The organism is Cupriavidus sp. 05T313, assembly GCF_056396665.1.
This window is the reverse complement of sequence record NZ_JBFTLX010000029.1, coordinates 1-42,342: the sequence shown is the minus strand read 5'-3', so window position 1 is coordinate 42,342 and position 42,342 is coordinate 1. Positions and strand designations below refer to the sequence as shown.

Annotated in this window: 44 protein-coding genes, 1 tRNA gene and 1 riboswitch; of the genes, 31 read left to right on the top strand and 14 right to left on the bottom strand. The window is 65.9% G+C overall.

The features are described from left to right. The first annotated feature begins 36 nt into the window (after positions 1 to 36). Together AC1DKD_RS09850 and AC1DKD_RS09845 are read left to right on the top strand one after the other, a co-directional pair. Positions 37 to 579, top strand: a complete 543-nt coding sequence (locus AC1DKD_RS09850; RefSeq protein ID WP_045236038.1) for a flavin reductase family protein — start codon at positions 37 to 39, stop codon at positions 577 to 579. A gap of 28 nt (positions 580 to 607) precedes the next feature. Continuing rightward, entirely contained in the window at positions 608 to 1,054 is a 447-nt protein-coding gene (locus AC1DKD_RS09845) for a MarR family winged helix-turn-helix transcriptional regulator (protein WP_441624803.1), read from the top strand. Between the two features lie 19 nt (positions 1,055 to 1,073). Here AC1DKD_RS09845 and AC1DKD_RS09840 read toward each other — a convergent pair whose 3' ends face one another. Next, positions 1,074 to 1,556, bottom strand: coding sequence for an Lrp/AsnC family transcriptional regulator (locus tag AC1DKD_RS09840; RefSeq protein ID WP_035863970.1), 483 nt, complete (start codon positions 1,554 to 1,556; stop codon positions 1,074 to 1,076). A 163-nt stretch (positions 1,557 to 1,719) separates the two neighbouring features. Here AC1DKD_RS09840 and kynB point away from each other — a divergent pair, with 163 nt between their 5' ends. The 3 genes from kynB to kynA are packed head-to-tail and all read left to right on the top strand — an operon-like array spanning position 1,720 to position 4,573. After that, positions 1,720 to 2,376 carry an arylformamidase gene (gene kynB / locus AC1DKD_RS09835; RefSeq protein WP_477102312.1) on the top strand — a complete coding sequence of 219 codons (657 nt, stop codon included), beginning with the start codon at positions 1,720 to 1,722 and terminating at the stop codon, positions 2,374 to 2,376. A 37-nt stretch (positions 2,377 to 2,413) separates the two neighbouring features. Continuing rightward, positions 2,414 to 3,670: a kynureninase gene (kynU, locus tag AC1DKD_RS09830; RefSeq protein WP_441624807.1), complete on the top strand. Its 1,257-nt coding sequence runs from the start codon at positions 2,414 to 2,416 to the stop codon at positions 3,668 to 3,670. A 39-nt stretch (positions 3,671 to 3,709) separates the two neighbouring features. After that, positions 3,710 to 4,573: a tryptophan 2,3-dioxygenase gene (kynA, locus tag AC1DKD_RS09825; RefSeq protein WP_477143226.1), complete on the top strand. Its 864-nt coding sequence runs from the start codon at positions 3,710 to 3,712 to the stop codon at positions 4,571 to 4,573. Between the two features lie 51 nt (positions 4,574 to 4,624). On the opposite strand, the gene AC1DKD_RS09820 is transcribed toward kynA, so the two are convergent. Further along, the gene (locus AC1DKD_RS09820; RefSeq protein ID WP_441624809.1) at positions 4,625 to 5,440 is read right to left on the bottom strand and encodes an IclR family transcriptional regulator; all 816 of its coding nucleotides are present in this window, start codon (positions 5,438 to 5,440) and stop codon (positions 4,625 to 4,627) included. Between the two features lie 212 nt (positions 5,441 to 5,652). Between AC1DKD_RS09820 and AC1DKD_RS09815 the strand changes: the two genes are divergently transcribed. Next, a complete protein-coding gene (locus AC1DKD_RS09815; protein ID WP_477143225.1) occupies positions 5,653 to 6,846 on the top strand; it encodes an acyl-CoA dehydrogenase in 1,194 nt (397 codons plus the stop codon). Between the two features lie 162 nt (positions 6,847 to 7,008). On the opposite strand, the gene AC1DKD_RS09810 is transcribed toward AC1DKD_RS09815, so the two are convergent. After that, positions 7,009 to 7,647, bottom strand: a complete 639-nt coding sequence (locus AC1DKD_RS09810; protein WP_441624812.1) for a peroxiredoxin — start codon at positions 7,645 to 7,647, stop codon at positions 7,009 to 7,011. A gap of 229 nt (positions 7,648 to 7,876) precedes the next feature. Here AC1DKD_RS09810 and AC1DKD_RS09805 point away from each other — a divergent pair, with 229 nt between their 5' ends. From AC1DKD_RS09805 to AC1DKD_RS09785, 5 genes are all read left to right on the top strand, one after another. Then, on the top strand, positions 7,877 to 8,194 hold the full coding sequence (locus AC1DKD_RS09805) for an ElaB/YgaM/YqjD family protein (RefSeq protein ID WP_324291756.1): 318 nt from the start codon (positions 7,877 to 7,879) through the stop codon (positions 8,192 to 8,194). A gap of 170 nt (positions 8,195 to 8,364) precedes the next feature. After that, the gene (locus AC1DKD_RS09800) at positions 8,365 to 8,745 is read left to right on the top strand and encodes a phage holin family protein (RefSeq protein WP_441624814.1); all 381 of its coding nucleotides are present in this window, start codon (positions 8,365 to 8,367) and stop codon (positions 8,743 to 8,745) included. Continuing rightward, on the top strand, positions 8,742 to 9,242 hold the full coding sequence (locus AC1DKD_RS09795) for a DUF3318 domain-containing protein (RefSeq protein ID WP_441624816.1): 501 nt from the start codon (positions 8,742 to 8,744) through the stop codon (positions 9,240 to 9,242). Before AC1DKD_RS09800 ends, AC1DKD_RS09795 begins: the two co-directional genes overlap by 4 nt. A 148-nt stretch (positions 9,243 to 9,390) precedes the next feature. Continuing rightward, complete coding sequence (locus AC1DKD_RS09790; RefSeq protein WP_477143224.1) at positions 9,391 to 10,551, top strand: AI-2E family transporter; 1,161 nt, start codon at positions 9,391 to 9,393, stop codon at positions 10,549 to 10,551. A gap of 46 nt (positions 10,552 to 10,597) precedes the next feature. Beyond that, positions 10,598 to 12,493 (top strand): S9 family peptidase, encoded by a 1,896-nt coding sequence (locus tag AC1DKD_RS09785; protein WP_477111659.1) that lies wholly within the window; start codon positions 10,598 to 10,600, stop codon positions 12,491 to 12,493. 109 nt (positions 12,494 to 12,602) lie between these two features. Here AC1DKD_RS09785 and AC1DKD_RS09780 read toward each other — a convergent pair. From AC1DKD_RS09780 to ybgC, 10 genes are all read right to left on the bottom strand, one after another. Beyond that, positions 12,603 to 12,678: transfer RNA gene (locus tag AC1DKD_RS09780), tRNA-Lys, on the bottom strand. 71 nt (positions 12,679 to 12,749) lie between these two features. After that, positions 12,750 to 13,865 (bottom strand): YeeE/YedE family protein, encoded by a 1,116-nt coding sequence (locus AC1DKD_RS09775; RefSeq protein ID WP_441624822.1) that lies wholly within the window; start codon positions 13,863 to 13,865, stop codon positions 12,750 to 12,752. Positions 13,866 to 13,948: 83 nt separating this feature from the next. Continuing rightward, complete coding sequence (gene queC, locus AC1DKD_RS09770; RefSeq protein WP_441624824.1) at positions 13,949 to 14,632, bottom strand: 7-cyano-7-deazaguanine synthase QueC; 684 nt, start codon at positions 14,630 to 14,632, stop codon at positions 13,949 to 13,951. 139 nt (positions 14,633 to 14,771) lie between these two features. Continuing rightward, complete coding sequence (gene ybgF / locus AC1DKD_RS09765) at positions 14,772 to 15,530, bottom strand: tol-pal system protein YbgF (RefSeq protein ID WP_035863945.1); 759 nt, start codon at positions 15,528 to 15,530, stop codon at positions 14,772 to 14,774. 18 nt (positions 15,531 to 15,548) lie between these two features. Then, positions 15,549 to 16,064, bottom strand: coding sequence for a peptidoglycan-associated lipoprotein Pal (pal, locus tag AC1DKD_RS09760; protein ID WP_441624826.1), 516 nt, complete (start codon positions 16,062 to 16,064; stop codon positions 15,549 to 15,551). A gap of 17 nt (positions 16,065 to 16,081) precedes the next feature. Continuing rightward, positions 16,082 to 17,410: a Tol-Pal system beta propeller repeat protein TolB gene (tolB, locus tag AC1DKD_RS09755; protein WP_441624828.1), complete on the bottom strand. Its 1,329-nt coding sequence runs from the start codon at positions 17,408 to 17,410 to the stop codon at positions 16,082 to 16,084. A 225-nt stretch (positions 17,411 to 17,635) separates the two neighbouring features. Beyond that, the gene (gene tolA, locus AC1DKD_RS09750; protein ID WP_477102315.1) at positions 17,636 to 18,796 is read right to left on the bottom strand and encodes a cell envelope integrity protein TolA; all 1,161 of its coding nucleotides are present in this window, start codon (positions 18,794 to 18,796) and stop codon (positions 17,636 to 17,638) included. A 15-nt stretch (positions 18,797 to 18,811) separates the two neighbouring features. After that, on the bottom strand, positions 18,812 to 19,249 hold the full coding sequence (gene tolR, locus AC1DKD_RS09745) for a protein TolR (RefSeq protein WP_035863937.1): 438 nt from the start codon (positions 19,247 to 19,249) through the stop codon (positions 18,812 to 18,814). 43 nt (positions 19,250 to 19,292) lie between these two features. Then, positions 19,293 to 19,976, bottom strand: coding sequence for a protein TolQ (tolQ, locus tag AC1DKD_RS09740; protein WP_035863933.1), 684 nt, complete (start codon positions 19,974 to 19,976; stop codon positions 19,293 to 19,295). Then, positions 19,973 to 20,377, bottom strand: coding sequence for a tol-pal system-associated acyl-CoA thioesterase (gene ybgC / locus AC1DKD_RS09735; RefSeq protein WP_477143223.1), 405 nt, complete (start codon positions 20,375 to 20,377; stop codon positions 19,973 to 19,975). The genes tolQ and ybgC overlap by 4 nt, the downstream gene beginning before the upstream one ends. A 162-nt stretch (positions 20,378 to 20,539) precedes the next feature. Next, positions 20,540 to 20,642, top strand: a riboswitch (ZMP/ZTP riboswitch). A gap of 123 nt (positions 20,643 to 20,765) precedes the next feature. Between ybgC and glyA the strand changes: the two genes are divergently transcribed. The 20 genes from glyA (at position 20,766) to AC1DKD_RS09635 (ending at position 40,972) form a co-directional block, all read left to right on the top strand. Then, on the top strand, positions 20,766 to 22,013 hold the full coding sequence (gene glyA, locus AC1DKD_RS09730) for a serine hydroxymethyltransferase (protein WP_477143222.1): 1,248 nt from the start codon (positions 20,766 to 20,768) through the stop codon (positions 22,011 to 22,013). 158 nt (positions 22,014 to 22,171) lie between these two features. Beyond that, positions 22,172 to 22,639, top strand: coding sequence for a transcriptional regulator NrdR (nrdR, locus tag AC1DKD_RS09725; RefSeq protein WP_035863927.1), 468 nt, complete (start codon positions 22,172 to 22,174; stop codon positions 22,637 to 22,639). Between the two features lie 180 nt (positions 22,640 to 22,819). Beyond that, on the top strand, positions 22,820 to 23,407 hold the full coding sequence (gene pilV, locus AC1DKD_RS09720; protein WP_441624835.1) for a type IV pilus modification protein PilV: 588 nt from the start codon (positions 22,820 to 22,822) through the stop codon (positions 23,405 to 23,407). Then, on the top strand, positions 23,407 to 24,432 hold the full coding sequence (locus tag AC1DKD_RS09715; protein ID WP_477102316.1) for a PilW family protein: 1,026 nt from the start codon (positions 23,407 to 23,409) through the stop codon (positions 24,430 to 24,432). Before pilV ends, AC1DKD_RS09715 begins: the two co-directional genes overlap by 1 nt. After that, entirely contained in the window at positions 24,429 to 25,052 is a 624-nt protein-coding gene (locus AC1DKD_RS09710; protein ID WP_477102317.1) for a pilus assembly PilX family protein, read from the top strand. Before AC1DKD_RS09715 ends, AC1DKD_RS09710 begins: the two co-directional genes overlap by 4 nt. A gap of 35 nt (positions 25,053 to 25,087) precedes the next feature. Beyond that, entirely contained in the window at positions 25,088 to 28,960 is a 3,873-nt protein-coding gene (locus AC1DKD_RS09705; RefSeq protein ID WP_477143221.1) for a pilus assembly protein, read from the top strand. Beyond that, positions 28,957 to 29,400, top strand: coding sequence for a type IV pilin protein (locus AC1DKD_RS09700; protein WP_441624843.1), 444 nt, complete (start codon positions 28,957 to 28,959; stop codon positions 29,398 to 29,400). The genes AC1DKD_RS09705 and AC1DKD_RS09700 overlap by 4 nt, the downstream gene beginning before the upstream one ends. Further along, the gene (locus AC1DKD_RS09695; RefSeq protein WP_441624845.1) at positions 29,397 to 29,942 is read left to right on the top strand and encodes a GspH/FimT family pseudopilin; all 546 of its coding nucleotides are present in this window, start codon (positions 29,397 to 29,399) and stop codon (positions 29,940 to 29,942) included. The genes AC1DKD_RS09700 and AC1DKD_RS09695 overlap by 4 nt, the downstream gene beginning before the upstream one ends. 128 nt (positions 29,943 to 30,070) lie before the next feature. Next, complete coding sequence (locus tag AC1DKD_RS09690; RefSeq protein WP_477102319.1) at positions 30,071 to 30,529, top strand: type IV pilus modification PilV family protein; 459 nt, start codon at positions 30,071 to 30,073, stop codon at positions 30,527 to 30,529. Next, positions 30,526 to 31,491, top strand: a complete 966-nt coding sequence (locus AC1DKD_RS09685) for a PilW family protein (RefSeq protein WP_477111661.1) — start codon at positions 30,526 to 30,528, stop codon at positions 31,489 to 31,491. The genes AC1DKD_RS09690 and AC1DKD_RS09685 overlap by 4 nt, the downstream gene beginning before the upstream one ends. Continuing rightward, complete coding sequence (locus tag AC1DKD_RS09680) at positions 31,485 to 32,135, top strand: pilus assembly protein (protein ID WP_477111662.1); 651 nt, start codon at positions 31,485 to 31,487, stop codon at positions 32,133 to 32,135. Before AC1DKD_RS09685 ends, AC1DKD_RS09680 begins: the two co-directional genes overlap by 7 nt. Continuing rightward, positions 32,132 to 34,120 (top strand): pilus assembly protein, encoded by a 1,989-nt coding sequence (locus AC1DKD_RS09675; RefSeq protein WP_477143220.1) that lies wholly within the window; start codon positions 32,132 to 32,134, stop codon positions 34,118 to 34,120. Before AC1DKD_RS09680 ends, AC1DKD_RS09675 begins: the two co-directional genes overlap by 4 nt. Before the next feature lie 115 nt (positions 34,121 to 34,235). Beyond that, positions 34,236 to 34,685: a type IV pilin protein gene (locus AC1DKD_RS09670; RefSeq protein ID WP_035863912.1), complete on the top strand. Its 450-nt coding sequence runs from the start codon at positions 34,236 to 34,238 to the stop codon at positions 34,683 to 34,685. Between the two features lies 1 nt (position 34,686). After that, positions 34,687 to 35,280 (top strand): pilus assembly FimT family protein, encoded by a 594-nt coding sequence (locus AC1DKD_RS09665; protein WP_441624855.1) that lies wholly within the window; start codon positions 34,687 to 34,689, stop codon positions 35,278 to 35,280. Positions 35,281 to 35,326: 46 nt separating this feature from the next. Continuing rightward, positions 35,327 to 36,445 (top strand): bifunctional diaminohydroxyphosphoribosylaminopyrimidine deaminase/5-amino-6-(5-phosphoribosylamino)uracil reductase RibD, encoded by a 1,119-nt coding sequence (gene ribD, locus AC1DKD_RS09660; protein WP_441624857.1) that lies wholly within the window; start codon positions 35,327 to 35,329, stop codon positions 36,443 to 36,445. Between the two features lie 97 nt (positions 36,446 to 36,542). Then, positions 36,543 to 37,172, top strand: a complete 630-nt coding sequence (locus AC1DKD_RS09655; RefSeq protein WP_441624859.1) for a riboflavin synthase — start codon at positions 36,543 to 36,545, stop codon at positions 37,170 to 37,172. A 268-nt stretch (positions 37,173 to 37,440) separates the two neighbouring features. Next, complete coding sequence (gene ribBA / locus AC1DKD_RS09650) at positions 37,441 to 38,553, top strand: bifunctional 3,4-dihydroxy-2-butanone-4-phosphate synthase/GTP cyclohydrolase II (RefSeq protein ID WP_477143219.1); 1,113 nt, start codon at positions 37,441 to 37,443, stop codon at positions 38,551 to 38,553. Between the two features lie 66 nt (positions 38,554 to 38,619). Further along, entirely contained in the window at positions 38,620 to 39,123 is a 504-nt protein-coding gene (ribH, locus tag AC1DKD_RS09645) for a 6,7-dimethyl-8-ribityllumazine synthase (protein ID WP_477143218.1), read from the top strand. Continuing rightward, the gene (nusB, locus tag AC1DKD_RS09640) at positions 39,116 to 39,637 is read left to right on the top strand and encodes a transcription antitermination factor NusB (RefSeq protein WP_477143217.1); all 522 of its coding nucleotides are present in this window, start codon (positions 39,116 to 39,118) and stop codon (positions 39,635 to 39,637) included. Before ribH ends, nusB begins: the two co-directional genes overlap by 8 nt. A gap of 153 nt (positions 39,638 to 39,790) precedes the next feature. Beyond that, on the top strand, positions 39,791 to 40,972 hold the full coding sequence (locus AC1DKD_RS09635) for a pyridoxal phosphate-dependent aminotransferase (protein ID WP_477111664.1): 1,182 nt from the start codon (positions 39,791 to 39,793) through the stop codon (positions 40,970 to 40,972). 149 nt (positions 40,973 to 41,121) lie between these two features. Here the strand turns inward: AC1DKD_RS09635 and AC1DKD_RS09630 are convergent, their stop codons facing one another. Then, positions 41,122 to 42,180: a transglycosylase SLT domain-containing protein gene (locus tag AC1DKD_RS09630; RefSeq protein WP_477111665.1), complete on the bottom strand. Its 1,059-nt coding sequence runs from the start codon at positions 42,178 to 42,180 to the stop codon at positions 41,122 to 41,124. Positions 42,181 to 42,342 lie beyond the last annotated feature (162 nt).

Below are 42,342 nucleotides of genomic sequence, written 5' to 3'. Positions count from 1 at the left end.
ATATGAAATTTCATGGATCCCAGTGGAGCCCGCAAGATGGGCATGCCTGAGGCCTCCGGCAAGGCCGCCTCTCCCGATTTCGATACGCTGCACTTCCGGCGCGCGCTGTCCCAGTTCGCCACCGGCGTGACGGTCATCACCACCCGCGCGGGCCCTGGCTCGCCGCCGGGTGCGCCGTTCGTGGGCATCACCGCCAGTTCGTTCAACTCGGTCTCGCTCGATCCGCCGCTGGTACTGTGGAGCATGGCCACGCGCGCCAACAGCCTGCCGATGTTCCGCGACGGTTCGCACTACATAATCAATGTGCTGTCGGCATCGCAACTCGATCTGTGCCAGCGCTTCGCCACGCTCAAGGGCGACCGCTTCGCCGGTGTCGACTACCGCCTCTCCGAGACCGGCCTGCCGATCCTGGCCAATGCGCTGGCCTGGTTCGAATGCCACAACCGCAGCCGCTACGACGAGGGCGACCACGTCATCTTCGTGGGCGAGGTGGAACGTTGCGGCGTGCACGACAACGCGGGCAACCCGCTGGTGTTCCACGACGGCCGCTTTGCCACCACCCGCCCGCTGACGGACTGAAACGCAGGCGCACAAGGCCATCGCAGCCATGACGGATTCGCCCAAGCCCGCTTTTGTCGACGGCTACCTGCCTTATCTGCTGGCGCGGGCCAGCTACCTTGTGTCCGGAGAATTCCACCGGCAGGTGGAAGCGGCGGGCTTCTCTGTGCCCGAATGGCGCGTGCTCGCCACGCTGGCCGACCGGCCGGATTGCACCATCGGCACCCTGGCCGACATCACGCTGACCAAGCAACCCACCCTGACCAAGCTGATCGACCGCATGGCCGCCAGCGGCCTTGTCGCGCGCCGCAACGGCGCGGACGACCGCCGGCATGCGCTGGTCTCGATCACCCCGCGCGGCCGCGCCCGCGCCCGCGCACTGCTCGAGCAAGCCGCCGCGCACGAGCAGCAGGTGCTGGACGACTTCGGCCCGCAGCAAGGCGATCAGCTCAAGGACACCCTGCGCCGGCTGATCGCGCTGCGCACGCCGCGCTGATTGGCGCCAGGGCGGCGGCTCAGGACGACGGATCGCCCTTGATCACCGCCAGCGGCGACCCGTCGGTCTTGATCCTCTGCAGCACGATGTTCGAACGGATATCCATCACGCCGGGCGTGCGATAGAGCCGGTTGACGATGAAATCCGAGTAATGCTTGAGATTGCGCGCCTGCACCTTCAGGATGTAATTGCTGTCGCCGGTGATGATGTAGGCCGACACCACTTCGGGCCAGGCCTGCACCGCCGCGTTGAACGTGTCGTGCCATCCCTCCGTTTCGGGGCGCATGGACACCTGCACGATCGCTTCCAGCTCCAGGCCGAGCATTTCGGCATCGAACCAGGCGCGGTAGCCGCCGATCACCCCGCTCTCCTCCAGCAGCCGGACCCGCCGCAAGCAGGCTGAGGGCGACAGCGCCACGCGGTCGGCCAGGTCCTGGTTGCTGATGCGCCCGTTCTCCTGCAGGCAGGTCAGGATGCGCAAATCGATGGGATCGAGGTTCATTTCGCAGATTCTTCCATGGCTTTATTCATTCATGAAATTCTATGCGAAATATGCACCACCAACCCGGTCAATAAGCAAGCCTCTTGCCCGGAATATTGACTATCATGCCGTCATCCGCTCCACGTAGAGCACCGGAACGCCGGCCCCCGGCATCAGCCACCCAATGACAAACCGCCCCGCCCCCGACATCCAGCGCCAGCTGTGGGACATCAGCCCGCCGCTCTCGCCCGACACGCCTGTGTGGCCCGGAGACACGCCTTTCCAGCAGCAAGCCGCCTGGCAGATGGACGCGCACTGCCCGGTCAATGTCGGGCGCATCACGCTGTCGCCGCACACCGGCGCGCATGCCGACGCACCGCTGCACTACGCCGCGGACGGCGCGCCCATCGGTGAAGTGGACCTGGCGCCCTATCTCGGTCTTTGCCGGGTGATCCATTGCATCGGCGCCAGCCCGCTGGTCGAACCGCACCATATCGGGCATGCCCTCGCGGGCGTGCCGCCGCGTGTGCTGCTGCGCACTTACCGGCAAGCTCCGCTGGCGCAGTGGGATCCCGGCTTCTGCGCGGTGGCGCCAGAGACCATCGCGCTGCTGGCCGCGCATGGCGTCACGCTGGTCGGCATCGATACGCCTTCGCTGGACCCGCAGGAATCCAAGACCATGGACGCGCACAACATGGTGCGCCGCCATCGTCTCGCCATCCTTGAAGGACTGGTGCTCGACGCGGTGCCGGAAGCCGACTACGAACTGATCGCGCTGCCCCTGCGCTTTGCCGGACTCGATGCGAGCCCGGTACGCGCCGTGCTGCGCAGCCTGACCTGAACCCACCGAACCGCCCCCTCCAGGAAACCTCTCACCCATGACTGCAATGACCCGCGAGCAATGCCTCGCCCTTGACCAGCAGGACCCGCTGCGCAGCCTGCGCGAACAGTTCGCACTGCCGGACGGCGTGATCTACCTCGACGGCAACTCGCTGGGCGCCCGCCCGCGCAGCGCCGCGGCACGTGCCGCCGAAGTGGTAAGCGAGGAGTGGGGCACGGGCCTGATCCGCAGCTGGAACACCGCCGGCTGGTTCGAGCTGCCGCAACGCCTGGGCAATATGCTCGCACCGCTGGTGGGCGCCGGCGAGGATGAAATCGTCGTCACAGATACCACGTCGATCAACCTGTTCAAGGTGCTGGCGGCCGCGCTGCGCGTGCAGCAGACGCGCGACCCGAAGCGCAAGGTCATCGTCTCGGAGGCAAGCAATTTCCCCACCGACCTCTACATCGCCCAAGGGCTGGCCGACCTGCTTCAGCAGGGTTACTCGCTGCGCCTGGTGAACGCCCCCGAGGAAATCGATGCGGCGGTCGACGCCGACACCGCCGTGCTGATGCTGACCCACGTCAACTACAAGACGGGCGAAATGCTGGATATGGCAGGCCTCACTGAGATGGCGCACGCCCGCGGCGTGCTCACCGTATGGGACCTGGCCCATTCAGCCGGCGCGGTGCCGGTGGCGCTGAACGCGTCCAAGGCCGATTATGCGGTTGGCTGCACCTACAAATATCTGAATGGCGGCCCGGGCTCACCCGCCTTCCTGTGGGTCGCGCCGGCACTGCGCGACGCCTTCTGGCAACCGCTGTCCGGCTGGTGGGGCCATGCCGCGCCGTTCGCGATGGAACCCGGCTATCGCCCCCGCGAGGGCGTGGCCCGCTTCCTGTGCGGCACCCAGCCCATCACCTCGCTGGCCATGGTCGAATGCGGCCTGGATATCTTTGCCCAGACCGACATGCAGTCGCTGCGCGCCAAGTCGCTGCAGCTGACCGATCTCTTTATCGCGCTGGTGGAGGCACGCTGCGGCCATCACCCGCTCGAACTGGTCACCCCCCGCGCTCACACGCGCCGCGGCAGCCATGTCAGCTTTGCCCATCCGGACGGCTTCGGGCTGGTGCAAGCCCTGATCGAACGCGGCGTCATCGGCGACTACCGCGAGCCGCGTGTCGCGCGCTTCGGCTTCACCCCGCTGTACACCAGCTTCACGGAAGTGTGGGATGCGGTCGAGATCATGCGCGACGTGCTGGACAGCGGCAGCTACAAGGCCGAGCGTCACCAGACCCGTGGCCAAGTGACCTGAGCAGGAGCACGCAACATGAATAGCAACAAAGGATGCCCGATGTCGGGTACGGGCCTGGGTGCAAAAGAGACCGCCGGCGACGACGCCAGCTGGCACGACGCCCAGATGGATTTCGCCAAGGAGATGAGCTACGGCGATTACCTGGCGCTGGACAAGATTCTCAACGCCCAGCATCCGCTCTCGCCCGAGCACAACGAGATGCTGTTTATCGTGCAGCACCAGACCAGCGAGCTATGGATGAAGCTGGCGCTGCACGAGTTGCGCGCCGCGCGCGAATGCGTGCGCCAGGACCAGTTGCCGCCAGCCTTCAAGATGCTCACGCGGGTGTCGCGCATCATGGAGCAACTGGTGCAGGCGTGGAATGTGCTGGCCACCATGACGCCGCCGGAATACTCGGCGATGCGTCCCTACCTCGGGATGTCGTCCGGCTTCCAGTCCTTCCAGTACCGCGAAATCGAATTCATCCTCGGCAACAAGAACGCCGCCATGCTGCGCCCGCATGCACACCAGCCCGAACACCTGGCCCTGGTGGAGGAAGCACTGCGCACGCCATCGCTGTATGACGAGGCGATCCGCCTGATGGCACGGCGCGGCTTTGCCATCGATGCGACCTGCATCGAGCGCGACTGGACCCTGCCGGCCGGCGAAAACGCCTCGGTGGAAGCCGCGTGGCTGGAAGTCTATCGCCAGCCGGAGGCGCACTGGGAACTGTATGAACTGGGCGAGAAGTTCGTCGACCTGGAAGACGCCTTCCGGCAGTGGCGCTTCCGCCATGTCACGACCGTGGAGCGCGTGATCGGCTTCAAGCGCGGCACCGGCGGCACAGAGGGCGTCAGCTACCTGCGCARGATGCTCGACGTGGTGCTGTTCCCCGAATTGTGGAAGCTGCGCACGGATCTGTAGGCGCGACCGCAAGGCGGTGCCGGCCAGGCCGGTACCGCCGCCCCCGAGCGCTCAGAGCGCCGGGTCCGACAGCCGCGCCGCCAGCGCGCGCAAGGCCGGCGCCAGCTTGTCGTGGAATACCGCCTCCTCGACCGAGCCATAGGACGCGCTGCAACTGAGCATGTGCAACTCCTTCTCCCCCACTGGCCGGAACGCCACCGCGCACGCGTGGATGGCAGGATGCCAGTCGCGGAATGACGCCGCGTAACCCAGGGTCGCGGCCTCCGCCACCGTGGCACGCATCGCCGCCTCCTGCGTTTTCCACTGCTCCGGATAGGCCTGGGCAAACTCCGCCAGCACCCGCTCGCGCTTGGCCGCCGGCAAGGCCGCCAGGTAGGCGCGCCCCATCGAGCTCGACACCAGCGACAGGCGCGACCCTACCCCCAGCCCGAGCATCACACCCGCATCGTTCCGGATCGATTCAAGATAGATCACCTCCAGCCGCTCCCGCTTGCCCAGCGAGACGGATACCCCGTAAGCCTGGGCAAACGCCAGCATGTGCGGGCGCGCCAGCGTGACTACGTTGGAAGCGGAGAGGTAAGAATATCCCAGCGCCAGCACGCCGGCGTCGAGCGCGTACTTGCCCAGGCTATCGTCGTAGCGCAGGTAGCCCAGTTGCACCAGCGTGCCGGCCAGCCGGCTCACGGTTGCCTTGGGGAAGCCGGTGCGGCGCACGAAATCCTGGTTGCCGAGCATCGATTCGCCGGTGCGGAAACAACGCAGCAACTCAAGGCCGCGCGCCAGCGCGGTGACGAAATTGGGATCGCTTTCGCGCGGTGTGGCGCTGACGACATCTGCTGCGGGCGTGGCTTGCGATTCGGTGGCCAAAGGAAGTCTCCGCGGGTGGGATGAAGGCGCGCGCCTATTGCACGGACCGCGCATTGCGATATACTACATCATCGGAACAAAGTTCCGCAATGCGGAACTCAAAGAGTCCTCGGCAGAGCGCGGAATGCGCCGATAATTCATGAATTCAGGGCCGGCCCGCGCGGCTGCCCATCCCGACCTGCACCGACCTGCACTATCGAAGGAGACGTAATATGGCTGCCAACGCCGAATTCCACTGGGCCGACCCCCTCTTGCTGGACGACCAGCTGAGCGCCGACGAGCGCATGGTGCGCGATGCCGCACTGGCCTATTGCCAGGACAAGCTCGCACCGCGCGTACTGCAATCGTTCCGCAACGAGAAGACCGACATCGAGATCTTCCGCGAGATGGGCGAACTTGGCCTGCTCGGCCCCACCATTCCCGAGGAATACGGCGGCCCCGGCCTGAACTACGTGGCCTACGGCCTGATCGCGCGCGAAGTGGAACGGGTGGATTCGGGCTACCGTTCGATGATGAGCGTGCAATCGTCGCTGGTGATGGTGCCGATCCACGAGTTCGGCAGCGAGGCGCAAAAGCAGAAATACCTGCCCAAGCTGGCCACCGGCGAGTGGATCGGCTGTTTCGGCCTGACCGAACCCAACCACGGCTCCGACCCGGGCTCCATGGTCACGCGCGCCAAGAAGGTGGCGGGTGGCTATGAACTCTCCGGCGCCAAGATGTGGATCACCAACTCGCCGATCGCCGATGTGTTCGTGGTGTGGGGCAAGCTGGTCGGCGACGACGGCAAGGAAGCCATCCGCGGCTTTATCCTGGAAAAGGGCTGGAAGGGCCTGTCGGCTCCGGCCATCCACGGCAAGGTCGGCCTGCGCACCTCGATCACCGGTGAAATCGTCATGGACCAGGTGTTCGTGCCGGAAGAGAACCTGATGCCGGGCGTAWSCGGCCTGAAGGGCCCCTTCACCTGCCTGAAYTCGGCCCGCTACGGCATCGCCTGGGGCGCCCTGGGCGCCGCCGAATTCTGCTGGCACACCGCGCGACAGTACACGCTGGACCGCAAGCAGTTCGGCCGTCCCCTGGCGGCCAACCAGCTGATCCAGAAGAAGCTGGCCGACATGCAGACCGAGATCACGCTGGGCCTGCAAGGCTGCCTGCGCCTGGGCCGCATGAAGGACGAAGGCACCGCCGCGGTGGAAATCACCTCGATCATGAAGCGCAACTCCTGCGGCAAATCGCTGGACATCGCCCGCGTCGCGCGCGACATGCTCGGCGGCAACGGCATCTCGGACGAGTTCGGCGTGATCCGTCACGTGGTCAACCTCGAAGTGGTCAACACCTACGAAGGCACCCATGACATCCACGCACTGATCCTGGGCCGCGCCCAGACCGGCATCCAGGCCTTCTTCTAAATTCCCGGGCCTGGAAGCCGGGCCGCCCGTTCTCCGGCAGAAAATTAAAAAGGCCCGGCTGCGAAGCCGGGCCAAGCACACTACCAAGGAGAGACGACGGGCGAGCCCATCGTTGTACAACACGGGTCGGCCGGCGGGGCGCGGTGCGCCCCGGCCAGCCGCTTACTTGTTGGGTTGCGGCGTCAGCCGCAGGTAAGGCCGCACGGCCTTGTAACCCTTCGGAAATTTCTGCTTTATCACCTCCTCGTCCTTCAGCGAGGGCACAATCACCACGTCGTCGCCGTCCTGCCAGTTACCCGGCGTGGCAACGCTATGGCTGTCGGTGAGCTGCAGCGAATCGATCACGCGCAGGATCTCGTTGAAATTGCGCCCTGTGCTGGCGGGGTAGGTGATGATCAGGCGCACCTTCTTCTTCGGATCGATCACGAACAGCGAACGTACCGTCAGGGTCTCGTTCGCATTGGGGTGGATCATGTCGTAGAGCTGGGAAACCTTGCGGTCGCCATCGGCGAGGATGGGGAAATTGACCGTGGTACCCTGGGTCTCGTCGATGTCCTTGATCCACTCGCGATGGGACTCGACCGGATCGACCGACAGCGCGATCGCCCTGACATTGCGCTTGGCAAAATCGTCCTTTAGCTTCGCCGTCAAACCCAGCTCGGTCGTGCAGACCGGCGTGAAGTCGGCCGGGTGCGAAAACAGAACGCCCCAGCTGTCGCCAAGCCATGGATGAAAGCGAATCGGGCCTTCACTGGAATCCTGCTCGAAATCCGGTGCGATGTCGCCAAGACGTAGTGTCATAAGGGTGTCCGCAAAGGGGGCAAATTCGGGTTGAACCAGTGTAGTGAGATTGCGATCCAACCCAAACGAATATAAAGTCACTACAAAATCACCTTTTTGTCTTAGGACCTTTGTCTGCGTCAATGTCCCACACACGGTGTCGGACTCGTGGTGTTGAAACCACGGCGGTTCCCCGCATATGCTAGTAAAGAGGGTGAGAAGCTGCCCGAGAACGTGCGAGGAAGGCAAAATGTCACAATCCGAAACCACCGCCCGCAAACAGGAGAAACTGATGAGCGATGTCAAGACCGTTTTGTCCGATGCCGAAGAACTGCTTAAGCAAGCGGCCTCGACCACCGGCGAGAAAGCTGCCGAACTGCGCGAGCGCGGCATGGGCCTGCTGAAGCAAGCCAAGGAAAAGGCCCAGGACCTGCAGGACGCCGTAGTCACCAAGAGCAAGGCGGCCGCACGCGCCACCGATGACTATGTACACGACCACCCGTGGCGCGCCGTCGGCGTGGCTGCCGGTGTTGGCCTGCTGATCGGCCTGCTGCTGAACCGCAAGTAATTCGCAAGGCCACAAGCCTCGCGTATGAACCCGAATGCCCCGCACCCAGTCCTCCGTAGGTCGCGAGGCGGTGCAGGGCAACGCCCCGCCAGTGGTCCGACACCGCTGGCGGGGCTTCCCGTCTGTAGCTGGTGCAGCGCATTGCCGCTGCACGCCTTCGCCGGAATTGCATGAGCGACCCCACCTCCTCCCCCAAATTTATGGATGCCCTGCGCAGCCTGGCAGGATCATTGGTGGCGATGGTGCAGACGCGCCTCGAACTTGCCAGCGTAGAACTCGCGGAAGAACGCGCGCGGCTGATTAAGATGGCCTTGCTGGCCTGTTTCGGCCTGGTGTTCTTCGGCCTGGCCCTGGTGACGCTGACCGTGCTGATCGCCATCCTGTTCTGGGACACTTACCGCTGGCAAGCCCTCTGCGTGCTGGTTGCGTGTTACCTGACCGCCTGCGCAGCCTGCCTCGCATTCGCCCGTCACCTGGCGCGCAATGCCCCGCCCCTGTTCGAAGCCACGCTGGCCGAGATCGACAAAGACCGGGAGATCCTGCGCCGATGAGCCACCCGAACAAGCCAGACCAGCCCACGGAGAACGTGGCCGGCACCCCGCACCGGGAACATCAGCGCCCGGTGCGTTTCTCGCGCGAGGTGCGCTTGCCGCTCGCCATCCGCAAGGAACTTCTGATCACGCGCGCCGCGCTGGAACGCTACGACTGCGCCCAGGCGCTTCACCATGTACGGGGCAGCGCAACCCGGTTCGGCCGTTTCAGCACCTGGCTGCCGCGCATGACCCGGCCTGCTTCCTGGCTCAAGCTGCTGGGCCTGGCCAAGGAATATCCGCTGCTCAGCTCGGCCGTGTCCCTGGCACTGCCGTTGCTGCGCAAGACGCCGGTGCTGCGCTGGACGTGGAAGGCCTCCAAGTTCGGCATCCTGGCAGGTGCCGGCTACTGGGTTTATCAAACCTGGCAGAAGGGCAGCGCGGAAGCTGCCCGGCGGGCTCCGCCCGACACCGTCGAAACCGTCGACACCGGATTTCGCGACCCGCTGGTACGCTAGTACCGCAACCCCCGACGCAAGGCCATGGCACACGCTGGCCTTGCCTTTCGAGCGCGCGCTTGCCCGTGGCGGGCGCGATGCGCCTTGGCGACCAGCGGCAGCCCGTGCGGCGCCCCCGCGATGCCAACCTGACCCAAGGGACAGCGCAATGACCCATCGATCGGATATGCAGCAGAAGGCGTTCTATCTGCTGCTGGCAGTAGTCTCGGTAGCCTTTTGCTTCGTCCTCTGGCCCTTCTTTGGCGCGGTGTTCTGGGGCACCATCCTGGCCATCATCTTCACGCCGCCCAACAACTGGCTGACCCGCCGCATGGGCGGCCGGCGCAACCTGGCGTCGCTGACCACCTTGACGCTGTGCATGCTGATCGTGGTGCTGCCGCTGATCTTCGTCACTGGCGCCCTGCTCCGGGAAGGCGGCACGGTCTACCAGCAGATCRGGTCGGGGCAACTCAATTTCGGCGCCTACTTCCAGCAGGCCGTGCACGCGCTGCCACCTTCGGTGGGACGGGTGCTGGACCGCTTCGGGCTCCTCGATATCGGCGACTTGCAGCAAAAGCTCACCAATGGCGCCGCCCAGGCCAGCCAGATCATCGCCACGCAGGCGCTGAGTATCGGACAGAACACCTTCCAGTTCGTGGTCAGCTTCGGCGTGATGCTGTACCTGCTGTTCTTCTTGCTGCGCGATGGTCCGCAGATTTCACGGCTGATCATGCAGGCCATTCCCCTGAGCGAGCCGCACAAACAGCACCTGCTGCGCAAGTTCACCACCGTGGCCCGTGCCACGGTCAAGGGCAATATCGCTGTCGCCGCGGTGCAAGGCGCGCTGGGCGGCCTGATCTTCTGGATACTCGGCATCCAGGGCTCGCTGCTATGGGGCGTGCTGATGGCCTTCCTGTCGCTGCTGCCGGCCGTGGGCGCCGCCCTGATCTGGGGGCCGGTGGCCATCTACTTCCTGCTGACCGGCGACGTGGGCAAAGGCTCGATCCTGATCGGCTTCTGCGCGGTGGTGATCGGCGCGGTGGATAACGTCCTGCGCCCCATCCTGGTCGGCAAGGACACCCGCATGCCCGACTGGGTGGTGCTGATCTCCACGCTGGGCGGCATGGCGCTGTTCGGGCTGAATGGCTTCGTCATCGGTCCGCTGATCGCCGCGCYGTTTATCGCCAGTTGGGACCTGTCCACCTCGACGCGCGACGAAATCGAGCGCCGCGATGCGGCCCAGGACAAGGATTCCACGCCACCGGCACCGCCGGAAGGCCCAGCCGGCGCCCGCGGCGACACACACCCCGAGGCGGCCCACACGGATTGAGCCCGCCGCTGTATTTGCCGGCCCCAAACACACCAAGGAGTGAGCATTGCGTCAAAACCACGATTCATCCGGTGCGCAGGCACCCGCGAAGGTAAAGCACTACAGCGTGCGCGAACTGTTTCGCAAGCCGGACCGCTCCCAGTTCTCGATCTCTCCGGATGGACGTCACCTGTCGTTCCTGGCCAGGCATCAGGGCCGCCAGAATATTTTCGTGCAGGCCATCGACACCGACGGCAACCTGCTGGGCGAAGCCCGGCCGCTGACCCGCGAAACCGAGCGTGACCTGCCCTTCCACGCCTGGAAAGGCAATGCGCACATCCTCTACGTGAAAGACTTTGGCGGCGACGAGAACTTCCACGTGCTGTCGGTGCCGATCGACGGCGGCGACCCGGTCGACCTGACGCCGTACCCCGGCGTACGGGCCGAGATCGTCGACGATCTCGAGGACGACGAGCGCCATATCCTGCTGTCGCACAACAAGCGCGAGCCGCAGGTCTTCGATGTGCTGCGCGTCGATGTCGTGACCGGCGAGTCGGTGCAGATCGCCGAGAACCCCGGCAATGTGATGAGCTGGGGCACCGATCATGCCGGCCGCCTGCGCGTGGCGACCGCCAGCGACGGCGTGAATACCACCCTGCTCTATCGCGATACCGAGGACCAGCCCTTCCGCCCGATCCTGACTACCGATTTCCGCGAGACGGTCGCGCCGCTGTTCTTCACCTTCGACAACAAGCAGTTGTATGTGCAATCCAATCGCGGACGCGACAAGCTGGCGATCTTCGAATTCGATCCGCAGACGGCACAGGAAGGCCGGCTGGTCTTCGAGCACGATGAAGTCGACGTCGGCGGCCTGAGCTACTCGCGTCACCGCCGTGTGCTGAGCGCCGCCTGGTACACGGACTGGAAGACGCACCGCCATTTCTTTGACGCGCACGCCGGGCAGATCCATGCCGACCTGGAACGGCAGCTGCCGGGCTACGAGCACCACATCACCAGCCTCACGCGCGACGAGACCCGCATGATCGTCTCCGCGTCGAGCGACAGGACCGCCGGCACCCGCTACCTGTATGACAGCGGCACGCGCAAGCTGGTCACGCTAGGCAAGGTGCTACCGTGGCTCGATGAAGCCGACATGGCCGGCATGCGGCCGATCCGGTTCACCTCGCGCGACGGCCTGCAGATCCATGGCTACCTGACGGTGCCGGTAGCCGCTGCTGGCGAGCCCGCGCCCCAGGGCCTGCCGCTCGTGGTCAACCCGCACGGTGGCCCCTGGACGCGTGACGACTGGGGCTTCAACCCCGAGGTGCAGTTGCTGGCGAACCGCGGCTAYGCGGTGCTGCAGATCAACTTCCGCGGCTCGACCGGCTACGGCCGCAAGTTCTGGGAAGCGAGCTTCAAGCAATGGGGCAAGACGATGCAGCGCGACATCGACGACGGCGTCGACTGGCTCGTCGCGCAGGGCATCGTGGATCCGAAGCGCATGGCGATCTTCGGCGGCAGCTATGGCGGGTATGCGACGCTTGCCGGCGTCGCCTTCACGCCGGACCGTTATGCCGCCGCCATCGACTATGTTGGCGTATCGAACCTGTTCACGCTGCTGGAGACGATTCCCGCGTACTGGACGCCGATGCTCGACATGCTGTACGAGATGATTGGCAATCCCAACGACGAAACCGACCGCCAGGCCATGCACGATGCCTCGCCGGTGTTCTTCGCGGACCGGATCCGCACGCCGCTGCTGGTGGCCCAGGGCGCCAACGATCCGCGCGTCAAGCAAGCCGAAAGCGACCAGATTGTCGAGGCGCTGCGAGCGCGTGGCATCGATGTGGAGTACCTGCTCAAGGAAAACGAAGGCCACGGCTTTCACAACGAGGAGAACCGCTTCGACTTCTATGAGGCGATGGAAGCGTTTCTGGCCAGGCATCTGGCAAGGCAAGGCTGATTGCTGCTGGCCAGGGGGCAGGCTTTTGTTCCCTGCCCAGCCGTTTTCCCCGGCCAGGACCCAAAACAAAAAAGGCGTAGCGGTTGCCCGCTACGCCTTTTCGCAATGCTGGTGGGTCGTGCGTGACTCGAACACGCGACCAACGGATTAAAAGTCCGCTGCTCTACCGACTGAGCTAACGACCCGGAAAAACTGAAGCCGCGATTATAGGAATATCCTGGCCCTAATGTCAACCTTAGCGCGTTAAACGTTCGTGCTAGATCATGCGCTCAAGGCGCCATATCTGGTAGCGGAAGCCCAGCACCGAGCCGGCCAGGATGCCGGCCAGCGCAATAAACGAGCCGATTGCCAGCGTCGATACGCCCGACAAGCCCTGGCCGATCGTGCAGCCCAGGGCGGTCACGCCGCCCGCGCCCATCAGGATGCCGCCCACCAGATGGTTGCCAACGTCCTCGGCGCTGCCAAAGCCTTCCCAGCGGAAGGTGCGCGTGACCAGCGCATAGGCGGCGGCCCCGGCCACCACGCCGAACACGCTGACGATGCCAATGGTCAACACCTTGCTCTTGTCGCTGAACATCATCAGCCAGTCCAGCGTATAGGCATACGGAGCGACGAAGCTCAGGCTTTCCATGCGGCCGCTATTGGTGCCCACGAACAGCTCTTCGAGCGTGTTGGGATCTTCGGACACATAGCCAATATGCCCCGAGACGTACCACATCGCCACGATGATGAGCCCCACCGCAATGCCGCCCAGCAGGTTATCGAAAGTTCGGAAGCCACGTCCGGCCAGCGCCCAGATCACCAGCGCGCCGCCCAGCACCAGCCCGATGCCAAGCTGCAGGGTGCCACGCGCCATGCCGCTGGCATGCGCCAGCACGGAGGGCAGGTCCTGCGTGGTGGACAGCGTGAGCGCCACCGCATCGACGGTATTCACGCGAATCACGCCGAACAGGCCGCGCAACGTCATATAGGCGGACAGCCCGAGGAAGACGAATACCACCAGCGATTTCAGGTTGCCCGCGCCGATGCGCACCAGGGTCTTGCTGCCGCAGCCCGAGGCCAGCACCATGCCGAAGCCGAACATCAGCCCGCCCACCAGCGCGGAAAGCCAGCTGAGCTTGCTTGCGGCATAGATGGTCTTGGCGGGATCGATGTAACCGCCCGCCGCCAGCCCGGCGGTGCCGATCATGGCCACGCCGATGGCGAGGCCCCACATGCGCATGCGGCTCCAGTCGCCCATGTTGACGATGTCGGAGACCGCGCCCATGGTGCAGAAGTGCGTGCGCTGGAGCACCACCCCAAACAGGAAGGTCAGGATGAAGGTGCTCGCCAGTATGGTACGGCTGAGCGCTGCGAGATCGATATCGGGCATGAGAGTCCGGCGGGGGAATCGGAACGGGTGTGTGCGGCGTCAGGGTTGAGCGCGCGCGGACGCGCGCTCTTCTTGCGCAACCGTCAGGCGGCGCCCTGGTAGCGGGTGGGATCGGGCACGCCTGCGGCCTCGAAACCCGCGCGGCGGATGCGGCAGGAGTCGCACACGCCGCAGGCGCGGCCGTCGTCGTCGGCCTTGTAGCACGACACCGTCATGCCGTAGTCCACCCCGAGCCCGACGCCGGCGCGGATGATCTCGCCCTTGGTCATGTCGATGATGGGCGCGTGCACGCGGATGCGCTCGCCTTCCACGCCGGCCTTGGTGGCCAGGTTGGCAAGCGTCTCGTAGGCCGAAACATACTCGGGCCGGCAATCCGGATAGCCTGAGTAATCGACCGCGTTGGCGCCGAAGAACAGGTCGCGGCCGCCAACGGCCTCGGCCCAGCCCAGGGCCAGCGAAAGCATGATGGTATTGCGGGCCGGCACATAGGTGACCGGAATCCCGCCGACCGCGCCGTCGGTGGGCACGTCCAGGCTATCGTCGGTCAGCGCCGAGCCGCCGAAGCGGCGCAGGTCGAGGTCGATGATCTCGTGGCGCACCGCGCCCAGGGCCGCCGCCACGCGCTTGGCTGCCTCCAGTTCCGAGGAATGGCGCTGGCCATAGCGCATCGACAGCGCATAGGTCTCGAAATCCTGCGCATTGGCCATGGCAAGGACGGTGGCGGAGTCCAGGCCGCCGGAAAGCAGGACGATAGCGCGTTTTTTCATGATGGCGGGGGGGCGGCGCCTGGCGGCGCCACGCAAAATTCAAGGCGAATCGCGCATTTTAGCGCGACCACGACAAAAGGCCCGCGGATGCGGGCCTTGCGTCGTTCGCCTGCCACCGGCGCCCTGCCCAGCGCGGCGCTTACTTCAGCGTCTTGAGGCGATTGGTCGCCGCCTGCGCGCCCTCGGTGCCGGGGTATTTGGCTACCACCTGCTCCAGGGTCTTGCGGGCCGCGGGCTTCTGCCCCGATTCGATCTGGTTGTTGGCGATGGCGATCAGCGCATCCGGCACCTTGGGGTGATCCGGATAGGCCTGCACCATGTTTTGCAGCACCGTGGTGGAACGGCTGTAATCCCGCTGCGCATACAACGAGTTACCTAGCCAGTATTGCGCCAGCGGCACATACGGGCTCTGCGGGTACTTCTTGATGAAGGCCGAGAACACGTTGCCGGCACCCTTGAAGTCCCCGGTCTGGAACTGCTTGAGCGCGGCATCGTATTCAGTCTTCTCGCCGGGTTGCGACAGGCCTTCCCGGCCATCCACGGTGACCTGCTGCGGCTCGAATTTCTTCAGGCGCGCATCGAGGTCGGCGTAGTAGTCCTTCTGCTGTTTCTGCAGCGTGGTCACTTCGTTCTGCAGCATCTCGTTCTGGCCGCGCAGCCGCGCCACTTCCTGGCGCAGGCCCTCGAGCTGGTTCTGCATGTCGAGCTGGGCGCGGCTGTTCTGGTCGATGCGCTGCGATGCCGTCGCCTGGAAACCGTTGAACTGGTCCCGCATGGTCACGATGGCTTTGCGCGCCTCGTCATCATCGAACACGCCGGCCCGCGCCTGCGCAACATGCAGCAGGCTGGCGCAGGACATCGCAGTAAGCAATACCAACTTGGAGACGCGTGCTTTCATGAGTTGGCTATCCGCGGATTAGTACGTGATGTCCGCGCGGCGGTTTTCCGCCCACGAGGCTTCGTCATGGCCGGTTGCCTTGGGCTTTTCCTTGCCCAGGCTGACGGCTTCCATCTGGCTTTCCGGCACGCCCAGCGAGGACATGGAGCGGCGCACGGCCTCGGCACGCTTCTGGCCCAGCGCCAGGTTGTACTCGCTGGTACCGCGCTCGTCGGTGTTGCCCTGGATCAGGATGCGGCGGCCCTTGTTGGCGGCCAGGTACTTGGCGTGCTCGGACAGCATGCCCTGGTAGTCGGACTTGACGCTGTAGCTGTCGAAGTCGAAGTACACGCTGCGCTTGGCCAGCGGGCTGTTCGGGTCGTTCAGCGGATCGCGCGAGACGTCCACCGGCGCCACGGCGCGAGCGTCGTTCGAAGGCGTGCCCTTGCCACCGGCACCGGCGTTGGCGGTGTCGTCCAGCTTGACGCCGGAGCTGCAAGCGCCGAGGGCCAGCAGGGCAGCGACGGCAAGGGTTTTGGTCATCATTTGGGTCATGGCTAGGAACTCCTCGTTTATTGCATGAATGGGCCCCAGGACGGCTCGCGAACCTCGCCGGACTGGAGCGACAAAACCTGCCGGGTACGCCCGTCAGTGGACACTGCCGCCAGCACCGAGCGACCTCCCACCCGGGTGGCATAAAGAATGTACTTGCCATTGGCGGCGAAGCTTGGCGCCTCGTCGTTGGCGGTGTCGGTCAGCGACGTGACATCGCCGTTGCCGAGATCCATCAGCTGCAGCTTGAAGCCGCCGCTGCGGGTGATATAGGCCAGCTGCTTGCCGTCAGGCGAAATGCGCGGGCTCACGTTGTAGCTGCCCTTGAAGGTCACACGCTGGGCTGCACCGCCTTCTTCCCCGCCGGCCGGCATGCGGTAGATCTGCGGCGCGCCGCCGCGATCGCTGGTGAAGTAAATGCCGCGGCCGTCCGGCGCGTATTGCGGCTCGGTGTCGATGGCGCTGCTGCGCGTGAGGCGCTTGAGGCCGGAGCCATCGGCGTTGACCTGGTAGATCTGGGTATTGCCGTCGCGCGACAGCGCGACCGCCAGGTGGTGCCCGTCGGGCGACCACGAAGGCGCGCTGTTGTTGCCCTTCTGGTTGGACACCAGCGTACGGCGGCCACTTGCCAGGTCGTGCACGTAAACCACGGGCTTCTTGGCCTCGAAGGACACGTAGGCGACCTTGCTGCCATCCGGCGACCACGAAGGCGAGATGATCGGCTCGTTGCTGGTCAGCGCCACCTGGGAATTCTGGCCGTCGGAGTCCGAGATCAGCAGCTGGAAGCGCCCACCCACGCGTGAGACATAGGACAGGCGAGTGGCGAACACGCCACGCTCGCCCAGCAGCTTCTCGTAGATGTAGTCGGCGATCTTGTGCCCGGCGACGCGCAACTGGTTCGGCCCGACGGTGAAGGCCAGTCCGCCAAGGCTCTGGCCCTTGACGGTATCGTAGAGGCGGAAGCGCACGTCGTACTGGCCGTTGCCGGTCGGGGTCACGCTGCCTGCCACGAAGGCATCGGCGCCGCGCGACTTCCAGTTGCCAAGGTCGGCATTGGCGGATTCGGCCACGGTGGCGCCAGCCGGATCGATATTGCGGAAGCGCCCGCTGCGCTGCAGGTCGCCGCGAATGATGGCGGTGACATTTTGCGGGGCCTGTGCTTCGCCCTGGAAGTTGGCGGTGGCGATCGGGAACTGGCTGGCGCCTACGCCGGTGATTTCAACATTCAGTTGCGCCTGTGCGCTGCCGGCCGAAAGGGCCAGCGCCACGGCCAGCCAGGCAAACAGGGCGTGCGCGGGGGTGTTGTGCCGCCGTGCGGCTAGCCAAAGGGGGGCCCAAAGCTTTCGCATGCTGCTCCTCAGTCGAGATCAATATTCATCGAGCGCGGCCGGCAAACTGGAAGCCGTGGTACGGGCAAGCATGTCGCATGCCCGTATCGCGTGCACCGGGCACATTTGCCGGCCGCGTCAGGCAACCTGTCATCCTAGCGCCGGGATAGCCCGGCTTCGACGCAGGTTGCAATCTGTTGCAATTCGAAAACACCCGTGCCATCGCTATCGCCGCGCTCCCTCGCCTTAGTCGTTCGGCTTGAACGTGATGGTAAGGCTGGCCGGCGCCTTGCCATTCTCGTCGCGGGGCAGCGGGTCCGAGCGCTCGACGGCGCGCAGCACCGCGCTGTCCCAGGCGGCATTGCCGCTGGACTTCGCCAGCCGCGACGACATCAGGGAGCCATCCGGCGCGAGCTGGACGGACACCACCGCGGCCGGATTGCCGGGCACGTCTTCAGTAAATACGATATTCGGCTTGACGCGGCGACGCACGCGGTCCGGGTAGCCGGGCGAAGCCTTGCCGCCCGAGCCGGCGCCGCTGCCCGCGCTGCTGCCGACGCCGCCGGCGCCACCGGCGGTACCCGAGCCACCGGCCAGGGCCTGCAGGCGTGCCAGTTCGCCATGGCGCTGGGCATTGGCGGCAGCGTCGCGCTTGGCCTTGGCGTCGGCATCCGCCTTGGCTTTCGCGTTGGCGGCGGCCTTGGCTTCCGCGTTTGCCTTGGCGGTGGCGGCGGCCTTGGCATCGGCATTCGCCTTCGCCTTGGCGTCCGCCTCGGCGCGCGCCCTGGCATCGGCCTCGGCACGGGCCTTGGCATCGGCGCGGGCCTTCGCTTCGGCTTCCTTGCGCTCGCGCTCAGCCTGTTCCTTGCGCTGTAGATCGTGCTGGATGGCGGCCTGCTTGCGCGCGTCGTCCTTGCGCTGGGCCTCCTTCTTCTGATCTTCCTTCTTCTGCTCCTCGCGGCGTTGTTCTTCGCGGCGCAGGTCTTCCTTATGCTGGGCTTCCTTGCGGGCCGCCTCCTGGCGCTCGGTTTCCTGGCGCGCGCGCAGGTCGGCCTGCTTGCGCGCCTCCTCGCGGGCGGCGGCTTCGGCCTGGCGGCGCTTTTGCTGCTGGAGGGCGATCTCGGCGTCCTCTTCGGCGCGCGACTTCACTGCCGGCGCGGGCGGCACGGGGCGCGCCTGCTCGACCGCCACAGGTGCGGGCAGCGGAGCGGGAAGCGGCGTCGGCGCGGGGGTTGCGGGGATCTCGTCCCAGAGTTCGGCTTCGGCGCCGACGGGCGTGCTGCTCTGCCAGTGCACGCCAAAATACAGCACGATGCCAAGCAGCAGGTGCATGAAAACCGCGAGCAGGAAGGAACGCAGGGTTCCCCGCTCCGGGGCCGGCTGGTAAGGATAGGCGGCGGTCTTCATGGCGGGCGGCGGTGCTTACTTGGGCTTGACCATCAGGCCGACGCGCTTCACGCCATCGGCCTTGAGCACCGACATCACGTCGAGCACGGCCTCGTACTTGACCGAGCGGTCGGCAGCGATCACCACCGGCTGGTCGGGATTCTCGTTCTGGCGCTGGTGCACGAAATCGATCAGGCCCTGCTTGTCGAGCTTGCGCTCGAAGGCATTGCCGGCGCCATCCTTGCCGCGCGCGGTGAGCGCGCCGTCTTCATGCACGGTAACGACGATGGGCGGCGCTTTCTGCTGCTGCGTGGCATTGGCCACGCTGGGCAGATCGACCACGGCGGGGTTCACGATCGGTGCGGCCACCATGAAAATGACGAGCAGCACCAGCATCACGTCGATGTAGGGCACGACATTGATGTCGGCGCTGGCCCGGCGGCGCGAGCCGCCGCGGCGCTGTATCGCTGCCATTGCAGGTATCTCCTTGACCGATGACGTTGGTGGTTTCGGCGCTTTAGCGGGTCTGCCGTTGCAGGATATTCAGGAATTCTTCCATGAAGCTCTCGAAACGGATGGCCAGGCGATCCACCTCGGTGGCGTAGCGGTTGTACGCGATCACGGCAGGAATCGCCGCGAACAGACCGATGGCGGTGGCGACCAGCGCCTCGGCAATGCCGGGCGCAACCGCGGCAAGCGTTGCTTGCTGCACGTTGGACAATCCGCGGAAGGCGTTCATGATGCCCCACACCGTGCCGAACAGGCCGATATAAGGACTGACAGAGCCCACCGAGGCCAGGAATGGAAGATGCGATTCCATCACATCCATCTCGCGCTGGTAGGCCGCGCGCATGGCACGCCGGGCTGCGTCGAGCAGCGCCCCGGCGTCATGGTTGCGTTCACGCGCCTTCAGGTACTCGCCCATGCCGGACTCGAAGATCCGTTCCAGCGCGCCCGTGCTGTGGCGATTGTTGGCCGCGCTCTGGTACAGCGCCTGCAGGTCGCCGCCAGCCCAGAAGTCGCGCTCGAAGCCCTCGGTCTGGGTGCGCGCCGAGCGCAGCGAGAAATGCTTGCGGAAGATATATGTCCACGAGAACAGGGACATCACCAGCAGCAGGGCCATGACGGCCTGCGCCAGCACACTGGCGTGCAGCACCAGCGAAATGATCGACAGGTCTTGCGTGACGGTCACGGGATTCATCGAGCGGTCTTGATGGTTGCTAGGACGGGAGCGGGAATGGGCGTCGGGCGAAATGTGGTGCGATCGACACATCCAACCCGGATGGCGCCGGTAGCCAGCAATTGCTCATCACGCCAGGCTTCCTGGGCGAATTGGACAGACGCTGGACCAACCCGTTCAATCCGGGTCCGGATCTCAAGCATGTCGTCCAGACGGGCGGGGGCATTGTAGTCCACCGCCGTGCTTCTGACGATGAAGACGACACCGGTCTCATCGGCCAGCGCTTGCTGTTCGACGCCAAGCGAGCGCAGCCACTCGGTCCGGGCGCGCTCGAAGAACTTCAGGTAATTGGCGTAGAACACCACGCCGCCCGCGTCGGTGTCTTCCCAGTACACCCRCAAGGCCCACACATTGTTGCTCATGGCCGCGATTGTAACGGACAGCCGGCCCGACCCGGTGTATACCCTCACCCGACATTACAACAATTACATTACCTGACAGACTAGCCGTTGACTTTCGGGCGGCGAGCCCTCTCCGCCTTCTTGCAGCGAGCCGGCGCCTCGCGTTAAACTGCCGCCAACCATTCCATCTTGCGCGACTGGCGAAGTCAGTGGGCACTACCACGAGGAAGCGCAAGTTTCTCTGGCGCGATGTATCAAGCGCCTGCCGCTCGCCTGGGCAGCGAATGGGAAGCAGGGTGCGCCCTGCGCCGGACTAGCCACGCTTTCCGGCGCTGGTCGCATGTGCCTTCCCCGCGCGCCCTACCCCGAAGCCGATTCGGATCTCCTTTTTTTCAGACGAGTTTTCGCCATGTTCGAACGCAGCCGCTATACGATCGACCAGATCRACCCCGAGCTTTTTGCCGCTATCCAGAAGGAAGACCAGCGCCAGGAAGAGCACATCGAGCTGATCGCCTCGGAAAACTACACCTCGCCGGCCGTGATGGCCGCCCAGGGTTCGCAACTGACCAACAAGTACGCTGAGGGCTATCCCGGCAAGCGCTACTACGGTGGCTGCGAGTATGTCGACGTCGTCGAGCAGCTCGCCATCGACCGCGTCAAGCAACTGTTCGGCGCCGAAGCAGCCAATGTGCAGCCCAACTCCGGCTCGCAGGCCAACCAGGGCGTGTTTTTCGCCACCCTGAAGCCGGGCGACACCATCATGGGCATGAGCCTGGCCGAAGGCGGCCACCTGACCCACGGCATGGCGCTCAACATGAGCGGCAAGTGGTTCAACGTGGTGAGCTACGGTCTGGACGCCAACGAAGACATCGACTACGTCGCGCTGGAAAAGCTGGCACAGGAAAAGAAGCCCAAGCTGATCATCGCCGGCGCCTCGGCCTTCGCCCTGCGCATCGACTTCGAACGCATCGCCAAGGTTGCCAAATCGATCGGCGCCCTGTTCATGGTCGACATGGCCCACTACGCCGGCCTGATCGCCGCCGGCGAGTACCCGAACCCGGTTCCGCACGCCGACTTTGTCACCACCACCACCCACAAGAGCCTGCGCGGYCCGCGCGGTGGCGTGATCCTGATGAAGGCCGAGCACGAGAAGGCCATCAACTCGGCCATCTTCCCCGGCATCCAGGGCGGCCCCCTGATGCACGTGATTGCCGGCAAGGCCGTGGCCTTCAAGGAAGCCCTGTCGCCCGAGTTCAAGACCTACCAGCAGCAAGTGGTCAAGAACGCCCGCGTCATGGCCGAAACCCTGACCGAGCGCGGCCTGCGCATCGTCTCGGGCCGCACCGAGAGCCACGTGATGCTGGTCGACCTGCGCGCCATGCAGATCACCGGCAAGGAAGCCGAAAAGGTCCTGGGCGAAGCGCACATCACCGTCAACAAGAACGCCATCCCCAACGACCCGGAAAAGCCCTTCGTCACCTCGGGTATCCGCCTGGGTTCGCCGGCCATGACCACCCGCGGCTTCAAGGAAGAAGAAGCCCGCGTGGTGGCCAACCTTGTCGCCGACGTGCTGGAGAATCCGCACGACCTGGCCAATATCGCCAGCGTGCGCGAGCAAGTGGCAGCCCTGACCAAGCGTTTCCCGGTCTACGGCTGATCCCCCTGCGCCACCCGCCCACGCGCGGGTGGCCGGCAGTCCGCCGCGGCGCGCCAGCGCTGCCGGCGGGCCTTGCCAACCCAGCCCAGCGCGACACAGAATGACAAGACGCTGCGCGCGCAGCACGCGCCCCGGTTCAAACTTCGAGGTGGTCAGGCATGAAATGCCCCTTTTGCGCTCATTCCAATACCCAGGTCCTGGACACGCGCATGTCCGAGGAAGGCGATACAGTCCGCCGTCGCCGCCGCTGCGAATCCTGCGACCGCCGCTTCACCACCTATGAGCGGATCGAGCTGTTCTTCCCCGCCATCGTCAAGAAAAACGGCTCCCGCGCGGACTACACCCGCGACAAGCTGAAGGACTCCATGCGCCTGGCGCTGCGCAAGCGCCCGGTCTCCGCTGAAGCCATCGACGCCTCCATCACCCGCATCGAAGAAAAGCTGCTCGCGCTCGGCGAGAAGGAAATCCCCAGCAGCCAGGTCGGGGAACTGGTCATGCGCGAACTGCGCCGGCTCGACAAAATCGCCTACATCCGCTTTGCCTCGGTGTACCGGAGCTTTGAAGACGTGTCGGAATTCCGCGACATGCTGGATGAGTTTTCAACGTCTACCCCACGAAAGCAGTAGAAAAAGTAACGGGAACGTTGTTTAATTCTTTCCAAACTGTGCCCTAGGCTTCATTCCTATATCTATACTTCCGCCTGGGTAGTAGTGACAAAACAATAGAACGAAGCCAAAAGAACGTAGTCTTTTCGGACGAGGGTCAGAATGGGTCAGTCAAGCTGTCGGGGGACGGCCGGCTTTGCCATGCTCGAAGCATTGGTGGCAATGGTCGTATTGGCGATTGGCGTGCTCGGGGTCGCCAGCCTGCTCCTCAATTCCTCGCGTTTTTCCCAGCAAGCCTCCTACGATACCGTTGCCATGCAGCTGGCCACCGAAATGGCCGAGCGCATGCGTGCGAACACTGCCGTCTCCGGCGTGGGCGCGGCCGCCGAGGCCCTCGCGCCCAACCTGTATTTCATCGACACCCAGACCAGCCAGCTGCCCGCGCTGACGCGTAATCCCTATACGACGGCCTGCGCCAGTACGCTGCTCTCCTGCGCGCAGGACACAGCCCGCTTCGATGTGATCGAGTGGTGGAACCGGGTAGCCGCCGCCCTGCCCGGCGGCCGGGCGGTGATCTGCCGCGATACCGTTGCCTATAACCAGACGTCCGGCTTTTCCTGGGGCTGCACGGCCGCTGCAAGCGGCCGTGTCGACGATGCGCCGATCGTCATCAAGGTCGGGTGGATATCGCGCCTGAGCAGCAAGACGCTGGGCACCGGCGCCGATCTCGCCGACATGAACACGCGGCCGCAGATCGTCATCGTCGCCACGCCCGGCACGGTGAACTGATGCGTACGCTCCGCAAGCCGTACCGGCATGCCCAGTCGGGCATGTCGCTGGTCGAACTGATGGTCGCGATGGTCCTCGGCCTGTTGCTGACACTGGCAGCGACCGCCGTTTATTTGGGCAGCCGCACCAACTACAGCACCATCGACGACACCACCGCGCTCGACGAGAAGGGCCGTTTTGCCCTGGACACCATCGTCCGCATCGTGCGGCAGTCCGCATGGACCAACTACGCCGGCAACAGCGCGCCGGCAACAAACCCGGCCAGCGGGCCCATCGCCCAGGCGCCTGGCGGCATCATGCCGACCACCGTCGCGTTGTCACCCACGATCAGCGGCGTCGACAACTGCGCCAGCCCGGGCCAGGACGCGAGCCTCAACCTGTCGTGCCTGCCGGGCACCACCAACCCCGTGAACAAGAGCGACGTGCTGCAGGTGCGCTTTTTCGGTTCGGGCACGCCGTCGGATCGCACCGTGCCCGACAACAGCATGATCGATTGCTCCGGCAATGGCGTCGCGGAACCACAAGCATGGGAGGACGCGGACCTTGCGCGCGGCTTTGCGCGCTTCTTCGTGGCGCCAGACCCCAACGACCCGAGCGGCAACCCGCAACTGATGTGCGGCTATCGCGCTCGCGATGCATCCAACAAGGAAATCTCGAACACCGCGATCACCTCCGTGCCAATCATCTCCGGTGTTGAGGTGTTCCAGGTGCTGTACGGGGTCGACACCAACAATGACTACATCCCGGACCGCTACCTGCCGGCCACGGATGTGCTGGCTCTGGCCACCAAATGGCAAACCGTCGTGTCGCTGAAAATTGCCCTGATACTGGCCGGCGACACCGCGACCAGCCCGGTGCCGGAGGGCCCCACTTTCCAGCTCTTCGGCACGCTCTATGGCGGCGACAGCACCGTCAACGACGCGACCTACAAGCCGACCACGCAGCTACAGCGCTTGCGCCGCCAATACTCGGTCACCGTCCAACTGCGCAACGTCGCAACGTGCCGCACTTGCTCCCCATCATGAGCGCCCCTCTCAAGCCAGCCGCCCAGCGCGGCATTGCCCTGATCACCGGCCTGGTCATGCTCCTGATGATCAGCATCATGGCCGTGGCCGGCGCGCGCCTGGCGATCAACAGCAAACGCATGGCATCCAATCAGCGCGACCGCGACCTTGCAGTGCAAGCGGCCGAAATGGCGCTACAGGATGCCGAGATGGACATCCAGGGTGTCGTTGCCGTCAACAGCCGCTCCGCCCTGTTCTCTGGCAGCAATCCGAACCTGCTGCCCTTCGTCTCCGGCTGCAACACGGGGAGCACGCCTGGCGCAGCCTTCCAGGGCCTGTGCGCGGCCGTCGACAGCGGCACCCCGAACTGGGAAGCCGTGGACTTTGCGCAGACCGGGGCGAATGCCCGCGCGGTGGCCTACGGCACCTTCACCGGACGCCAGTTCCCGACCGCGCCCACGGGCCTGCTGCCCGCCGCCCTGCCCCGCTACATCATCGAGCCGATCCAGGACACATCGCCCGGTGCTTCCGGGAGCCCCGACGCTCCGGTCGTCTACATCTTTCGCGTCACCGCGATGGGCTTCGGTGCCAACACCGCCACCCGCGCCATGCTGCAGTCGTACTACCGGAAGGCCGAATGACTGACCTCGCTCCTGACCTACGCGGAGATTCTCTGATGACACGCTTATGCCGGATCGCGCTGGCCCTCGTTGTCGCCGGTGCAAGCTTGCTTCCCGTGCCAACGCGGGCGGCCACCGCCTTGACACCGTCCACGGTGGACATTGCGCAGTCGCCGCTCTACGGACGCAACCAGAATGTCAACCCGAACCTGCTGCTGTCGCTGTCGGTGGAGTTCCCGACGGTGGGCGCGGCGTACCGGACCGGCACCTACACCCGCAGCACGGAATATGTCGGCTATTTCAACCCGGCCAAGTGCTACAACTATTCATCCAGCGGGTACTTCGAGATCGCTGGCAATGCCAGCGCCAATCACGAATGCTCGGGCCAGTACAGCGGCAACTTCATGAACTGGGCCACGGCCTCCGCCATCGACATGCTGCGCTTCGCGCTCACCGGTGGCGACCGGGTGGTGGATACCCCCACGGACACCGTGCTTCAGCGCGCCGTGCTGCAGGATGATTTTTTCAACAGCGGTTCCTACTTTCCCGCCAAGACGCTGACCAAGTCCAGTTCCAGCGTACCTTCCGCGGTGACGCCGTTCACCACCGATACGCTTTACATCACGTCGTGCAGCAACAAGGTGTTCTTCGGCACCAAGACCGGCAGCGGCGCTTCGTGCGGCAGCCCGGGCAGCTATGCCAACCTCGGCACCATGTATGCCCGCGTCAAGGTGTGCGATGCGAGCGAAGGCAGTTCCCGCACCGACCTCTGCAAGCTCTACGGCACCAACTACAAGCCAGTCGGCGAAATGCAGAAAAACGCCGACCGCGTGCGCTTCGGCGCCTTCGGCTACCTGAACGACAGTTCGGCCACGCGGTACGGCGGCGTGCTGCGGGCCCCGATGAAGTATGTCGGCCCCAAGATGATCGACGGCAACTTCAGCCAGGTCAGCAATCCGAAGACCGAGTGGGATCCCAGCACGGGCGTCTTCGCTGGCAACCCGGAAAATGCCGGCGAAGGCATCAGCGGCGTGGTCAACTACCTGAACCAGTTCGGCCGCTCGGGCAAGTACAAGGGCCTGGACCCGGTCAGCGAGCTGTACTACGAGAGCATCCGCTACCTGCAAGGCAAGCAGCCCACACCGGAAGCGATCACTGACCTCCAGACCGCCTACAAAGACGGCTACCCGGTCTATACCAGCTGGTCTGATCCGGTCGTCGCGAAGTGCCAGCGCAACTACGTGCTGAGTATCGCCGACATCAATACGCACTGGGATCGCTACGTTCCCGGCAATACCCGCACGACCTATATATCGGGCGGCAAGGCGGTAACCGCAAACGACCCCGTGCGCGCGATCGAGGCCGACGGCTTCGACGTCATGGCCTGGACCAGGAAGGTCGCGGACATGGAGAGCACGACAACCTACGGCAATAGCAAGCCCAACTCCTCGCTGGCCAATATGAGTACGGCCGACACGGGCTCCAGCGGCCACGGTACGTACTACATGGCGGGTGTTGCCTACTGGGCGCACACCTACGGCTTCCGGGCGGATATGCCGTCGTTGCGCGTGACCACCTACACCATCGACGTCAACGAGAACGGCGATGGGACCGTCGGCACCGCGCAGCGCCAGAGCCAGTTGTACCTGGCGGCAAAATACGGCGGTTTCAACGATGTCAACGGCGACGGCAGCCCCTTCACCACGTCGGGCGCCAACAATACCGTCGCTAAAAACGACAGCGAATGGGAAGCGACCCCGACCGGATCCAATGTGCCTGCGACGTGGTTCCTGGCGGGTCAGCCGACCGCCATGATCAAGGCGATCCGCGATATCTTCTCCAAGATCGTCAGCTATGGCGGCACCATCTCCGGCGTCGCGCTCACCTCGTCACGCGTTTCCAGCGGCACCTTTATCTTCGCGCCGGGTTTTGACCAGAACTGGACGGGCAAGCTCTCCGCCTTCGCGCTGAGCAATGACAACGGCATCCAGATCGCAAGCAAGGAAAGCTGGGAAGCCGGCGCCTTGCTCACCGCGCGCAGCGGCAGCGCCGGCTCACGCAACATTCTCACGTGGGTGCCCGCCAGCAGCGGCGCGGGTGCTGGCAGCGGCGCGCCATTCGACTGGTCATCCATCAACAGCGCGCAGAAGCTCTCTCTAAAGCTCAATGCCAACGAAAGCGACAGCGCCGGAACCGCGCGCCTGAACTACTTGCGAGGCGACCGCAGCAACGAGGAATCGACCGGTGGCACCGGCAGCCTGCGCGCGCGCAACTCCATCCTGGGCGACATCATCAACTCCGGCCCGGCCTACGTTGCGGCCCCCTCCACGGCGATCAACGAGTCCGACTACGGTGCCTTCTACAAGCTGTACCAGAATCGCACCCCGGTGGTCTACATCGGTGCGAACGATGGCATGTTGCATGGATTCAACGCACTGACCGGGGCTGAACTCTTTGCCTATGTACCCAATGCCGTGATGGGGAACCTGATCCAGCTGACGTCGTCCAGCTACGTCCATCGGCCCTATGTGGACGCCACGCCCGTGGTAGCGGAAGCCCGGATCGGCGGCAACTGGAAAACGGTGCTGGCATCCGGACTCGGCGGTGGCGCGCAGGGGCTGTTCGCACTCGACGTGACCGACCCGTCAAACGTGGGAGCCGGCAATGTGCTGTGGGAGTTCACCGACAAGGACGATGCCGACATGGGCAACATCATGTCGACGCCGCAACTCGCCAAGCTCTATGTCGGCGTGGACGCGAACAAGGTCCCGCAATACCAGTGGTTCGTGATCACCGGCAACGGCATCAACAACAACCTGAACGACGGATCGAGCAATGYGGCAGCGCCTTCCGCCCTGTTCATCCTGTCACTCGACAAGGCACCGGGCACACCGTGGCGGTTGAATTCGAACTACTGGAAGATTTCGATGGCGGCGGACAGCAACAGCACCGTCGCCAACGGACTGGGCTCACCGTCCCTGGTGACCCTGGCCTCGCGCCAGACCGTGGCCGCCTATGCCGGCGACCTGCAAGGGCGGCTGTGGAAATTCGTGCTTGGCGGCGGCCCTTCCACCTGGAACGCCAGTGGGGCGCTGCCCTACTACGGCGGGGGCAACCTGGGCCAGCCGCTGTTCCGGGCCCGCGATGCGAGCGGAAATCCGCAGGCCATCACGATCCAGCCGCAGTGGGTCTATGCCCCGGGCGGCTATATGGTGGTCTTCGGCACGGGCAAGTATTACGAATCGGCCGACACCGGCACAGGCTCCTCGCAGCCCCAGAACTCGATGTACGGGGTCTACGACAGCGGCGGCGCCCAGGCTGTGAGCGGGCGCTCCGTGCTCAACCGGGTCACGCTGAAGGCCAACTCGAATGGCGGCTACGACTTCAGCAGCAGTGCCTACAGCCTCGGTTTCCCCACCAAGGACAAACCCGCCCCGAGGGCCGGCTGGTACTTCGATTTCGTCGACAGTGGCGAGCGCCAGGTCACTTCGCTCGTCTCCGCGTACAGCCAGATCTGGTTCAATTCGTTGATGACGGGGGCCGATCTGTGCGGTGCCGGCAGCGGCAGCCATAGCTATCAGCTGTCCGCGCTGACGGGCATGCCGATCTCGGGCACCAGCACGGGCACGCCGGTCACGGCGCCCAGCTCAGGGACGACGTCGACCCTCGGTATGCTCGGCGCGCCGGTGCTGATCCAGACCTTGACCACTGTCGACAGCCAGCGCAATTCCGTCGGCCAGGTGACCACGAACAAGACCATTGATGTCTACTCCTTCGGCGCCAGCGGCGGCGGCCGCACGGGGGGCGCCAAGTTGTCCAGCAACCCATATGCCGACACGACCGCAACGCCTGGCTTGACTCCGGGCGGCCTGCCCATCACGGGCCGGTTGGGCTGGCGCGAGATCCGCAACTTCGGAGCGACGAAATGAACTGGCGCAGGCGTGCGGTACGCGGCTTCACGCTGATGGAGCTGCTCATCATCGTCACCATCATCGGCATCCTGGCGGCGATTGCGTATCCGAACTACACCGAGTACGTTGCACGCGGCCGGCGTGCGGAAGCCAAGGCGGCGATGCTCAATGCCATGCAGGCGCTCGAGCGCCATTACGGGCAATTCAACACGTATGCGGATTCCGCCGATCCGACCAAGGGATGGCAGGGCTTCCCCCTGCAGTCCAACAGCAATCTCTATACGTTATCCGCCCTGGCGTGCGGCGCGCTCAGTTTCAATGAATGCGTGCAGGTCAATGCCGTCCCCAGGCTGACTGACGCCACATGCGGCACGCTGCTGCTGCGTAGCACTGGCGAACAGGGCATCCTGGTCAGCAATGTATCGAGCTTCACCAACCTGCCACAGGCTTGCCAATGACGCGCGTCCGCCCCGCCCGCCCATCGCGCGGCTTCACCCTGATCGAGCTGTTGACCACCATAGTCGTGATGACCATCCTGGTTGGCTATGCCATGCCCAGCTTTACGGGTTTCATGCAGCGCAACGCGCTGAATGCCGAGGCAGGGGCGCTCGCGTCCGCGCTGGGCACCGCACGCGCCAATGCCATCTCGCACAATACCTGGGTCACGGTCGCGCCCGTCAACAACGACTGGCAGAACGGCTGGACGGTATGCCTGAACCCCGCCCGCAGCGCCGACTGCTCGTCGGGCCAGACCATCCTGCTGCAACATGCCCAGCTGCCACGCAACCTCACCATCAGTTTCACCGGAACGCCGCAGGTCAGCGTGCTCTCCTATTCCCCCGTGGGCTACACCCGCACACTGACCGACGCCATGATGTCGGCGCAGATCCTGGTGACGCTCGGCAGCGACAGTCAGACTCGCCTCATCGACGTCAGCCAGCTAGGCCGGGTCCGCGTCTGCACTCCCGATACAGCCCAGCCGACGGCTTGCAAGGCGTAGTACGAAGGCGCGCAAGCGGATGATTCTCGCCAGTCCGCTCATACGCACCGTAGTCAGCACAATCCGCAACGTTTCACCCCGTTGTTTGACGTTATCGTCGGCACCTCTGCCCAACTTGCGAGCGTGCCGTGCCGATCCTCCATGCTGCCCTGACCGCCATGCCGGTTCCGCGCAACACGCGGGCCAGGCGACGCGTTGCCGTGCGCCGCCCGACAGGCGGCTACCTCCTGGTCGAGTCCCTCACCGCCCTGGCGCTCCTCGCGATCGGCATGCTTCCGCTTGCCACGCTCGCACCTGTCGCGCTCGGCGCGCTGCGCCACTATGAAGACATCGGGCACGCGACGCGTGCCGCCGCTGAACTGGCGGAGTTGGAGGATCCCCGCCTGGCGCTGTCGCCGCTGCACGCCCGCGGCATCGGCGCGCCTCATCTGCAACTGTGCCGGTCGCTCGCTCCGGCGGGCACGGAGCATGGCCTGCCGGGTTGCGCACCCGGGCGGAAGCTGGCGGTCGTGGGGCCGCTGCCTCGTTCCGCTAGCCCGGACGACGAAGCTGCATTGCGCGCCGTCGCGCTGTGGATCAGGCCATGAGACGCCTTTGCAGGCACGGCATCCGCATCTGGAGCGACACGCGTCCCAAGCGCCCGCGAGGCTTCTCGCTGATCGAACTGATGATCGGACTTGCGCTTGGCATGCTCGCAGGCGCGCTGGCTGCGTCGGCTTTCCACGCGGTACAAGTCGCCTACCGCGCCGCGGTCGACCTTGTGCTGCTGGAGGAGCGGGGCCAGCGTGCCATTGCCGTGGTCTCCCACCTGATCCGGCACGGCGGCTGGCGGCCGCCTGGTGCAACCGCCCTGCCCGACACGCCACCGGCGCTGTCCGGGCGCGACGATTGCGGCCAGCCCGGCATTGCCGCGCAACCCACCTGCGCGCGCCGCGGTGTCAATGGCAGCGACGCGCTGCTGGTGCGCTTCAGCGGCAGTGGGCGCGCGCAAGATCCCACGCTGCCCGACCAGACCATGACCGACTGCAGCGGCTATGCGCTCCCGGCTGCCAGCGCCGGCGGCGATGCCATCGGAAGCGGCGGTACCTATGCCGGCGCGAACTTGCTCTATGTAGCCAACGGTGCCGATGGCGAGCCGCAACTGTTGTGCCGCTATTCCAGCCGGCGCGACGGACGGGTGCAGCAGGGCAACTGGACTTCCGGCGCGCTGGTGCGCGGCCTGGAGACAATGCAGTTGCGCTACGGCATCGATACCGATGGCGACGGCAAGGCCGATATGTTCCTGCGGGCCGAGGAGATCCGCGCCAGGGGTGAAGCGGCCTGGCACGAGGTGCGGGTAGTCCAGGTGGCACTGGTGCTGCGTGGCGAACGCCCGTTGCCGCGGGCTGCCGCGGCCGCCGCGCTTGTCTTGTTTCCGCCGCCGGGGCCGGGCGCGCATGGCGGCGACCTCGTCTTCGATCCCCCTCCCGGGTCCACCTTGATGCGCCGCGTGTTCTCGACATCCGTGCGGCTGCGCAATGCAAGCCCTTGCATGGAAACGCTATGTTGAATCCGGCATGGACGCCAGGCGTGCCAATGCAGCGCGTTGCCACAGTGCACCGCAAGCGTGCCGGCGGAAGCACCACACTGCTGCTGACAGCCACGATGCTGCTGCTTGTGGTTGCCACCACGCTGGCCGGCCTGCATTTCCTGCTCTCCAGCCGTCAAGTGACCACATATCAGTTGGAACGCGAAATCGCCTTTCGCGCGGCGGAGACGGCATTGCTCGATGCGGAAGCGGAACTGCTGGAGGCGCTGCGCGCCGGCGCTGCCGGGGCCGACGCGCGCCTTGCCGCGTGGCCGCCGCCTGGCCGGTGCGGCATCGGAGCGCAACTGGGGCTGTGCCGGCCTGCGGCGAACTCTCCGCCGCCGTGGGAGGAATGGCTCGCGGCGCGCCGGCCGGATGAGGCCACCGGCGTTGCGCTGGGCACCTTCAGCGGCACCACCTTGCCCGGCTTGCCGGCCGGAACGGCAGGCGTCGACACCTTGCCACGCTATGTCGTGGAACTACTGCACGAGCGCCCGCCCGGCGAATGGCTGGGAGCGGACTATGCGGCTGGCGCGGGACCGCGGCTGCGCTTTCGCATTACGGCGCTCGGCAGGGGAAGAGACATCGCGGTACGCAGCTTGCTGCAAAGCGAGTTCCAGCCATGACCCTCTTCGCCCGGTGTTGCATCGCGCTGATTGCCCTCCCCGCGTGGCTGCCGTGTACCGGCGCGGCGCGGGGCGCGGACGCTTACGTCGCGGAGCCTGGCATCCATGCCTGGAGCGGCCGCCTGCGCAGCCTGGCACTTCCATCGGGCGAGCACGAGGTAGCGCAAGCGTTACCGCCGCCGGCCTGGGAGGCGGGCGCACTGCTCGACATGCGCGATCCCGAGTCGCGCCGCTTGTTGACGGCGCTCGCCGGCTCCGACGAAACGCCGACGCGACTAGCTCCGCTGCAATGGGAAGCACTGGATACCTTGACGCGCGCTCTGCTCGATCGAGCCGGCTCCGAAGGGCCTCACGACGGCGAGGGCCGGGACCGGCTGGCACGCTTGCGTGGCGCACGCCAGGCGCCGGACCCGGCAGTGCCGAAGTCACCGGTGTCCGGGACCGGACGACTGGGGCGCCCGGCCGGCACGCCACCGGTAATGGTTCCGCCGCCCTCCTGGCTGCCCGGCCGGCCCGGCCACGCGGATTTCGCCGCGTTGCACAGCGCGCGCCCGGCGCTGGTCTGGCTGGGCACGCGCGACGGCTTGCTGCACGCGTTCGAGGCGAGATCCGGCAAGGAAGTGCTCGCATTCCTGCCGCGCAGCTTGCTGAGCCAGGCCGCCGGCTGGGCATCGCGGACGGCAAGCCCGGCTCGGGCCGTCACCGCGCCCGTTGCGCCGTGCCCTTACCCTGAAGCGGCGGACGTGGCGCTGGAACCCGGGCGCTGGCGCACCGTCCTGCTATGTGGCGTGCCGGCCAACCCGCCCGGCGAGGAAGCGCGGGCAAGCGTGTTCGCCCTCGACATCAGCAGCATCTCCGACCATGCCGCCCAGCCTCCGGCGGCGCTGCTCTGGGAAACCACGGCTTCCGGCACGCTGCCGCTGGCGCCTGCCGGGCCTGTCCGCGCCTTGGCGCTAGCCACACCTGAAGGTGGGCGCTGGTATGCCATGGCTACGCTGGCCGCCGCGCCGGACGGCAAGCTCCCGTCCGGCGGGCCACATCGCAATCCATCCGCGCGGCAGGCAGGCCTCGCCCTGCTGCCGCTGGACAAACCCACCCGCGCCCCGTGGCATGGGCGGTATGCGATACCGCGGCTACACCTGCCTGACCACGGTTGCGGGGTCGCCGGCGCCCGCCCCGCCTTGCTGGCGGCGAGCGTCTTGCCGGACGCTTCCGGCATGGCCGTGGCAGCCTATGCCGTGGATGCCATCGGCAGGCTCTGGCGCTACGACCTGCGTGGCGCGGCGCCATGGCACGATAGCGGCCAGCGCGTTCGCTGCATCCACCGCGTGGAGAATTCCTTGCCATGGCCGAGCGGCACGGCAACGGCAGCGGCACCCGTCCTGATCGCCGCTCCCGGAGGCCACCTCGCGGTGTACGGCAGCGGCAATCACATTGCCGCTGTCTTCGACAGCGCCGCCCTCGCGGAGGCGGGCGACGCCGGGGCCGGGGCTGCGCGCGTCGCGGCCCACTCCCGCGGAGACGGCGTCGTGCTGCGCCGCCAGCCCCGCGAAGCAGACCGCCCCGGTCAGCCAGCGACGGCAGGCTGGCACCTGACCTTTCCCAACCCCGGCGAACGGCTGGACCGGCTCATTCCCGCCGATCCGGGCTACCTCGGCGTGGTGACGCGCACGCCCGATGCACATCAGCGCATTTACCTGATTCATGCGTTGAGCGGCGAATCCACCATCAGCGAGCATGCCGGAGGCCCCCTAATTTATGCAACGACCGGGCTGGACGCGGGTGCCCATGCGGCGGTCGTTCTTGGCCGCGTGCCGCTACCACCCGAACGATCCCCACAGCCCGGGATCGCCTCACGCGAGGCCGTAGCGCTCACGCTCTGGTCCCTGGAGCATGGGCGTGCCGTCCCGCATAACCGCACTGTCGCCAGCCGCCGCACCGGCCGCCYTAGCTGGCGCGAACTGATCCGCTCCGGCTCGCCATGAGCCACCCCTTGCCAAAACCGCCACCCGGCACGTGGCCAGGTACGTGCCCCCAATCAATCGCCGGAAACCGGGTGCGCTCCCACGCATCGGCCGGCGGCCGCCATGGAGAATGCGCATGACGCACCACCCTCGCCCGCCCGGATTCACCCTGCTCGAAATGCTGGTCACGCTGACGGTGATGACCATCCTCACGGCGATGGTCGTGCCTGCCTGGCATCGGCATATGGAGCGAGGCTGGCGCGCCGAGGCGCGCAGCGCCATGCTTGGCGCGATGCTGGAACTGGAGCGCCACGCGCTGGCCACCGTGAGCTTCGCGAGTGAACCCGGCGGCGCGGTGGTAGCCGGCAAATGGCCACTGCCCGTGCCAGCGCCGCCGGCGCGCCCGCGTCACTGGATCAACGCCAGCGCCTGCCCGAGCGGCGGGCTGGAGCGCTGCGTCGAATTGCGCGCCGTGCCCCAGGCGCCGGACGCGTCATGCGGCACGCTGATTCTGCGTAGTACCGGCGAGTGGCTTGCGCAGCCCGCGTTGGCGGCAAAGCCGGTGCCGCTGCCGCGGGCTTGCTGACATGCCGGGGCATCGGCCTTCGCATGGCCGCCGGCATCGAAGCGGCGGCGCAACACTCGCCGAACTGCTGACCTGCCTGGCCGTGCTGTCCATGCTCGTGGCATTCGCCTACCCGTCCTGGCAGCGCTTGCTGGCGCGGCAGCAGGTGGTACTGGCGGCCGACCGGCTCGCCGGCTCGCTGGCACTCGCGCGCGCCACCGCCGTTGCCCGGCGCGCGGACGTATTGCTGGCGCCCTTGCCCGGCGCGGCAACGCTGGACCAGGGCTGGCGCCTGACACTGCCGCCCTCCGGCACCGACGGGCCTGACCGGCACGATGGCGACTTGCTGGCCATGGTCGAACTGCACAGCGCCTGCCTGCGCATCGCACTGCGTTCGACCACGCAAGGCAACCATACGCTGCACATGGCAGCTGTGGGATACTCTCGCTCAGAGCAAGGCGGTTTCCTCGCCGCCACCTTCACCGTGACCTGCCAGGGTGAACAGCGGCAACTAAGGCTCGGTGCCCACGGTCGCATCCGCCTGTGCACGCCGGGCCAGGATACCGATTGCGGTGGTCCCGACCAGCCCCCCGCCGCCCTGACACTTGAAGACTGAAACCAACCTCAACTCGCCGCCCGCGCGGCAGGAAGCACCAGGCCTCATGTTCTCCGATACCGACCACGCAGCCATGGCACAAGCTCTCGCGCTAGCTGCGCGAGGCATGTACACCACCACGCCCAATCCGCGCGTTGGCTGCGTTTTGTCCAAGGACGGCAAGATCATCGGCCAGGGCTTCACGCAACCCGCCGGACAGGATCACGCCGAGATACAGGCGCTCAAGGACGCCGCCGCGCGCGGCAACGATCCGGCCGGCGCCACGGCCTTCGTCACGCTGGAGCCTTGCAGCCATTTTGGCCGGACGCCGCCCTGCGCGGATGCGCTGGTGCGCGCCGGCATCGCGCGCGTCGTAGCGGCCATGGAAGACCCGAATCCCACCGTTTCCGGCCGCGGCTTGCAACGGCTGCGCGAAGCCGGCGTGGACGTGCGCTGCGGGCTCCTGGAAAAAGAAGCCCGCGAACTCAATATCGGATTTGTCAACCGCATGACGCGCGGACTGCCCTGGGTGCGGATCAAGGTTGCCGCCTCGCTCGACGGCGGTACCGCGCTGCACGATGGCACCAGCCAGTGGATTACCGGCCAGGCGGCACGCGACGATGGCCATGCCTGGCGCGCGCGCGCAAGCGCCATCCTCACCGGCATCGGCACCGTGCGCGACGACAACCCACAGCTGAATGTGCGCGCCGTGGACACGCCACGCCAGCCACAGCGCGTGGTGGTGGACTCCCGGCTGGAGATCCCGCTGGACGCACGCCTGCTGACACCGGACACCGGCGATTTTGCCAAGCCGGTGCTGGTGTTCTGCGCATTCGACGACGGCGCGCGCCGGCGCGCGCTGGAGGCTCGCGGCGCCGAGGTGGTGGTGCTGCCCAATCCGCACGGCAAGGTGGAACTGCGCCACATGCTGGAAGAACTTGGGCGGCGCGGCGTCAACGAGCTGCATGTGGAAGCCGGGTTCAAGCTGAACGGCTCGCTGATCCGCGAGCATTGCGCCGACGAACTGCTGGTCTACCTGGCGCCCAAGCTGCTGGGAGATGCGCAAGGCATGTTCCAGTTGCCGCCCCTGGCACGGCTGCAGGACGCCGCGGCCTTCCGCTGGCACGACGTACGCATGATCGGGGAAGACCTGCGGCTGATCGCACGCCGCGCCGACCACGCCTGACCGCCTGCCGCCCCCCCCGACAGGAAGCCGCGGGCAAATACGAACTGGCGCCGCACCTGCTAGCATGCGTGTTTTCCCATCGCATTTCGCACCGACCATGTTCACTGGCATTGTCGCGGCCGTCGGCCGCATCGAATCCGTTTCCCCGCTGGGTGCCAGCGAAGCCGCAGCCGACGCCGGCGTGCGCCTGCGCATCCGCGCTCCCGGGCTTGACCTGTCCGATGTCATCCTGGGTGACAGCATCGCCATCCAGGGCGCTTGCATGACGGTGATCGCGCTGGACGGAGACGCCTTCGACGTGGATGTATCGCGTGAGTCACTCGACAAGACCGCCGGCCTCGACAAGCCAGGCCGCGTCAACCTGGAAAAGGCGCTGACCCTGGCCGACCGTCTCGGTGGCCATCTGGTATCCGGCCATGTCGACGGGCTAGGCGAAGTCACGCACTTCGCTCCGGTAGGCGAATCCCACGAGTTGCGCGTGCGCGCCCCGCGCGAGCTCGGACGCTACCTGGCCTACAAGGGGTCGGTGGTAGTCAACGGCGTATCGCTCACGGTCAACAAGGTCATTGACGAGCAGGACAGCTGCACCTTCTCGATCAACCTGATCCCCCACACGATCGAGGTCACCACGCTGCAGGATCTCAAGCCCGGCGCGCGCGTGAACCTGGAGATCGATCTGATCGCACGGTACGTGGAACGCATGCTGAGCGCGCCGAAAGCCGCCTGATATGCGCTCTTCCAGGCGCCGCTAGCCGGCCGCCATTGCCACGCACCCCAAGCGCCAACCGCCACCGGGAAGTCCCCGGGGGGCAGCGCGCGCCTTGCGGCGCGCGGTTGACGTACAATATTGGGCCAGACCGCTGCCGCGGCCGGCCGGTTTCCCCCCAAGGCGGGTCCCGGCGAGCCGGTGCCGACAGCCGGCCAGCAAGCCATCCCGCCCGAAATTCAGCCAGAATTCCAGCCCCAACCTCAGCCCGCTTTCCAGCCTGCATGCCATGACAATCGCCCGTACMGAAGAMATCATTGCCGAMATYCGYGCCGGCCGCATGGTTATCCTGGTTGACGAGGAAGACCGCGAGAACGAGGGCGACCTGGTGCTGGCTGCCGATTTCGTCACACCGGAGGCGATCAACTTCATGGCCAAGTATGGCCGCGGCCTGATCTGCCTGACGCTGACCGCCGAGCGCTGCCGCCAGCTTGAGCTGCAACCCATGGTCAGCCGCAACGGCACCGTCCACGGCACCAACTTCACGGTATCGATCGAAGCGGCCGAGGGCGTCACTACCGGCATTTCGGCAGCCGACCGGGCCCGTACCGTGCAGGCCGCCGTGGCAAAGGACGCCCGCGCCACAGACCTGGTCCAGCCCGGCCATATCTTCCCGCTGAYKGCCCAGCCCGGTGGCGTGCTGAYCCGCGCGGGCCATACCGAGGCCGGCTGCGACCTGGGCGCCCTGGCCGGCCTTACGCCGGCTGCCGTGATCTGCGAGATCATGAAGGACGACGGCACCATGGCGCGCCTGCCCGACCTGGTCGAGTTCGCGCAGGAGCATGACATCAAGATCGGCACCATTGCCGACCTGATTCACTACCGCAGCCGCACCGAGAGCATTATCGAGCGCGCCGGCGAGCGCACCATGCAAACGCCCTACGGCACCTTCAACAGCATCATCTATCGCGACAAGCCGAGCGGCCGCGCGCACCTGGCGCTGGTCAAGGGTGCGCCGCAGCCCGACCGCGAAACGCTGGTGCGGGTGCACGAGCCGCTGTCCACCCTGGACCTGCTCGAAGTGTCGCGCACCACGCATTCGTGGAGCGTGCCCGCCGCGCTCGAGGCCATCGCCCAGGCCGATCACGGCGTGATGGTGCTGCTGAACTGCGGGGACACGGCGGAGCAGCTGTTCACGCAGTTCTCGGCCCTTGATGCCCCGCAGAATCGCCCCCGTGTGAAGCCGGACCTGCGCACCTATGGCACCGGCGCCCAGATCCTCAAGGATCTCGGCGTGGGCAAGATGCGTGTGCTGGCTTCCCCGCTAAAAATGCCGAGCATGACCGGCTATGACCTTGAAGTGACTGGCTACCAGCCCATGAGCGGCGGCCAGGCAAACTGAACTACCGGATATCCGGCGGCCGCAATCCTATCGCCGGCCGCCACCCCGAACCCAGGAGAACACAAGATGGATCACGGTTTCTATCCCAGCAACCTCGAAGGTGAAGGCCTGCGCATCGGCATCGTGCAAGCGCGCTTCAACGAGCCGGTTTGCGACGAACTGCGCGAAGCCTGCGTGGCCGAACTGGAAAAGCTGGGCATCGAAGGCGAGGACACCCTGGTGGTGACCGTGCCCGGCGCCCTCGAGATTCCGCTGGCACTGCAAAAGATGGCCGAAAGCGGCCAGTTCGACGCACTGATCGCGCTTGGCGCGGTGGTCCGCGGCGAGACCTACCACTTCGAGCTGGTCTCGAACGAATCCGGCGCCGGCATCACCCGCGTCGGACTGGACTTCAACGTGSCCATCTCCAACGGCATCCTGACCGTCGACACCGACGCCCAGGCTCACGCCCGCACCCGCGAGAAGGGCCGCGATTGTGCCCGCGCCGCGGTGGAAATGGCAAACCTGGTCTCCGCGCTGGATTCGCTGCGCGGCCAGGAAGAGGATGAAGACGAGGACGACGATGAGTGACGCGCCCGATAGCAGCAACCCCGCCGGCAAGYCGGCGGACGACGCCGGCGCCAAGCCCGCCGCCAAGTCCGAGCCCAAGGCAGCGCCCAAGAGCGCGCGCCGCCGCTCGCGCGAACTCGCACTGCAGGGCCTGTACCAGTGGCTGCTGAATCGCAACGATACCGATGCGATCCAGGCCCATCTGCACGACGCCCAAGGCTTCAACAAGGCTGACCGCGAGCACTTCGACGCCCTGCTCAATGGCGCCATCCGCGAAGAAACCAGGCTGACCGGTGCGTTCGAGCCTTTCCTGGACCGCCCGGTGGCCGAGCTGTCGCCGGTGGAGCGCGCTGCCCTGCTGATCGGCAGCTACGAGCTGATCCACTGCGTCGACATCCCGTACAAGGTTGTCATCAACGAAGCCGTGGAACTGACCAAGACCTTCGGCGGCGTGGAAGGCTATAAATACGTCAACGGCGTGCTGGACAAGCTGGCCGCCAAGGTGCGCGCGCCCGAACTGGCCGCCCGACGCTGAGCGACGGCAACCTGCGCCGTTCACGGCGCCAGGCTTGCCGTTCAGACACCCGCTCCGGCGGGTGTTTTTACTTCTACGCCGATCAACTCGGCTTAATTCCGCTTTAACTTCGCACCTCCTCCCCGAACCCAGCCCACCAAGCCTATTCCCGCCATGGACATGCAGCGCCTCGCCACCGCCTCCCGACTTGCCAATATCGATGCCTTCCACGTGATGGAGCTGGCCAAGCAGGCCGCCGAACTCGAGCGTGCCGGGCGCCACATCATCCACATGGGCATTGGCGAGCCCGACTTCACCGCCGCCGAGCCAGTCGTGCGGGCGGCCGAGGCGGCCATGCGCCGGGGCGTCACCCAGTACACCGGCGCGCTGGGCATCGCGCCGCTGCGCGAGGCCATCGCCGGCTATTACAAGACCATGTACGGGATCGACATCCCGGCGCGCCGCGTGATAGTCACCGCCGGCGCCTCGGGCGCGCTGCTGCTGGCGTGCGCCGTGATGGTGGAGATCGGCGCCGAGGTGCTGATGCCGGACCCCAGCTATCCCTGCAACCGCCATTTCGTCGCAGCCTTCGACGGCCGTGCCAGGATGATCCCGAGCGGCCCGGCCCAGCGCTTCCAGCTCACGGCCGCGCAGGTGGAAGCACACTGGGGCGAGCAGACCCGTGGCGTGCTGCTGGCCTCGCCCTCCAACCCCACCGGCACCTCGATCCTGCCGGATGAGCTGGCGCGCATCCTTAGGGCCGTACGCGCCCGCCAGGGCTTCGCCATCGTCGACGAGATTTACCAGGGCCTGTCGTACGACGCGCCGCCGGTATCGGCGCTGAGCCTGGACGACGATGTGATCACCGTCAACAGCTTCTCCAAGTACTTCAATATGACCGGCTGGCGCCTAGGCTGGCTGGTGGTGCCGGACGAACTGGTGAATGCCTTCGAGAAAGTGGCGCAGAATCTGTTTATCTGCGCCTCGGCGGTGGCCCAGCACGCGGCGCTGGCCTGTTTCTCCCCCGAAGCGCTGGCCATCTATGACGCACGCAAGGCCGAATTCCATCGCCGCCGCGACGCCATCGTGCCGGCGCTGGAATCGCTCGGCCTGCGGGTGCCGGTCAAGCCGGATGGCGCTTTCTACGTGTATGCGGACTGCCGGGGCGTCAACCACCCCGCCGCGGGCGACGCCGACACCCTGACCCAGGCCATGCTGCGCGATGCGGGCGTGGTCATGGTACCGGGTCAGGATTTTGGTCCCTATACGGCCAGCGACTATATCCGGATCTCGTATGCGACCTCCATGGAGAACATCGAGGAAGCCATGGCGCGACTGGGCAAGTTCTTCGCCTGAGGGATGCACAAACGAGACCCAAACGAAAAAAAGCACCCCTGTGGGTGCTTTTTTTCTGCTTGCCGGCTCCGTCTTGTCCTGGCGGGCCCGGAGGCGCCTTCTCGCGCGTGCCGGCAAGCAGCAGCCGTCCAGGCCGCCGCCGGTGCGTATCAGGCGCTTCTCGGCACGTTCCCGGCGGCTTCCAGCTTGTCGCTGGCCGTACCTTGATGGTGCTCTGCCTGCGACTTGGCGTCGGTAGTCACTTCCGGCTTGGCAGCCACGGGCTCAGCCGTGACGCTGCGTACGCCCGGCAGCTGACGCAGGCGGGCACGCTCTGCCAGCACCTTAGCCCCATAGCCGCCGTCGGTGTTGGTGGTCGCTGCGCCGACGTAGTACTTCAGGCCGCCTTCCAGCGAACCCGCGCGGGCGATGCAGTCCTTCAGCACCAGCGCGCCGATCTTGATATTGGCGTACGGGTTGAGCGCGGCTGCCACGCCGCCCACGGCCTCGTACTTGTCCTGGTGGACCTTGGTCATCACCTGCATCAGGCCCTGCGCGCCCACGCCGCTCTCGGCGTACGGGTTGAAGCTGGACTCGATGGCGATCACGCCCAGGATCAGCAGCGGATCAATGCCAACCTCACGCCCGGTCAGGTACGCGGCCTTCACCAGCTGCGCGGTTGCCTGCGCCGCCACGCGGTACTTGCGTGCGATGTACTCAGCCACGACTGCCTGCTCGCGCGCGCTGCCCAGCGTAGCCGGGTTGCGTGCATCCAGCGCCACGCGCTGCGCCGGGATCTGCGCGGCCAGGTGGGCCACGGAGGGCACCTTGCCGGCCGGCTGGCCCCAGTCGTCGGTGCCGGACACCGTGGGCAGACCCACGGGCTTGGCCGGCGCCAGACCGATCTTGGCCGCGGCCACGTCGGCCGTACTGGCAGGCACCGCCGCTTCCATCAGTACCGCGGGCGCTTCCTCGCCGGCCAGCGCGCCAGCGAGGGCCGTACGCCACTCCTGGCTGACCGATAGCGATACAGCTGCGACYGCAGACAACACCCCGAGACTGTTCAGGGCATATTTCAATGTTGCGCGACCGCTCCGTAAGGCGCGGCCAGCGACCGGATGCGCGAGGCGGACCTGCAATGCCCGATTCACTCCGGGTACCGGTTGTCTGAAACGGACCTGCAATGCCCGCCCGACTCCGGGAAGATGAAGGGTTTTCCAACCACTCATACTTACCTCCATCCGCCGTCCGCTTCGCGCCGCGTTGTTGCGCCGCACGTCCGTTGACCGCGTATTCAAGTAAGGATGCCGCGCCGCCTAGCAATGACGTCCAGCACCTGTTGGTGAGCGCTCCCCATGCGCCCAACGAGAAACAAGGTAGGCTCTTGGGGG

What these genes read in the sequence shown, in the direction of transcription:
- AC1DKD_RS09850 (WP_045236038.1), top strand. Translation starts at nt 37, where the DNA reads ATGGGCATGCCTGAGGCCTCCGGCAAGGCCGCCTCTCCCGATTTCGAT.
- pilV (WP_441624835.1), top strand. Translation starts at nt 22,820, where the DNA reads ATGCTCGAAGCATTGGTGGCAATGGTCGTATTGGCGATTGGCGTGCTC.
- AC1DKD_RS09635 (WP_477111664.1), top strand. Translation starts at nt 39,791, where the DNA reads ATGGACATGCAGCGCCTCGCCACCGCCTCCCGACTTGCCAATATCGAT.
- tolA (WP_477102315.1), bottom strand. Translation starts at nt 18,796, where the DNA reads ATGAAGACCGCCGCCTATCCTTACCAGCCGGCCCCGGAGCGGGGAACC.
- AC1DKD_RS09805 (WP_324291756.1), top strand. Translation starts at nt 7,877, where the DNA reads ATGTCACAATCCGAAACCACCGCCCGCAAACAGGAGAAACTGATGAGC.
- AC1DKD_RS09695 (WP_441624845.1), top strand. Translation starts at nt 29,397, where the DNA reads ATGACGCGCGTCCGCCCCGCCCGCCCATCGCGCGGCTTCACCCTGATC.
- AC1DKD_RS09810 (WP_441624812.1), bottom strand. Translation starts at nt 7,647, where the DNA reads ATGACACTACGTCTTGGCGACATCGCACCGGATTTCGAGCAGGATTCC.
- AC1DKD_RS09795 (WP_441624816.1), top strand. Translation starts at nt 8,742, where the DNA reads ATGAGCCACCCGAACAAGCCAGACCAGCCCACGGAGAACGTGGCCGGC.
- kynB (WP_477102312.1), top strand. Translation starts at nt 1,720, where the DNA reads ATGACAAACCGCCCCGCCCCCGACATCCAGCGCCAGCTGTGGGACATC.
- AC1DKD_RS09670 (WP_035863912.1), top strand. Translation starts at nt 34,236, where the DNA reads ATGACGCACCACCCTCGCCCGCCCGGATTCACCCTGCTCGAAATGCTG.
- AC1DKD_RS09775 (WP_441624822.1), bottom strand. Translation starts at nt 13,865, where the DNA reads ATGCCCGATATCGATCTCGCAGCGCTCAGCCGTACCATACTGGCGAGC.
- pal (WP_441624826.1), bottom strand. Translation starts at nt 16,064, where the DNA reads ATGACCCAAATGATGACCAAAACCCTTGCCGTCGCTGCCCTGCTGGCC.
- AC1DKD_RS09665 (WP_441624855.1), top strand. Translation starts at nt 34,687, where the DNA reads ATGCCGGGGCATCGGCCTTCGCATGGCCGCCGGCATCGAAGCGGCGGC.
- ribD (WP_441624857.1), top strand. Translation starts at nt 35,327, where the DNA reads ATGTTCTCCGATACCGACCACGCAGCCATGGCACAAGCTCTCGCGCTA.
- nrdR (WP_035863927.1), top strand. Translation starts at nt 22,172, where the DNA reads ATGAAATGCCCCTTTTGCGCTCATTCCAATACCCAGGTCCTGGACACG.
- AC1DKD_RS09845 (WP_441624803.1), top strand. Translation starts at nt 608, where the DNA reads ATGACGGATTCGCCCAAGCCCGCTTTTGTCGACGGCTACCTGCCTTAT.
- AC1DKD_RS09715 (WP_477102316.1), top strand. Translation starts at nt 23,407, where the DNA reads ATGCGTACGCTCCGCAAGCCGTACCGGCATGCCCAGTCGGGCATGTCG.
- kynU (WP_441624807.1), top strand. Translation starts at nt 2,414, where the DNA reads ATGACTGCAATGACCCGCGAGCAATGCCTCGCCCTTGACCAGCAGGAC.
- tolR (WP_035863937.1), bottom strand. Translation starts at nt 19,249, where the DNA reads ATGGCAGCGATACAGCGCCGCGGCGGCTCGCGCCGCCGGGCCAGCGCC.
- AC1DKD_RS09800 (WP_441624814.1), top strand. Translation starts at nt 8,365, where the DNA reads ATGAGCGACCCCACCTCCTCCCCCAAATTTATGGATGCCCTGCGCAGC.
- ybgF (WP_035863945.1), bottom strand. Translation starts at nt 15,530, where the DNA reads ATGAAAGCACGCGTCTCCAAGTTGGTATTGCTTACTGCGATGTCCTGC.
- tolQ (WP_035863933.1), bottom strand. Translation starts at nt 19,976, where the DNA reads ATGAATCCCGTGACCGTCACGCAAGACCTGTCGATCATTTCGCTGGTG.
- tolB (WP_441624828.1), bottom strand. Translation starts at nt 17,410, where the DNA reads ATGCGAAAGCTTTGGGCCCCCCTTTGGCTAGCCGCACGGCGGCACAAC.
- AC1DKD_RS09700 (WP_441624843.1), top strand. Translation starts at nt 28,957, where the DNA reads ATGAACTGGCGCAGGCGTGCGGTACGCGGCTTCACGCTGATGGAGCTG.
- queC (WP_441624824.1), bottom strand. Translation starts at nt 14,632, where the DNA reads ATGAAAAAACGCGCTATCGTCCTGCTTTCCGGCGGCCTGGACTCCGCC.
- AC1DKD_RS09685 (WP_477111661.1), top strand. Translation starts at nt 30,526, where the DNA reads ATGAGACGCCTTTGCAGGCACGGCATCCGCATCTGGAGCGACACGCGT.
- AC1DKD_RS09840 (WP_035863970.1), bottom strand. Translation starts at nt 1,556, where the DNA reads ATGAACCTCGATCCCATCGATTTGCGCATCCTGACCTGCCTGCAGGAG.
- AC1DKD_RS09655 (WP_441624859.1), top strand. Translation starts at nt 36,543, where the DNA reads ATGTTCACTGGCATTGTCGCGGCCGTCGGCCGCATCGAATCCGTTTCC.
- AC1DKD_RS09710 (WP_477102317.1), top strand. Translation starts at nt 24,429, where the DNA reads ATGAGCGCCCCTCTCAAGCCAGCCGCCCAGCGCGGCATTGCCCTGATC.
- AC1DKD_RS09680 (WP_477111662.1), top strand. Translation starts at nt 31,485, where the DNA reads ATGTTGAATCCGGCATGGACGCCAGGCGTGCCAATGCAGCGCGTTGCC.